Origin of the sequence: Streptomyces antimicrobicus (genome assembly GCF_020532625.1) — a bacterium.
Classification (GTDB): domain Bacteria; phylum Actinomycetota; class Actinomycetes; order Streptomycetales; family Streptomycetaceae; genus Streptomyces; species Streptomyces antimicrobicus.
The window spans coordinates 1-55,653 of record NZ_JAJAUY010000025.1 but is presented as its reverse complement, the minus strand read 5'-3'; the positions used below and the strand labels follow the sequence as shown (position 1 = coordinate 55,653).

The following is a 55,653-nucleotide window of genomic DNA, read 5'->3' as shown; positions in this document are numbered from 1 at the left end:
CGAAGAGCGGGCTGCCGGGGCCGTCCCGCCCGGACAGGTGGGCGTCCGCGACGAACACGGCGGACTTCGCCCAGCCCTTGCGGCCCTCGCAGCCGTGGACGCGCAGCTCGACCTCCTCCCCGGGCCGGGCCGTGGACGGGCTGACCGAGACGGTCCCCCGGTTGCCGTCCGGGTTCGCCAGGGCGGTGGGCGCGGCCAGGGCGGAGGCGGCGGTGAGGGCCACCGCCGCCCCCGTGGCACGGAGTGCGAACTGAGCGATGCGCATCGTGAACCTCCTCGTCCCCTGGAGGTTCACCCGCCGAGGGGCGCGGCGCATCCGCAGCGCCGTGCCGCTGACCCGTACGGGGTCAATGCGCTGGGCCGTACGAGTCAGTTCGCCTGCGATCGGGACGGACCGGGCCAGGACCGGGTCCCGACCGCATCAGGACGGGTCGCGGCCGCATCAGGACGGGTCGGGACCGGATCAGCGCACGGTCGGCGCCCGGTCGGCGCCCGGTCGGCGCCCGGTCGGCGCCGGGTCAGACGAGGTCGACCAGGTCCGCGATCGAGTCCACGGTCCGGGTCGGGCGGTACGGGAACTTCTCGGTGTCCGCGACGGTCGTCAGGCCCGTCAGCACCAGGAAGGTCTGCATGCCCGCCTCCAGTCCGGCCAGCACGTCGGTGTCCATCCGGTCGCCGATCATCGCGCTGGTCTCGGAGTGCGCGCCGATGGCGTTCAGGCCGGTCCGCATCATGAGCGGGTTCGGCTTGCCGGCGAAGTACGGCTTCTTGCCCGTGGCCTTGGTGATCAGCGCGGCCACCGCGCCGGTGGCGGGCAGCGGGCCCTCGGTGGAGGGGCCGGTCTCGTCGGGGTTGGTGCAGATGAAACGGGCCCCGGCGTTGATCAGCCGGACCGCCTTGGTCATGGCCTCGAAGCTGTAGGTGCGGGTCTCGCCCAGGACCACGTAGTCGGGCTCGTGGTCGGTCAGCACGTAGCCGATGTCGTGCAGGGCGGTCGTCAGGCCCGCCTCACCGATGACGTACGCGGTGCCGCCGGGGCGCTGGTCGTCGAGGAACTTGGCGGTGGCCAGGGCCGAGGTCCAGATGTTGTCGACGGGGACGTCGAGCCCCATCCGCTGGAGGCGGGCCTGCAGGTCGCGCGGGGTGTAGATGGAGTTGTTGGTCAGGACCAGGAAGGGCTTCCCGGACTCACGCAGTCGCTTGATGAAGGCATCGGCGCCGGGGATCGGGGTGCCCTCGTGGATGAGGACCCCGTCCATGTCGGTGAGCCAGGACTCGATCGGCTTGCGCTCTGCCACTGAACTGTTCTCCGCTCTGCGTTCGCGGTGGCTGTGGTCTGCACCACTGTCACGGCCAGCCTAACGGGACCGGGCTGTGGACGCCGTGAGCGTCCACAGCCCGGTCCTCGGGGCGGCGGGCCGCGCCGGGCCGCCCGCGGAGCGGCCGGATTCTCAGTTCAGCGTGACGTTGTCGATCGTCCAGTACCAGTTGTTGCTGCCGGTGTAGCGGAAGCGGATCTGGACGCCGGTGGCGCCGGCCGGGACCTGGAGGACGACGGCCTCGTTCCTGGCGACGGCATCGGCGGTGTAGCTCTTGACCACCTGCGGGGTGCCTCCGTCGTAGGAGACCAGGACCTCGGCGGTCTGCGGAGCCTCGTGGCGGTAGTGGGTGGCGTAGCGCAGCGTCCTGGTGGTGCCGCCCGTGACGGCCCACTTCGGTGTGACGAGGGTGGAGTCGAAGGACCCGGTGTGGGTCTTGTCGTCCCACTCGTCGGAGTCGGCGACGGCGAAGACGTCCCGGGAGCGGACGTTCAGCTCGCGCCACTGGTCGCGTTGGGACTGCGACCAGAACGCGTCGGTGGCGAAGGTCCAGCCGGCCCACTCGCTCACGCCGCCGCTGCCCATCCGGGAGTTGTCCACGGACCAGCCGGCCGGCGGGGTGTGCGTGAAGCCCTTGGTGCCGACCGGGATGCCGGTCTCGTCCACGCGCGCCCGCAGTTGCGGGCGCAGGGTGTCGAAGGGGTCGCTGTCGGGCGTGTTCAGCGGGACGCCGTCCAGGGCGGGGCCGGCGGCCACGCCGACGTGCTCCAGGGCGGTGGCGGCGACGTCGACCAGGCGGACGTCGTCCCGGACCGAACCGGCGGGGATGCCCGCGCCCTGGGCGAGGACGAAGGTGCCGCGCTCCTCGATGCCGGAACCGCCGTGGCCGCCGGCGCCGGTGTGGCCGTGGTCGGTGGTGACGAGGACCTTCCAGTTCTCCTGGGCGTACGTCGGGCGGTTCCGCACGGCAGTGAGGATCTGGCCGACCAGCGCGTCGACCCGGGCGATGGCGTCGAGGTACTGCTGGCTCGCGGCGCCGTAGGAGTGCCCGGCGGAGTCGACCTGGCCGAGGTAGACGAACGCGGCGTCGGTGTCCGCGTCGCGCAGCTCGGTGGCGGCGGCCGCGGCGACCTTCGGGTCCTCGTTGCCGTATCCGTCCCGGTCGCCCTTGAGGGACAGGCGCTTGTCGACCTTGGCGGAGAAGACCGGGCCGTTCTGGTCGGTGGAGGTGAGCGGCTCCCAGTCGGCGGCCGCGTAGGTGTGGAGCGAGGGCTTCGCGTTCTCGATCCGGGTCAGGAAGTCAGGGTGGGCGGTGTAGTTCTTGCCCGTGAAGGAGTTGTCCCTCACGCCGTGCTTGTCGGGCCAGACTCCGGTCGCGACAGTGGACCAGCCGGGGCCGGAGGAGGTGGCGGCCATGGGGTTCGCGTAGAGGGTGCTCCTCGCGGTCGTCCCTTGGGCCATCAGGCCGTTGAGGTGGGGTGCGTCGGCCACCTTGACGCGGTCGAGCACCACGCCGTCGAGGCCGATCACGAGGACCTTGGGGACGGCCGCGGTCTCCGCGGCGCCCGCGGGGGCCACGGCGAGCGCGGCGGTGAGGGTGACGGCCAAGGTGGTGGCGAGCAGGGCGCTCGCGCCGGCGGTGGTCACGGCGGTACGGCGGCGACCGGACAGGACAGGGGACACGTACTCCTCCAGGAGCAAGTGGTCGGGGGTGCCGAGGATGTCGCGGACGGGCCGGACCGGGCGGTGCGGGCGCTTCGGTCCAGACCCGTTATGCACGCGTCGTACGGTGGCGGCCGCACGTGGCCGCCGGGTTACGGCTCAGCTGCCGGTCGCGGACTTCCACGCGGCCACGTACGACGACAGGTTCTTGTCGACGTCGGCCCAGTCCGGCTCGAAGATCTCGACACCGGCCATGATCCGGGTGAGCTCGACCGCGTTGGCGTCGGTGGGCCTGACGTCCGTACGGGACGGGAAGCCGCGGCCGACCTCGCTGACCAGCTTCTGGGCCTCCTCGCTGAGCAGGAAGTCCAGCAGCTTCTTGCCGTTCTCGGGGTGCGGGGCCTTGTCCACCAGGCCCGCCGCGTAGGGCAGTGCGAAGGTGGTCGGCCGGCCGCCCTCCTTGGCGGGGAACCAGATGCCCAGGTTCGGCATGGAGGTGGACTGCGCGAAGTTCATCTGCACGTCGCCGTTGGCGACGAGCAGCTCGCCCTTGTCCACCTTGGGCGCCAGCTTGCTCGTCGAGGACGACGGGCCGACGTTGTTGGCCTGGAGCTTCTTGAGGTACTCCAGCGCCGGTTCCCGGCCGCCGAAGTCGTGCATGGACTTGATGAGCACGGCGGTGCCGTCGCCGGCGACGCCGGGGGTGGAGTACTGCAGCTTGCCCTTGTACTTGGCGTCCAGCAGCTGCTCCCAGGTCCGGGGCGCCTCGGTCAGCTCCTTCTTGTTGTAGACGAAGCCGAAGTAGTTGTTGACGACGGAGGTCCACCTGCCGTCGGCGGACCTGTCGGCGCCGTTGACCTTGTCGGAGCCCTGCGGCCGGTAGGTCTGCAGCAGGCCCTTGCCGTCGGCCTGCTGGATGAACGGCGGCAGGGTGACGAGGACGTCGGCCTGGGTGTTGGTCCGCTCGCGGACGGCGCGCTGGACCATCTCGCCGGAGCCGCCTTCGACGTACTTCACCTTGATGCCGGTCTTCTTGGTGAACTCGGCGAAGACCTTGTCGTACCAGCCGTCGCCCTTGTCGCTCTTGAGGCCGTCGGCGCTGTAGACGGTGACGACCTTCTCCCCCTCGGAGGAGGAGCCGGCGGCGGACGAACCGCCGCCGCAGGCGGTGAGGGTGGCGGCGAGGACGAGGCTTCCGGCGACGGCGGTGGCGGTGGCGGTGGCTGGGGCGATGGGGCGCAGGGGACGGGGCATGACGCGGGTGCTCCTCGGGACGGGGACTACGGGGAGGGGGCGGTGACGAGTTGCGGTGCGGGGGTGCGGGGTGCGGGGTGCCGTCAGCCGTCAGCGGTACGAGCCCCTGGTGCGGAGGCGGGAGACGGCCAGCAGGACGAGCAGGGTCGCGGCCATGAGGACGACGGCCAGGGCCGAGCCGCTGAAGAGCGAGCCGCGGTCGGTGGCAGTGAAGATCCGGACGGGCAGCGGGACCCAGTCCGGCGGGTAGAGCATCATGGTGGCGCTCAACTCGCCCATCGACAGGGCGAAGCAGAGGCCGGCGGCAGCCGTCAGGGACGGCAGCAGCAGCGGCAGTTTGACCCGCCACAGCACGTACGAGGGGCGGGCGCCCAGCGAGGCCGCCGCCTGCTCGTAAGCGGGGTCGAGCCGGGCGAGCGCCGCCGCCACCGACTGGTGGGCGAAGGCCGTCACGAGCAGCGTGTGGGCGAGGATCACGATGCTGCTGGTGCCGTTGAGCAGCAGCGGCGGGCGGCTGAAGGCGACGAGCACCGCGAGGCCGACGACCACGGACGGGACGGCCACGGGCAGCATGAGCAGAGCGTCCAGCGACCGCTTGGCGCGCTTGCCGAGGCCGGCCGCGGCGATCGCCGTCCAGGTGCCGAGCGCCAGGGCGAGGAGGCTGGCGACGACGGCGGTGACCAGGCTGGTCACCAGTGCCTGGAGGGACTCGCCGTGCACGGCCGCGGCGTAGTGGGCGGTGGTCGGGTCGGAGGGGAAGGCCCCCGACCAGTGGCCGGCGAAGGAGGCGGCGACCACCACGAGCAGCGGCAGGGCGAACAGGGGGAGGAAGAGCAGGGCGAAGACGGTCCAGAGGACCCATCGGCCGGCTCGACTAGGCACCAGCACGCTTGCTCACCACCCGGTAGAGGCCGAACAGGCCCACGGAGATCGCGATGTTGACGACGGCGACCACGCACGCGGCCGGGTAGTCGGCTTCGAGGATGGCCTTGCCGTAGATCAGCGTCGGCAAGGTGGTGACCCCTTTGGCGCCGGTGAACAGCACGATGCCGAACTCGTTCAGGCACATCACCAGCACCAGGCTGCCGCCCGCCGCGAGCGCGGGCCGGGCCTCGGGGAGGATCACCTGCCGGACGATCCGGCCGGGACCGGCGCCCAGCGAGGAGGCCGCCTCCAGCTGCGCGGTCTCCATCTGGGAGAAGGCGGCCAGCAGCGGGCGCATCACGAACGGCGTGAAGTACGTGATCTCCGCCAGCAGCACGCCCCAGGGGGTGGCCAGGAAGTGGAACGGCCCTTCGGCGGCCCCCGTGACCCCGGTCCACAGGCCGTTGGCCATGCCCACGGTGCCGTAGACGAACAGCAGGGCGAGGGTGACGAGGAAGGAGGGGAAGGAGAGGAAGACGTCGACGAACTTGGCGACGGCCTTCGCCCCGGGGAACGGCACGAACGCGATGACCAGGGCCAGGAAGAAGCCGAGGACCAGGCAGCCGACGGTCGCCCCGGCGGCCAGCCACACGGTGGTGCCGAGCGCGTCGCGGAAGGCGGCCGAGCCGAGGACCTCGGCGTACCCGCCGAAGGCGCCGCCGCCCCGCTCCGGGGAGAGGGACTGCTGGACGACCAGGCCCAGCGGGTGGAGGAGGATCAACCCGAGCACGGCCACCGGCGGCAGGGCCCAGACCGGGCGCGGCACGCGCCACCCGGGACGCGGGAGGGCCGCCCCGGCGCGCGGCACCGCCGCACTCCCGGCGTCAGCCACGGGACACCCCCGCTGCCTCGGACGCCCCGGCGAGCGCGGCCGGGTCCGCCGGCTCGGACGACTCGGCCGTCCCTGACGACCCGCTTGTCGCGCCCGACCCCGCCGTCCCGGCCACTCCGGCGGCCAGCAGCACGGCGTCGCCGGGGGCGAAGTGGAGGGCGATCTCCTCGCCCAGGGCCGGAGGCTCGCGCAGTTCGGGCAGGTCCGCCGTGAGCAGGTGGCCGGACACCTCGACGCGCAGCCGGTGCGTGGCGCCCCGCCACTGGACCTCGGTGAGCCGGCCGCGCAGCGTGTTGGGCCCGCCCTCACCGAGGGCGAGCAGGTGCGGGCGCACGCACAAGGTGGCCTGCGCGCCCGCGGCCACGGCGCGGCCCGGGACCGGGGCGACGGCGAGCGCTCGGCCCTCGAAGACGGCGTCGCCGGAGCCGTCGACGGTGACCGGCAGCAGGTTGGCGCTGCCGACGAAGGACGCCGTGAAGGCGGTGCGCGGGGTGCGGTAGAGCTCCTGCGGCGTGCCGCAGTCCTGGAGCCGGGCCTTGTCCATGACCGCGATCCGGTCGGCCAGGGTGAGCGCCTCGACCTGGTCGTGGGTGACGTAGAGGAGGGAGACGTCGGGCAGTTCGCGGTGCAGCCGGGCCAGTTCCGCCAGCATGCCCGAGCGCAGTTGGGCGTCCAGCGCGGACAGCGGCTCGTCCAGCAGCAGGACGCCGGGGCGGATGGCCAGGGCGCGGGCGATGGCGACGCGCTGCTGCTGACCGCCGGAGAGCTCGCGGGGGTAGCGCTTGGCGTATCCGCCCATGCCGGTCATCTCCAGCGCCTCGGCGACCCGGCCGGGTATCTCGGCCCTGGGTGCCTTCTGGGCGCGCAGGCCGAAGGCCACGTTGTCCTCGACCCGCAGGTGCGGGAACAGCGCGTACTGCTGGACGACCATGCCGATGCCACGCCGGTGCGGCGGCAGGTGGGTGACGTCACGGCCGCCGATCCGGATCCGGCCGCAGACCGGCGTGACGAAGCCGGCCACGGCGCGCAGCGCGGTGGTCTTCCCCGAACCTGACGGGGCCGAGCAGGGCCATGACCTCGCCCGGTTCGACGGTCAGGTCCAGGCGGTCCAAGACCGTGTGGCCGTCGTAGGCGACCGAGACCGACTCGAAGCGGATGCCGCTCACGCCGCCTCCCGGGCGAGCAGCGCCGGCAGGTCCGCGATCGAGTCGAGCACCTGGGTGGCGCCGGCCGCTTCCAGCGCGGCGCGGTCGTGCGCGCCGGTGAGCACACCGGCGACCAGCCCGGCCCCGGCGCGGGTGCCGCACAGCATGTCGTACGCGGTGTCGCCGGCGACGGCGACCTGGCGTACGTCGGCCACCGCGCCGGTGCGCAGGAACGCGGCCAGCACCATGTCGGGGTACGGGCGGCCGCGGCCGCCGGCGTCGGCCGGGCACAGGGTCAGCTCCACCAGGTCCTGCCAGCCGAGGGCGTCGAGGACGGCGTCCTGGGTGACGCGGGCGAAGCCGGTGGTCAGGACGACGGTGCGGCCGTCGGCGCGCAGCTGCTCGATGGCCGCGCGGGCGCCGGGGACCTCCTGGACGAGGCCGCCGTCGACGAGTTCGGCGTAGGCCTGCTCGAAGGCGGTGTTGGCGCGGTGGGCGAGCTCCTCGCTGCCGAAGAGGTGCCGGAAGACGGAGATCTTGGACTCGCCCATGGTGTCGCGGACGTAGCGCAGCTTGGCCGCGTGGTCGGCCGAGCCGGGCTCGACCCCGAGGGCGGCGGCGGCCCGCTCGAAGGCGCGCTCGACGAGGCCGCCGTCGGCGACGGTGGTGCCCGCCATGTCGAGGACGACGAGGGCGTGGCGGGGGGCGGGGTGGGCGTGGCGGGAGCCGGGGTGGTCGTGGCGGGGGGCGGGGTGGTCGTGGCGGGGGGCGGGGCGGTCGGTGCGGTGCGTGGAGGCCATGGGGTTCACCAGCCCAGTTCGTCGGCGGTCGTCTCGGCGACGGCGGGCGCGCAGGTCATGCCGCGGCCGCCGGGCCCGGTCACCAGCCACACGCCGTCACCCACCTGCTGGCGGTGGACGACGCGGCTGGTGTCGGTGCACTGCGCGTACACGCCCGCCCAGCGCCGCCGGACCTTCGGCAGCGGCCGGCCCAGCAGGGACTCGACGACCCCGACCAGGTGGTCGTACGGGTCTTCGAGGGTGTCGAAGGCGAAGGGGTGCTCGTACTCGTGGGTGTCACCGATGGTCAGACCGCCGTCGAGGCGCTGCACCATCAGCAGCTGCATCGCGTGCTCGGCGGCGACCGGCGCCTGGGCCTGCCCGGCGTTGAGCGCGTCGAGGGCGGGGCCGCGGTAGGCGGGGTAGTAGCGGAAGCTGTCGGCGTCGGCCACCGACGTGGTCAGCGGCTCGCCGAGCGGATCGGTCTGCATCATCTGAAGCCGTACGCGGCGCACGGGCAGGTCGGGGACGAGCTCGCGGACCAGGCCCGACAGCCAGGCGCCGGTGGCGAGGACCACCTGGTCGCCGCGGTGGACGTCGCCGTGGTCGTCGCGGACGGCGCCGGCGCCGACGACCTCGCGGACCTCGCGGCCGGGGAGGAAGGTGTAGCGGCCGCCGGCCCTGAGCGCCTCGCGCAGGGCGAGCTGTGCGGTGCGCGGTTCGACGGCGGCGTCGCGCTCGCAGTGCAGGGCGGCGTCGAACGCGCCGCGCAGCGCCGGGTTGAGCGCGCGGGCCTCGGCCGGGGTGAGCAGGCGGTAGCCGCGGGAGGCGGCGTCCGGGCGGGCGGCGGCCGCCTCGGCGACGGCGTACTCGTGGGCGCTGCGGACCGGGGTCAGCGAGCCGTTGGCGCGGAAGCCGAGGCCCGGGACCCGGGAGCCGATCCCCTCCCACAACGCGCGGGCCCGCAGGGCGGTGTCGAGCTCCTCGCCCCCGGCCCGTCCGCTGACCCAGATCTGGCCGAAATTGCGCAACGAGGCGCCGCGCGCCTCGGCCTCGCGCTCGATCTGGACGACCTCGTGGCCGCGTTCCACTGCTTGCCAGGCGTGCATGGTGCCGACCACGCCGCCTCCGACGACTATGACTCTCACGCCCTTCACGGTGGTGGCGGGGTGTGACCCGTACGGATCCCCGCAGGGACGCGGCGGTGAACAGCCCTCGACACTTGGACTAGACCCGTTATCTTCTCGTGACATCGACTGGTCCCTTTCGGCCGGGTACGGGCCGGCTGGTCCCGGCCCGGGGCGGCGCGGCGCGCGGCGGGCGTCGCCGTCACCCGCCCCTGCCCCTGCCCCCGCTATTCGGGGCGCAGACGGGTCGTGAAGCTGAACCGGTCGCCACGGTAGAGCGAACGCACCCGCTCCAGGGGCCGCCCGTCCTGGTCCCGGGAGAACCGGTGGATGAGCAGCATCGGCAGGGCCGGCGGCGTACCGATGAGCAGGGCCTCGCGCGGGGTGGCCAGGACGGTCTCCAGCTTCTCGTCGGCGTCGCCGAAGGAGATGCCCAGGCGGTCCTTGAGGTAGCCGTAGAACGAGGAGTCCGGCTGGAAGTCGCTGTCCAGGCGCGGGGCACGGGCCACCCGCAGGTACGTGCTCTCCAGGCCCACCCGCTCGTCGTCGGCGAGCAGCACGCGCTCCAGGTGCCAGACCGGCTCACCGGGCGCGGCACCGATGCCGGGGGCGAGGTCGGCGGGGCAGGGGAACTGCTCCAGGCCGATCAGGTGCCGGCCCGGGCGCCGCCCCTGCCGCCGCACGCCTTCGGTGTAACTGGCCAGCGACAGCGGCTGCTCCAGCTTGGGCCCGGCCACGACCGTCCCCCGCCCGGCCCGCCGCAGCCGCCCTTCGAGCACCAGCTCGCGCAGTGCCTGCCGAAGCGTCTCCCGGGAGACCTCGTACCGCTCGGCGAGATCCCGCTCGGTGGGCAGCAGCCCGCCCTCCCCGAGCTCTTCGAGCAGGAGGGAGAGCCGGGCCTTGACGGCGTAGTACTTGGGGATGCGCCCGTGCTCCGGGATCCCCGAGCGAACGGGCCGGCCGGGGCGGTGCTGCGTCGGTTCTTCCACGGGGGGACTGTACGGGTGATCATGCGGGGGGCGGGAACCGGCTGGGGCGGGCGGGCTGGTCGGGCGGCGGCGGGCCGGGCGGCGGCGGGCGGCGGGGCTCCGGCTGTCGCTGGTGCTGACGGCGGTGGAGCAGGCGGGAACCCCGGGGCGGAGTCGGCGGGCGCCTACGGGCACTTCGGGCACCTTGGGGCACCTTGGGGCACCGAAGGGTGGCGAAGCGGAGGCGGAGGCGGAGGCGGAGTTAACGGCGGTGGAGCCGGCGGGCTCCCAGCACCAACGAGGCTCCGGCGACCAGCGCGGCCACCGCGACGGCCCCGAGCCCCTGCGCACGGGCCCGGACCATGTCCGCGGAGCCACCCGTACGGGCGAGGGACCCGGCCGCCCCGTCCACGGGCTCCTCCGGCCCCTCGACGGAGAACCGGTACCCGCCGGCCTCACCGATCCAGTCGCCGTCGTCGCCACGGCGCTGGACGAGTGCGGCATCGGCGACGACCTCGCCGTGCGGGGCGTCCGGGGCGAACGCCAGGTGCACCTTCACGGTGACGGACCCGCCGGGCCCGACGGCGAAGCCGGGGAAGGCGCTGCCGCCGTCGAAGACGGCGATGATCTCGTCCCGGTCGCTGCGTTCGAGGGTGACGGGGTGGGTGACGCCGCCCCCGGCTTCGAAGTCCATCCGCAGGTGGGCGGGGCGCAGGATGCGGGCCTGGTCGGTGAAGACGACCACGGGGTGGATGGCGGTGCAGGGGGCGTCGGTGGTGTTGGTGAGGTCGAGGTACCACGACTGCGACGGGGCACCGGCCCGGTAGACGGACGGCCCCCCGCGAATCCGGGCCCCGATCGGAAAGGCCGTGTCCTTGGCCTCCCCGCCGCACCTGGCCTTGGCCCGCGACGGCAACGCCGGCGCCGGCCGGGCCCCACCCCCGGGCCCCACCCCGACGTCCCGAAGCGGCGGCGGAACGGGAACGGCCACGGCGGCCTGCCCAGGAGCTGCCGCGGCTTGCCCGGGGTCGGGCGCGAGCGCGGGCGCAGGGACGGCGACGCCCCGAGCCGGGGCGGCGGCAGGGGCGGCGACGGCGGACGCGACGGGCGTCGCCGTCACCCCGAGGAGTACGGCGACCAGGGCAAGGGCGTTGCGTCCACGCATGAAGTGCCTTCGCTGCTCGTTCGCTGCTCGCCGGACGATGGTCGGACGAGGTGACCATCACCCCGCCATGTGCCCTGCACCTTCCCACGCGCGCGAGCCCCCGCCCGCAAGCCGCGCACCGAACCGCCCGCATTACGCCCGTCCGGCGGCACGCGACACACGACCCCGGCGGCACACAGGCCGACGGCGCACAGGCCGACGGCGCGAAGCGCGGCGGCGCATCGCCCGGCGGCGCGAAGCCTGGCGGCACGAAGTGCCGGCCGGCCCGCCCCGGCTCGGCTGGGCTGAGCTCGGCTCGGCTCGGCTCGGCGGTGACTCCACCGGCGGCGCCGCTCCGGCGGAGCGGCCGACCGGCACCGCCCCTGCGTCCTCCGGCCACCGGACTCGCTCCGGGCGGTGCCGCGAGGCGTACAGGGGCACCCTGCCGACGAGCGGGAGACGGGACGCAACGGGTCGGCCGGTACGGCAGCCTTGGAGCGCCCGGTCAGAGCCGTGCCGCGCGGGGCGCTCAGGGCCTAGGCAAGCCGCACCGCGAAGCGGCAGGCCGGGCCCCGGTGCACCGCCCGTCCGGCCGGCCGCCCGTAAGGCGGTCCGCGCGCGGACCCCAACACATCGGCCTGGCTGACCAGTTCGGGCGCCAACGGCTGGTCGGACAACGGTTGATCGGACGACGGCTGATCGGACAACGGCTGGTCGGGCAGCGATGGCGCCTGGACAGCCAGCCAGAACGGCAGGAACAGAGGCGGGGCCTCAGGGGAAGCCTTGCCTCCGCCAAGACCCCCGCAGGCGGTACATCGCGGCCCAGACGGCACGGCCGGTCAGGGGTCAGGGCACGGCCACCACGGCATCAGGCCCCAGCTGGCCCTCCCCCTCCGACCTTCCCCCTCCGGCCCGCCCAGCCGGGCAGGACGCCCAGCCCCGGCAGGCGGGCGCGGCCGGTCACACTTGACGTCGCGGCAGGGGACCGGTGGTGCTCAGGGGGTGCGGCCGAAGAGAGGACCCAGGATCAGTTCGGCCGCGCCCTCGGCCACGCCCCTCGGAGCCAGGGCGACCGTGGCCGTGTGGGGGCCCAGCGCCCTGGAGGCGAGGACGTCGCCCACGACCGTCACGAACGTGCCCGGCGCGTCGGCCACCACCCGCCCGCCCAGCAGTACGCGGTCCACGTCGAGCAGGGCCACCAGGTTCGCCGCGGCCTCCCCGAGCACCCGTGCCGCCTCGGCCGTGTCCCCGCGCGCCACCGCCGCCAGGCACAACGCCTCCACGCACCCGCGCGCCCCACACCGGCACGGCGGCCCGTCCAGCAGCAGCACCTGGTGCCCGAACTCCCCCGCACCCGACCTGCCTCCCCGGTACACCTCACCGCCCAGACACAGTCCGGCGCCGACCCCGGAACCCACGTGCAGATAGACGGAATCACCGGAGTCGCCCGAACCGAGGGCCGCGGCCCCGGCATTGGTGTCCTTGTCGAGCACCACCGGCAGCCCCAGCCGCTCCTCCAGCACCTCCCGCAACGCGAACCCGGCCCACTCCGGATACCCCGTCACCCGCCCGAGCACCCCGCCCCGCCGGTCCAACGGCCCAGGCGCCGCCACCCCCACCCCGAGCACCGCCCCGACCACCCCACGCCCCGGCGCCACGGCGCGTCCAGCGGCCCAAACCGCGGGCGCGGGCCCCGCCGGAGGCCCGGGCGCAGCGGCACCCGGACCCGCCGGCTCAGACACCGGCGCCGGAGCATCCGCCGACGCGAGCACAGGCCCAGCCGCGGGCGTGGGAGCGGACCCCTGCGCAGCCGCCGACGCGGGCGCAGTCCCGGGCCCGAGCCCAGCCGTCACCGCCGCGGGTACGGCCCCGGACGCGAGCCCAGCCGCCGCCGGCGCGGGCACGGCCCCGGTGGCAGGCGCAGCCGCGCGCTCAGGCTCTGAAGCAGAAGCAGAAGCAGAAGCAGCCGCGGCCGACGCTCGGGGCGCGGCCTCAAGCCCAGGCCCGGCAGCGGGCACAGCCGGAGCCCCGGGCGCAGGCCCTGGCCCAGGCTCGGAAGCCGCGGCAGCAGCCGCGGCCTGGGCGGCTGCGGCGTCCGGGGCCGTCCCGTCTCCGCTGAGGCCCCCTACGACCTCGCCGACCGCCCGTACGACCTCGCCGACCGCTGCCTCCGGCCCGGCTCCGAAGTCCAGCTCGGTGCGGCGCTCGTCCACCACCCGTCCCAACAGGTCCACCCGCACCACACGCAACTCGTCCCGGTCCAGGTGCACGCCGACGGCGTGACCCGCCTCCGGAACCAGCCTCAGCAGCGTCCGCGGCTTGCCGCCGGTGGAGGCGCCCCGACCGGCCTCGGCGACCCAGCCCTCCTCGCGGAGCCGCGCCGTGATCTTGCTGACGGCCTGCGGGGTGAGCCCCGTACGCTCGGCCAGTTCGCCGCGGCCGAGCCCGTCCGGACCGGCCGCCCCGGCCCGGCGCAACAGATCGAGAACGAGCGCGGCGTTGTGACTCCGCAGCGCGGGGAGATTGAACCCTCCGCCGACCCGGCCGCCCCCGCCTCGGCCCTCGCCCACGCCCACGCCCACGCCGCCGCCCCTGCCCCCGAAGCCCCTACTCACCCCTCCATTGTCACCTCTCCTTGCACTTCGGCAACACTGTTGCCAAAGTGGCAGGCATGAACCCCCTCCCCCACCACGCCCCCCTCCGCGTAGGACTCGTCGGCTACGGACTGGCCGGCTCCGTGTTCCACGCTCCGCTCGTCACCGCCACCGAGGGCCTGGTCCTCGACACGGTGGTCACTTCCCACCCCGAACGCCGCGCCGCGGCCGCCGCCGCGCACCCCGACGCGTACCTCGCCGAAAGCCCCGACGAGCTCTGGGACCGCGACCTCGACCTCGTCGTCGTCGCCTCGCCCAACAAGACCCACGTCCCGCTGGCGACGGCCGCCCTGGAGGCCGGGGTCCCGGTGGTCGTGGACAAGCCGCTCGCGGCTACCGCCGCCGAGGCGCGCGGCCTGGCCGCGCTCGCGGACGAGCGGGGCGGGTTCCTGTCCGTCTTCCAGAACCGCCGCTGGGACAACGACTTCCTCACCCTCCGCGCCCTCCTCGCCACCGGCGAACTCGGCGAGGTCCAGCGCTTCGAGTCCCGCTTCGAGCGCTGGCGCCCGAAGCTCAAGGGCGGCTGGCGCGAGTCGGGCGCCCCGGAGGAGATCGGCGGCCTGCTGTACGACCTGGGCAGCCACGTCGTCGACCAGGCCCTGGTGCTGTTCGGCCCGGCGGTACGTGTCTACGCCGAGGTCGACGTCCGCCGACCGGGCGCCGAGGCCGACGACGACACGTTCGTCGCCCTCACGCACGCGAACGGAGTCCGCTCCCACCTCTACATGAGCGCCACCGCCGCCCAGCTCGGGCCCCGCATGCGGGTGCTCGGCTCGGCGGCAGGCTACGTCAAGTACGGCCTGGACCCCCAGGAGGGCGCGCTCCGCGAGGGCCTGCGCCCGACGGCGGGCCAGCCCTGGGGCGAGGAGCCGGAACACTGCTGGGGCCAGGTGGGCTCGGGCGAGTCCCCCCTGACCGGCGGCGGCCGCCCCGTGCCAACACTTCCGGGCGACTACCCGGCCTACTACGCGGCGGTGGAGTCCGCCCTCCGCACGAACACCCCGCCCCCGGTCACCGCCCACGAGGCGGCCCGGTGCCTGGAGGTCCTGGAGGCCGCCCATCAGTCGTCCCGGGAGGGCGTGACGGTGACCTTGCCGCCCCGCCCCTGACCCCCCACTGGGGGGAGGACAGCACGGCGGCCCGACGTCGCCCCGTGCCGAGGACCGCACACCGAGCGAGGGGCTCCGAGTACCGAGCTAGGAACTCCGAGCGGCAAGCCGAGAGAACCGGGCTCCGGCTCCGGCTCCGGCTCCGGCTCCGGCTCCGGCTGCGGGCTCCGGGCTCCGGGCTCCGGGAACCGGGAACCGGGAACCGAGAACCAGGCTCTGGTTCCGAGCTTGGGGCGCCGGCACCCTAGGCATCGCCCGACCGGCAGCGGACGCCGCGGGCCTTGAGACCCGGAAGCGCCGGACACAGAAGCGTCGGACCCGGAACCTCAGGCTCTGACACCTCGGGCTCTGGAACCTCGGGCTCCGACACCTCGGCTCTGACACCTCGGCTCTGGGGCCCGGGACGCCGGGCCCCAGAACGTGGAAGTCTCGGGCGGAACCTCGGAGCGTCGGGCTCCGCAAACCGAGCCCGAGGCGCCGACCCCAGCCCCCGTTCCCGCCCCCCGCGGGCAGACGTAGACCTGCGGAAGGGACCAGTCCCCCCTTAGGCGTTCTTGAACTCCTGGCGCTGGCGCCCCAGCTTCTCGATCTCGACCTCGACCACGTCCCCGGCCCGCAGGAACGGCTTCGGTTCCGGCTGGCCCATGGCCACGCCCGCCGGGGTGCCGGTGACGATCACGTCGCCGGGGTACAGCGTCATGAACTGGCTCAGGTACCGCACGACCTCGCCGACCGGGAAGATCTGGTCGGCGGTCGAGCCGTCCTGCTTCAGCTCGCCGTTCACCCACAGCTTCACGTCCAGGACCTGGGGGTCCGGGACCTCGTCCGCCGTGAGCAGCCACGGCCCGATCGGGGTGAACGTCTCGCAGTTCTTGCCCTTGTCCCAGGTGCCGCCGCGCTCGATCTGGAACTCGCGCTCCGACACGTCGTTCACCAGCACGTACCCGCCGACGTGGGCCAGTCCCTCCTCGGTGGAGCCGAGGTAGCGCGCGGTGCTGCCGATCACGACGCCGAGCTCGGCCTCCCAGTCGGTCTTCACGCTGCCGCGCGGGATGAGCACGGTGTCGTCGGGACCGACCACGGTGTCGGGAGCCTTGAGGAACATGATCGGCTCCTCGGGGATCGCCGCGCCCACCTCGGCCGCGTGGCCGTGGTAGTTCAGGCCGATGCCGACGATCTTGCCTATGCGGCCGACCGGCGCGCCGATGCGCAACCCCTCCGCGTCCAGCACCGGAAGCTGCCCGGACTCCGCCGCTTCCCGCACGCGGGCCAGCTCGGAGGCGTCGGCGAGGAGCTCGCCGTTCACATCCGTGACCAGGCCGGAGAGGTCCCGCAGGGTCCCGTCCTGGTCCAGCAGGGCAGGACGCTCGGCCCCTACGGGTCCGACTCGCAGCAGCTTCATGGGCATTCTCCCGTTGGTCGAGGGTGGTCGGCCCGCGGGCATGCCCCGGGCCGGACGATGGGTTGCGGCCATCGGAGGATTGGCCGATCCTCCAAGAAACCGGACCAATCCGCAAGACCGTGTTCACGGACTGGAACGCCACCCAGGCGGAGGAGCCCCGCCCTACGCCTTGACCGCCCCCCTCTTCCCAGCCGCCCCGGCCGCTGCCTCCGCCCGGTTCTTCCGGCGCTGCAGCCAGGCCCGCTCCACGACGGTGAAGGCCGTGGTGGTCAGCAGGTAGAGGCCCGCGGCCAGGGGGACCACCGCTGCCGTGATCAACGTGCCGAACGACAGCAGGGGCAGGAAGCCGATCACCTTGCGCACCGCCTCCTGCTGCTCGGGCGTCGGCACGGCAGCACCCCGTACGCCGCCGGCCGCGGGCAGCTGCACCGGCGGGGCGTCCGCCGCGGCACGGCGTCCGCGCACCGCGCTCCACGCGGCCACGGCCGCGATCGCCGCGAACAGCCCGAGGAACACCACCCCCGGCGCCCCCACGAGCCCACCGTCCCCGAGCGCGTCCGCCCACCGGTCCCCGAGCGGGGCGGCGAACAGGCGGTGCCCCAGGAGCTCGTTGGCCTCGCCGCCGACCTCCTTCGCCGAGAACGCCTGGTACATCACGAAGAACACCGGCAGCTGGAGCACCACGGGCAGGCAGCCCGCCATCGGCGTGGCGCCGCGGAAGGCGGCCCGGTTCAGCGGGTGCAGCAGCGCCCGCACGAGCAAGGTGAACAGCACGATCGCGGCAGCGGTCGCGGACTGCGCCAGCAGCGGCTCAAGCAGCCCCGCCAGCTCAGCAACAAGGTGGACGAAAACGGACACGCGGGCCCTCCGAGGGGTCTCGTCGAACGTCGAACGACGCATGGGGGCATGGCGGCAAGGCGGCATGGCAGCCTGCGCGCGTACGGCTCATGGCTTACGGCGTACGGCGCGCATGCGGCAGATGCGGCGGATGCGGCATGCGATGCATGTCGGCGTGACGGCCCGCGAGGGGCGGCAACGGTTCAGGCGGACTGAGCGCGGACCAGGCGCCCCTACGCGGCCGTCGGGACGGGACGGCCAGGCGCCCTGGGCCGCGACCGGCCCTCGGCGTCGGGGTCGCGCTGCGGCAGGAACGCCGTGCGCTGCTCGCGATCGCGTATCGCGGTGCGTATTCGGGTCGGGGGCACGGGCCTCGCACAGCGTGCCGCGAAGGCCGCGCAAGCGGCGAACGCCGCCCCGACTGCGGCTGTCGCCGCGAGGGTCACCGCGGCGGCAAGACCGACCGGGCCGCCCGCCTCACCGCTCGCACCGGCACCTAGGACGAAGAGCACCGGCCCGAACAGGCCGACGAGCCCCAGCAGCAGCGCGAACAGCAGACCGCGCCCGCCCTCGGCCCCCTCGGGCCTGTCGACGGACCCAGCAGACAGCGGGGACCTCGGGGCCAACTGGACCCGCGGGCCCAGCGGGGGCAAGAGCCGAGCGCTCGCCACGCTCGCCGCCGTCGACGACGGCCCACGACCGTGACCGTGACCGCGACCACTGCCACTGCCACTGCCACTGCCACTGCCACTGCCATGACTGAACACCGTTGCTCCCCCCCTCCCCATGACGCGACGCCAGCACCAGACCCGACGATCCGGTCCGAACGGATGCTTCGATCCTAACCGGGCCCACTGACAATCGACTTTCGCCGTCCTAGCGCCTGAGCTTGGCCCAGACGATCAGCCGGTACTTCGACGAGTACTCGGGCGTACACGTCGTCAGGGTCAGGTACGCGCCCGGTTCGCCGTAGCCGTACTCGGGCCGCACCACGCTGCGCGGCACCGGCGCGATCACCCCGCTGTCGCGGGCGGTCGTCTCCGGCAGGACCGTGTCGACCACGTAGGTGAAACGCTTCCCCCGCACGTCCAGGTGGACCTCGTCCCCGCCACGGAGCCGGTTGATGTACCGGAACGGCTCCCCGTGCGTATTGCGGTGCCCGGCCAAGGCGACGTTCCCCTGGGCGCCCGGCTGGGCGGTCCCCGGGTAGTGGCCGACGTACCCCTTGTCGAGCACCCCGCGCCGGCTCACTCCCTCCGCGACGGGCGCGACCACCCCGAGCCGCGGGATACGGAGGACGGCGTACGCCTGGTCCTGGCGCGGCCCGGTGCCGCCGCCGGCGCCCGTGCCGGGTCTCGGGGCGCCGGGCGCGGGCGCCGTGGGCCCCTCCGGCACGGGTTCGGTCGCGCTGCCGGAGCCGTCGCCTGGCTGTCCGCCACCGGCGGCCGGATCCCCGTCTGCGGTCGGGTCCGGGGCCGCGGGTGGGTTCGGGTCGGGAACGGCGGGATCACCGCGCTGTCCCCACTCCCCCTCCAGCCCCCGTACGAGCGCCTGTGCCCCGGCGACCGCTTGCCGGTTGGTCCACCACACCTGGTGCACCACCAGCAACGCCACCACCACCCCCACGGTGGTGATCACCTCGGCACACACCCAGAGCGCCCGCGCGAGCCGCACCCGCCGCGCCTGCTGCCGCGAGCCCTGCACCACCACACGAATGTGATCCCGCACGGCGGCACCCTAAGACCTCCCCCGTCAACTGACCAGCAGCAGTACGGTGTGAACCATGCGCCCCGAAACGCCTGCCGAGCACATTGCCGAAGCCGAGCGCCTCATCCGCACGGCGCACCGCTACCCCGAGGACCAGGAGCCGCTGCTCCTCCAGGCCGCGGCCCACTTCGAACTGGCCGACGCCCGGGACCGCGCCAGCGCGCTCTACGACCAACTCCTCGCCGGTGAACCCTCCGACGTCCACCTGATCAAGGCCCGCCAGGCCGCCAACCTCTGGGAGTACGGCCACGAGGCCGAGGCCCGCGCGCTGATCTCGGGCATCCGTGCCGCCGCCCCCACCGATCCGGCGCCCTGGGAGGTGATCGCCGAGGCGCTGGAGGCCCATGACGAGCTGGACGCCTCACACGAGGCCTTCACCCAGGCCGCCACCCTGCTCATCGCCGACGACATCCCGCTCACCCAGGCGACCACGGCCCTGCTCACGGGCCGCCACCGGGTCCGCCGACTGCTCGGGCTGCCGCACGACGACTGGGACATGGTCGCCGACACCCGCCACACCGGCCCCATCCCGCTGGACGAGCTCCACGACCCCAAGCGGATCTGGGCCCTGGGCTCCAACGACCCGGCCGAGCTGCGCGCCGAGATCGCCCGCCTGCGGGCCGAGCTCGGCGACCGGCGGGCGGCCCTGTCCCGCCCGTTCCCGGTGGCCCTCCTGCACTGGCCGGCCGCCGAGCTCGCCGAGCTGCTCACCGCCTATCCGACTCTCGCCGCGGAGTACCCCTCCCACGACACCCACCTCGCCGAGATCGAGTCCTCGCTGCGCAGCCTGGCCGCGTCGGGCACCACGAACCTCGGCATCGTCACCGCGAGCGTCCCCTCCTACGAGGCCTTCGCGGCGTCGGAGAAGACCTCCCCCGCCTCCCCGTCCCTCCTGCCCGAATACGCCACGACCCTGGCCGCCCGAGGCAAGGCCACCCCCTGGCCCCCGTCCGCGACGTCCCCGTGCTGGTGCACGTCGGGCAAGCCGTACGCCTCCTGCCACGGTCACTAGCCAGCACCATTCAGCGGCCCCGAGCAACCACCCATCACCGGCGGGTACGACAGGTGCCGCTACCCGGCTGTGCCGCCTGCCCGAGCGATTAGGGCAGGCGGTTGGCCCACCGCTCCCGGTGCCGCCGGGCGTACTTCATCCCGATGTCATGGCCCTCGGCGCGCCGGATCGGAGCGCCGACCCGACCCGTGAGCCCGTCGATGACCCGCAGGTCATCGGTGAGCTGGATGGCTCCCCGGTCGAAGAGCACATGGCAGTTCGGGCAGAGGCACAGGACGTTCTCGATCCGGTCCTCCCCCAGGTGCGGCTGCCCGACGGCCTGTATGTGGGCCGCTTCGCTGTAGGCCTCACCCGTGATCGACACGACCAGTCGCAGGCTGCAGATCTGGCAGGTGTGGTCGTACATCTCCTTCACCTTGCGCACGATCTTGGTGTCACGGGCGAGCCGGCTCTGAGTGATGTACCGGCGCGCCTGTTCTTCGAGGTCAGTCTCCACTCCGGAGAGCGGGTCGACTGGTTGCGGCTTGGGCTTATCGCCGTGGTGAAGCTTGACCAGCTTGAACTGGCAGATCGTGAAACCTTCTTGGCCCACGGTCAGCCAATGGTCAGCCACCCGGTAGAGGCCCCGATAGCGGTACCCACCCTGCGCCCGGCGTCGCTTGCCGCCCGAGATCTTCAGGCCCTCGATCACGCGGACTTCGTAGCCCTTGGCCTGGGACGTGACCAGTGCAGCATTGCCTGGTTCAGCCAGCGACTGGTCATCGATCATGTGCCCGGTATCGCGGTCACGACCGCCCTCGCCGGTGTAGATGATCAGATCGCCCTCGTCCCGGTCGTCGACGTACCCACCCGAGAGCACGATCGAATCGGCGCCAGTGCGCTCCACTCCGGAAATGCCGCGTCCGCTGAAGCGGTGCAGCCCAGCAGCGTGCAGTGCGGCGTGATTGGGGAACCAGTCCCCTTCGGTCACTCCGTCGGGAGTGCCGAATGCGAGGGTGCTCGAGGTCTTCGCCATGCCCGCATCATGCCAAGCTCCCCGGAGTGCTCTGAGGGCAGAGGCAAAGGCAGCGGCAATTGCTGGTGGCCGCGGGCCAAGGCTGTGGGGGGTGTGGGGCGGTGGGTGGTCAGGGTGAGGAGGGCTTCGAGGGCTTGGGTGATGTGCTGCGGGGTGTCGCGGATCATCGAGGGGGTGGCCGATACGACCAGGATGCCGTGGGCTTCGAGGCGGAGGCGGCGGCGTAGGGTCGCGTGCCAGGAATCGCGCGTGAAGTGGTACTCGGCCGAGTCGATTTCCAGGGCAACGCCTTCGTCCGGCCAGTACGCGTCCGGGGTGGCGAGGAAGGCGCCGTCAGGGGTGTAGAGGCGGGCGTTCCACAGGGGGGTCGGGAGTTGGGCGGCGGCCAGGGCCTCGCGGGCGTGGGCCTCGGCGATGGAGCGGACGCCCGCGACGAGTTCGGCCGCGGCGGTACGGACGGCCGGGCGGGGCAGGAGCCGGGCGGTGCGCAGTTCGGCGTGCAGGTCCGCGGGGTGGCACCAGCCGGACTGGACGGTGTTGGCCAGAACTGAGCGGACGAGGGCAGGGTCCGCGGCGCGGGCGGCGAAGTCGACGGCGGCGCGGAGCGGGCGGGCGCACGGGATGCCGGTGACGGACATGGTGCCCGGCCAGCGGGTCGTCGGGCGCGGCAGGACGTCGGCGACGGGCCGGAGCCGGCGCGGGGCGCGGATCAGGACGTCGTACGGCGCCACGGGCGCACCGCGCACGCCGAGCAGCGCGAGGGCGGCTCCGCCGGTGAGGGCCGCCGTGGTGCCGGACAGCGGGTCGCCGCCGGCTGGGTCCGCGGCGTAGAGGACGGCGGCGAGCGCGCGCTGGCGGTGGTCCGGAGGGCCCGTCTGCAGGAGGTGGACCCGGGGCAGCAGCCGCTGCCACGGGCCGCCGGGGCGGCAGCGGTTGCTGATGGTGCCGGAGGCGACGCCGGCTTGGCGGAGCTGCCGGTACGTGGCCAGGTTCAGCTGCCGGTGAGCGGCCGCGGTGGGGTGCCGACCAGCCTCCGGGGACGGCGCGGTGGGGGGTTGGACGGGCCGCCGGGGCTGGTGCGGTGGGCTGAGGTGGCCGGGGTGGCCGAGGCTTCGCGGGTGGCGGGGGGACGCCTTGTTCGGGTGTAAGTCGGCTACGCGGGGCCGTTGCCGGAGGGGTGGTGGCGGCATGCCTGGCGGCGGCGGGTGGGCGGTGGGGTGGGTGTGGTTCGGGCGGGCGGGGGTCGTGGTCCGGGGCGTCTGGGTGGGGGGTGTCGGGGGCTTCGTGGTGGGGGGTGGAGTGGCGAGGGGCGTGGCGGCGGGGGTGGCGGGTGCCGTTGCGGTGGGCGCCGTCGTGGCGGGCGCCGTTGCGGCGGGCACCGTCCTGGCAGGCACCGTCGTGGCAGGCGCCGCTGTGGCGGGCACCGCTGTGGCAGGCGCCGTTGCGGCAGGCGCCGTCCTGGCAGGCACCGTCCTGGCAGGCACCGTCGCGGTGGGCGCCGTTGTGGCAGGCACCGTCCTGGCAGGCACCGTCATGGCAGGCACCGTCGCGGTGGGCGCCGTTGCGGCAGGCGCCGTCCTGGCAGGCACCGTCCTGGCAGGCACCGTCGCGGTGGGCGCCGTTGTGGCAGGCACCGTCGCGGTGGGCGCCGTTGTGGTGGGCGCCGTTGTGGCAGGGGTGGTGGTCCGTGTGGTGGTTGTGGGGGTCGAAGGGCTGGGGTGGAAGAGGGAGAGTGTCCGGTCGAGTGTGGTCAGGTGTGGCGTTGTCATGGGGTGGTGATGCCCCGGCGACCAGGGGTTGTAACTCTCAGTGACCAAACAGATCGGGACGGTCGGGGTGACCGGGGGCGAGAAAGACCAGGACGCCGTTGGCGGTGCCGGGGAGAGGGGTGACCTCGTGCCACCCGAGGCGGCGGTACGTGGCCACGGTGTCGGTGGCCTTCCGGGCGGTCAGCAGCCAGGCGCGACCGTCGGGCGCGTCGGCGGTGAGTTCGGCCAGCAGGGCGCGGCCGGTGCCGAGGCCGCGGGCGTGGGCGCGTACGGCGAGTTCGTCCACCTCCAGGGCGCCGACGAGGAGTTGCCGGACACGGGCCGGGCCGAGTTGGACGGCCACGTGCGGATAGGCGCGGTCCTCGGGGAACGGGTCGGGGGTCAGCCAAGCGGTGGCGAAGCCGTCGATGCCGGTGGGGTGGGTGGGCGGCTCGCCCCTGGTGCCGGGGGTGGCGGTGGTGCGGGTCACGTCCATGGGAGCGGGGGTGCGGGTCGGGCCCGTGGTGGCCGGGGAGCGGGTCAGGCCCGTGGTGGTGGCACGCCCGGGGCCGGTGCTGCCCGTGGTGGTAGTGGTGGTCACCGCGGTGGTGGTGAGCGCGGTGGCGGGGGTGACCGTGGGGGCGGGGGTGACCGTGGGGCCCGTGGCGGCCGTGCGGCCGGTGGGGGAAGTGGTGATGACGGCGCGGAAGCCGGGGCGGGTGGCGTCGGACCGGAGCCGGGTCGCGAACTGACGAATGGTTTCTGCGTCTTCGTTCCACGGCGGGGCGGAGAAGACGTCGGCGTAGGCGGCGACAAGGTCGTCGGCGTGGTCGAGGACCTCGGGCCCATAGGTGATCATTTTGTTCGCTCCTGGGTGCTTTCCTCCGTTTGCTATTGAAGAGCGAATCTACGGGTTCTGGGTTCCTGGGGGAGCGAGTTCGCGGATCCGGCGAGTGTGCGACAAATGCCCCGTGTCGGGTGGGGGTGGACGGGCGTTGGTAGCGCGTGGAGAGGTTGCTGCGCGCCGTGGGCGCTTGCGCGGTCGCGTTTCTGGTGGTGCTCGGAGCGGTGGCGGCGCTGCCGGACGGGATACGGGAGTCGGTGCCGGACGGGGCCGTTGGCGGGGCGGTGCTGGTGCTCGGGGCTGCGGCGGTCGTGGGAGTCGGGGCCAGGCCCCGGCCCCGCGCCGCGCAGTCGCCTCGGGCGGCACGGGCCGGTCGGCCGCCTCGGGCTTCGGGGCTGTCGTAGGGCTCGGCCGGCGGCTGGGGTTCCTCGGTGGCGGCGCGGCGGCTTCCGCTGCCGCCGGGTGCAGGGCTGGCAGGGCGTCGCGGCCGTCGGCGGTTCTTGGCGGACGGTGGCGTCGCAGGCAGCTCGGCCCGGCCCGGGTGCCCTGGTCGTTCGGGGCGGGGCCTGGCCGCCGCGGGACCCCGACGGCCGGACGGATTCCCGGAGGGCTCGGGCTTGCCAGGCCATACGGGGCCTCGGCCGCCGCCGGACCCGCGGCGGTGAACGGGCTGCGCGGCCGGCGTGGGCTTGCTGGCGGCTACTGGCCTCGCGGTCGGCTCGGGACTCCCGTGCCGACCTCTAGGCCCTCGGCCGTCCCGGGTCCCTGGCTGCCCGGCAGGTTCTACGGGCGGCGGAGCCATCCCTGTCGGCGCGGGCCCGTGTCCGCTGCGCGATCCGCGGCCGGCATGGGCTCCGCGGCGGCGTGGGCTTGCTGGAGGCTACTGGCCTCGCGGTCGGCTCGGGACTCCCGTGCCGACCGCTAGGCCCTCGGCCTTCAGGGGTCCGTAGCTGCCCGGCGGGTTCCTGGGCAGCGGGACCTTTCCGGCCGGTGCGGGCGCGCGGCTACGCCGTGCGAGCGCGGCTGCGTGGGCGCGGTGGGTTTTCTCGTCCGCCTTGGCTTTCTCGCAGTCGGGGCGGGCTTGCCTGAGGTGTGCGAGGGGTTAGGCCGTCACGGATTCGTGGCTGCTGCGGTTCGCGGGCGGCTCGGCGTGTACGGCTGGCACGAGGCCTTCGGGCTGTCGGTCGTTCACAGCTGCCCCGGGGGTTTGTGGCCGCCGTGGGTTCCTGGCTGCCGCGGGCTCCTGGCTGCCGTGGGCTCCTGGCTGCCGTGAGTACCTGGCCGCCGCTGGAATTGCTGTTCGGCTTGGGCTTGCTCGAGGTGTTCTTGAGTTCTTTGGCTGTTGTGGAAGCGGTGGTTGCCGCGTGCCGGGACGGATCGGGGTTCCCTGGCCGTACGGGCGTCGGGCGCTGCGGGGCCTGCTGGCCGTGTGGGGCGCTGGGCGACTCGGGCCTGCCCGGTCGGGCAGGTGGTGGTGGACGTCGCGTTAGCCTCGATCGCACGCGCGGTCGGGCTGAGAGCTGCGAGCGTGAGGGCGTCGGCGCACGGAGGTGCGGCGGCGTGAAGGCATGGAACGTACGGATGATCTGGCACCGGGAGGTTGGACGAGGATGAAGCAGGTACCTACGGCGGCTGTCGCCGCGGCGGGGCTGGTCGGCGGCTACGCGGTCGCGCGGTGGACGCGGAAGCGGCCGCTGGGCGGGGTGGTGCTGGCTGCGGCGGGCGCGGCGGCGGGCCGTGAGTGGCACCGGCGGGCGGGAGTGCCTGCGACGGCGGCGCTGAGTGCGCTGTACGTGGCCGGCTTCGCGGGTGCGCACCCCCTGGCCAAGAAGATCGGGGCCTGGCCGGCAGTGTTCACGGCGGCCTCCGTGGTGGCGGCCACCACCTGGGCCGTGGCCGACCGGGGCTGACTCTTCCCGGCGGGGCCGGGGTGGTCCCGCCCGCCGGTGTGCCAGGTGTGTGCGGGCGCCGGGCATCTCCGCGTGCCAGGCGTGTGTGCGGGTGCCCGGCATCTCCGCGCGCCCGGCATCTCCGCGCGCCCGGCATCTGCGCGTGCCAGGCCTCTCCGTATGCCGGCCACTGCGCGTGGGTGAGGTGTCTCCGTGTGCCCGCCCCTCTGCGGGTGCCTGGCCGCTACCTGGCCTCTACGCGAGTGCCAGGCGTTTCCGCGTCTCGGTATGACGGGCTCTGCGTCGGCCCGGCTCTGCGTAGGCGGGTCTGCGTAGGCCGGCCCCTCCCGGGCCCGGCGTCTCCGAGGGCCGCGTCTGCGTGGGGCGGGGCGTCTGGCTGTGCCAGGTCTGGGCTGCGTGGCGGCTCCGGTGCGGGCGACCGGGCCCATTTCGTAGGCAGCTCCCGAGCGGCCAGCGGCCAGCGGCCCGTTGCTCGGCACCGCCTCTATGCGTGCGTGGCCCCCTCCGTCGGGGTGGCCTCTTGCGCGGCCAGGTTCCTCACGGTGGGCTCCTGCGCGGTCGGGCCCTGCCCGGTGGCCGGGCGGCCGAGCCGCCCCGGACCGGGGCGGCCCCGGTCCGCGTTCCGGGGCTTCGGGCCGTCGGCTGGTCGGTGCGGGGGGCCTCGGGCCGGGACCGGCTCGACCACGCCCTGACCAGCCGCGTCGGTGTGCCTTCTCCGCCTACGGTTTCCGCCACCGCGCGCGCCGACCCAGCCCGACCCAGCCCGACCTGACCCGACCCAGCCCGACCCAGCCCGACCTGACCCGACCCAGCCCGACCCAGCCTGACCTGACCCGGCCCGGCCCGCCCGGTCCCGTGGTCCTCCGTTGTCGGCGGCGTGCCGCCTCCGGGCCGGGGTTGCCGGGGTCCGTCCACGGCGGGGGCGGAGGCCCCGCTGACCGCCGCGCCGCCTGTCCTCGCCCGCCCCGCCCGGGCCCGCGGCCTACCCCCCGAGGCCCCGCGAGACCGTGTAGATCAACAGGCCTGCCAGGGCTCCCACCACCGTGCCGTTGATGCGGATGAACTGCAGGTCGCGGCCGATGTGGGCCTCGATCTTGCGGGAGGTGTGTTCGGCGTCCCAGCCGGCGACCGTCTCCGTGATCAAGGACGTGACCTCGGCGCGGTACGTCGTGACGACGTAGGCCGCCGCTCCCTCGATCCAGCCCTCCACCTTCGCCTGGAGGCGGTCGTCCGTGGCCAGGCGGGTGCCCAGGGAGGTCAGGGAGACGCGGACGCGGCGGCGGAGTTCGCTCTGCTCGTCCTCCGCCGCGGAAATGATCATCGTACGGATCGCGGACCAGGTCGACGCGATCACGTCCTGGATCTCGTCGCGCGCCAGTATGTCCGACTTCAGCCGCTCCACCCGCTGCCGCGTGTCCGTGTCCGACTGCAGGTCCGCCGCGAAGTCGCTCAGGAAGCGGTCCACCGCGCCGCGGGCCGGGTGCTGCGGCATGTCCCGCATCTCCGTCACGAAACGCAGCAGTTCCTTGTACACGCGCTCGCCCACCCTGCGGTCCACGAAGCGCGGAGTCCAGCCGGGCGCGCCGCCCTGGACGGCCTCCGAGATGGAGTCGGCGTGCGTGACGAGCCAGTCGTGGACCTTGGCGCAGACGAGGTCCACGGCCCGGTGGTGGCCGCCGTCCGCGACGACCCGTTCCAGGGTCTTGCCGATGCCCGGCGCGATCTCCACGGCGTTCGCCCGACGTGTGATCGCCTCGCCGACGACCGCCTGGACGTCGGAGTCGCGCAGCACCGTCAGCGCCCCGCGCAGCGCCGTGGCGAGCTCGGCCGTGACGCGCTCGGCGTGCGCCGGCTCGGCCAGCCAGGCGCCCAGCCGGCCGCCGATGCCCAGCGCGTGGAGCCGGGCGCGGACGACGTCCGCGGAGAGGAAGTTCTCCCCGACGAACTCGCCCAGCGACACCCCGAGCTGGTCCTTCTTCGTCGGGATGATCGCCGTGTGCGGGATGGGCAGACCCAGGGGGCGCCGGAAGAGCGCCGTGACGGCGAACCAGTCGGCGAGCGCGCCGACCATGCCGGCCTCGGCCGCGGCGGCCACGTAGCCGGCCCAGCCGCCGTCGGAGCCGTGCCCGGCCCAGGTGGCCACGACGTACACCAGCGCGACCAGCACCAGCAGGCCGGTGGCCGTGGCCTTCATGCGGCGCACGCCGCGGCGGCGCTCCTCGTCGGCCGCGCTGAACACGAATGTGTCAGGCACTCCCGTCCTGCCTTTCCAGGGCCCGGCAGCCTGCCCGGGAGCCCTCCTCGGCAGCTTGCTCAGCCGCTCGTCCTGCTCACGCCATGCATGTCGTTCGTCCTGCGGACGCGACGCGCCTCGTCCGTCCCGCGTGCGCAGCACCCGTCGTGCGTCCTGCGCGCGCGACGCGCGTCGTTCGCCTGCATAGCATCCGACTCCCGGGGAGCGCCGGGAGTTCCCCCGTCCGGGCGTCGGCTCGTGTCGGACCGTCCTCCTTGCGGTTCCTCACCGGTGCCGGCGGTTCCTCCTTGCGGTTCCTCACCGGTCCCGGCGGTTCCTCACGCTCCTCACAGCTCCTTGCGCAGCCCGTCACCACCGAGACCGCCGACGCCGCCACCGCCGCCACCGCCCCCGCCCCCGCCCCCGCCCAGCGTCTTCCGGGCCTTGACCTTGACCTCCACCCCGCCCCAGAAGGCGAAGCCGGTCACCACCACGCGCGGGGCCCCCGGCTCCGGTGGCAGCGGGTGGTCGCGCTGGTCGAAGGCGCCCATGAAGCCGAAGCCGCGTACGTCGACCTCCACGCCCGGCGGTACGACGATCTCGATGCCGCCCATGATCGCGACGCAGTTGATCTCGACCTCGCGCTGCTCGAACCGCGCCTCGCGCAGGTCGATCTCGCCGCCGCCCCAGAACGCCACCGCCTGGAACCGCGCCGGCACCGTCCAGTGCCCCTTGCGCTGGAAGCCGGACATGACCGCCACGCCCGCGGACGAGGTCCCGGCGCCGCCGATACGGGCCGGCCACGAGGTGCCCGGGCCGGGCGCCGGGGTCGCGGCGAGCGGGTGCGCGGCGGCGGGCAGGCCGGGGCCGGCCACCGCCGGCAGGTCGCGGGTCAGCGGCTCCAGCTCGGCGTACGTACGGGAGGCGTACGTCGCCTCCAGCCGCTCCTCGAACTCCGCCATGTCGAGCCGGCCCTCGGCGAGGGCGTCCCGCAGGCGCTCCGCTACGCGGTCGCGGTCGGCGTCCGAAGCCCTCAGCTCCGGCAGCGGCACCGGACCCGGCGATGCCGCTCCCGCGGCCGCCGCCGGACCCTCCGGCCCCGGCCCCTTCCGCAGCGGGTCCTGCGGCAACTGCTGCTCCGGCAACGGCTTCTCCGGCCGCTCGTCACTCATGCGTCCCACCCTATGCAGGCCGTCGCCGGACGTCATCGCCCCGCGTACATCCTGGCGATCACGTCCTCGATGTCCGGCTCCCGCACCGACAGGTCGACCAGCGGGTACCGCCGCGCCACCTCCGCCACCAGCGGCGCCGCCGAGGCCGTCGCCGGGAAGGCCAGCCACTGCCGTGGGCCCTCCACCTTCACCGTCCGCGTCCCCGGCAGCTCGATCGGCGGATGTTCCCGTTCCAGGTCGACCACGAGGGTCCGCTCGCTCTCCCCCACGGAGTGCAGCCCGGCCAGCGGCCCGTCGTACATCAGCCGGCCGTGGTCGATCACCATCACCCGCTCGCACAGCTGCTCGATGTCCTGGAGGTCGTGCGTGGTGAGCAGCACCGTCGTACCGAGCTCGGCGTTCAGCTCCCGCAGGAACCGCCGCACCTTCACCTTGCTCACCACGTCCAGCCCGATCGTCGGCTCGTCCAGGTACAGCACGTCCGGATCGTGCAGCAGCGCCGCCGCGATGTCGCCGCGCATCCGCTGCCCGAGCGACAGCTGGCGTACCGGTACGTCGAGCAGGTCGCCCAGGTCGAGCTCGTCCACGCAGCGCCGCAGGTTGCGGCGGAAGCGGTCCTCGGGAATCCGGTACATCCGGCGCATCAGCCCGTAGCTGTCCTTCAGCGGCAGGTCCCACCACAGCGTCGTGCGCTGCCCGAAGACCACCCCGATCCGGTGCGCCAGGCGGGTCCGCTGCCGGGCCGGGTCGATGCCCGCGATGCGCAGGCGGCCCGCGCTCGGGGTGAGGATGCCCGTCAGCATCTTGATGGTCGTGGACTTGCCGGCGCCGTTCGGGCCGATGTAGCCGACCATCTCCCCGCGCGGCACCGTGAACGAGATGCCGTCCACCGCCCTGACCTCGCGTTTCTCCCGGCGCATCAGGCCGGTCCGGCGCCGGACCTCGAACACCTTCCGTACGCCGTCCACCTCGATCAGCGCCTTGCCCCCACCGCCGGTGCCCGCACGGCCGGTGCCCCCACGGCCGGTGCCCCCACGGCCGGTGTGCGCACGGCCCGTCTCCCCAAAGCCCCGGTCACTCGCCATGTCCCCCGCCACGTCCTCCGTCATGTCCCCCTCCATGCCCCCCGTCACGTCCCCCGCCGCGTCCCCGGTCCCGTCCACGCCGTCAGCTCCCCGTGCTCCGGTACGACCGCACGCCCGCGCGCCAGGCCAGCGACGCCGGCACGAACACCGCGAAGCCCACCAGCGGCCCCGCGTACGCCGCCCAGCCCGGCAGGCCCAGCGGATCGGGCCGGCCCAGCAGGTACAGGGCCGGCACCCAGTTGACGAAGGCCAGCGGCAGGACGAAGGTCACCGCCCGCAGCAGGTCCTTCGCGAAGATCGTCGGCGGGTACTGGAGCATGGTGTTGCCGCCGTAGGTGAACGAGTTCTGCACCTCGGCCGCGTCCCCGGCGACGAACTGGAACGCCGCCCCCGCCACCATCACCGCGCTGAAGATCGCCGTCCCCGCCAGCACCGTCATCGGCACCAGCAGCACCCGTCCCGGCGTCCAGGCCACGTCCAGCACCGACAGCGCCCACACCAGCACCGCCAGCCCCTGCACCACCCGCCCCAGCCGGCGCAGGGCGAACCGGTCCGCCGCCACCTGCGCGAGCACCGGGACGGGCCGCACCAGCATGGTGTCCAGGGAACCGTCCCGCACCCGCGCCCCCAGCCGGTCGGTGTTGCCCATCAGCAGGTCGGTCAGCCCGAACGAGGTCGAGCACAGGCCGTACAGCAGGGCGATCTCCGGCAGCGTGAAGCCGCCGAGCACGTCCACGTGCCGGAACATCAGGTAGATCGCCACGAAGTCCAGGCCGGTGATCGCCATGTTGCCCACGAGCATCAGGGCGAAGGAGGTCCGGTACGTCATCGTGGCGCGGATCCACATCATCGCGATCAGGCCGTACCCGCGCAGGCCGTCCAGGGCCCGGCTGCGCGGCCCCGCTCCCCGGCCCCCGGGCCGGTCCGCCGCCCCGGCCCCCGACCCCGCACCCGCACCCGACCCCGCCCCGGCAGCCGACCCCTCAGCCGCACCCGGGGCCACTCCCACCCCCGCGGGCCCACCCGCACCCACCGACGTCCTCGGATCAGCCACCCTGGACCACCACCTTCCGCGTGGCCGCCGACTGCGCCAGCCGCCCCAGCCCCAACAGGGTCAGCGCCCAGGCGAGCTGGAAGCCCAGCGCCCGCACCAGACCCGCACCGCCCGCCCCTTGCGTGCCCATCAGCACGTCCAGCGGCACCTGGAGCATCGCCGCCCACGGCAGCAGCCGGACGAACTCCCCGAAAGCGCCCGGGAAGACGCTCAGCGGCAGCAGCATCCCGGAGAAGAAGATCGCGACGACGGTGGCGATCAGGTTGACGCCCGACCCGTCCAGCAGCCAGAACGCCGCCAGCCCGAGCAGGTAGCGGATCGCGAAGCTCACCACCGCGCCGAGCAGCACCGACAGCAGGAACAGCAGCCAGCGCACGGGATCACCCGGCAGCGCCAGCTCGAACGCGAGCGCCCCCACCGCGAGCGGTACCACCCCCCGCCCCAGCAACTGGAAGGCGGCGCGCCCCAGATCGGTGAACAGCCACCACAACTGCAGGTCGGCGGGCCGGTAGAGGTCCACGGCGATGTCCCCGGTACGCACCCGCTGCTGGAGCTCCTCGTGGAAACCGCCGCCCATCAGACCGGACGTGGCCAGCAGCGCCTGGCTGACCCACACGAACGTCAGCGCCTGCGCCTGGTCGTAGCCCCCGAGACCGGGCCGCTCCTCCCACAGCGCGATGTAGGTGTACGCGATGACGAAGCCGAAGACGGTGTTGGTGAACACCCCGGCCGCCGTCGCCGTCGTGTAGGTGGCGTACCGCCGGAAGCCACCCGCGGCCACGGCGCACCAGAGGGGCACGTGCAGGCGCACCCTGACTCCCTCCTCCGTCGTTTCCCAGCGTCGGCCCGAGCCGCGCGAGCTTAGTGCGGAGGGGCGATCCACGCGACCGAATTACGCCCGTCCGGCACGGATCGACCCCCCATCGGGTAGACACCATGACGTACATACCCGGATATTTCGCACGGCGTCGAGGAGCCCTGGAGATGAGCGACCAGTCACCCCCACCGGGCTGGGCCCCTCGTGACCCGGACACTCCGGCGGGGGCGGGCGCCACGGGCGGCCCGGCACCCCGTCCGACCTCCCCGGCGGGCGACGGCGGCAAACCCGGCGCCCGCGGCCGGGCAGACACGGACGCAGAGGCGAACGCCCGCCGCCGCACCGGCTGGCGCCGGTTCGTCCCCGGCTGGCGCGCCGTCCTCGGCACCGTCCTGCTGTTCGCGCTGCTCCTCGGCGGGGCCCTGGTCGCCGGCTACCTCGTCGTGGACATCCCGCCCGCCAACGCCGCCGCCACCGCCCAGTCCAACCTCTACCTCTACTCCGACGGCTCCCTCCTCGCCCGCGACGGCGAGGTCAACCGCGTCAACATCCCGCTCTCCCAGGTCCCCCTGACCGTCCAGGAGGCCGTACTCGCCGCCGAGGACCGCGACTTCTGGTCCGAACCGGCCGTGGACCCCCAGGCCATGGTGCGCGCCGCCTGGAACACCGCCACCGGCAAAGGCACCCAGTCCGGCTCCACCATCACCCAGCAGTACGTGAAGAACTACTACCTCGGCCAGGAGCAGACCATCAGCCGCAAGGTCAAGGAGTTCTTCATCGCCATCAAACTCGGCCGCGAGAAGTCCAAGCAGTACATCCTGGAGGGCTACCTCAACACCAGCTACTTCGGCCGCAACGCCTACGGCGTCCAGGCCGCCTCCCAGGCCTACTACGGCAAGGACGCCGGCCGACTCACCACCGCCGAGGGCGCCTACCTCGCCACCCTCCTCAACTCCCCCAGCGCCTTCGACGTCGTCGCCCACCCCCAGGGCCGCGCCCGGGCACTCGCCCGCTGGAACTACGTCCTCGACGGCATGGTCAAGAAGAAGTGGCTCACCCCCCAGGAACGGGCCGCCACCACGTTCCCCGAACCCGGCCGGATCCGCCCCGCCGCCGGACTGTCGGGCCAGCGCGGCTACCTCGTCGAGGCCGTCAAGGACTACATCACCGAACACGGCATCATCGACGAGAAGACCCTCGCCGAAGGCGGCTACGTCGTCACCACCACCCTCGACAAACGCCGCCAGAACGCCTTCGTGACCGCCGTCCAGGACACACTCGTCTCCCGACTCGACCCCGAGACCCGCAAGGCCGACCGCGTCGTACGCGCCGGCGGCGCCTCCATCGACCCGCTCACCGGCAAGGTCGTCGCCCTCTACGGCGGCATCGACTACACCAAGCAGTACGTCAACAACGCCACCCGCCACGACTACCAGGTGGCCTCCACCTTCAAACCGTTCGTCTTCGCCGCCGCCGTCGACCACGACTCCCGCACCCAGGACGGCCGGCGGATCACCCCCCACACCTACTACAACGGGGACAACCGGCGCCCCGTCGTCGGCAGCCGCGTCCCCTACGCCCCCGAGAACGAGGACGGCCGGTCCTACGGCAACATCACCGTCCGCACCGCCACCGACCTCTCCGTCAACACCGTCTTCGCCCAGATGGTCGTCGACGTCGGCACCGACAAGGTCAAGCAGACCGCCGTCGCCCTCGGCATCCCCGAGGCCACCCCCAACTTCGACACCGGCCCCGCGATGGCACTCGGCACGATGCAGGCCAGCGTGCTCGACATGGCCCAGGCCTACGCCACCCTCGCCGACCACGGCCGCCACACCCCCTACACCCTGGTCGAGAAGATCACCAAGGGGGACGACACCATCGCGCTGCCCGACCGCACCCCGCGCCAGGCCGTCAGCCGAGAGGCCGCCGACACCACCACCTCCATGCTGATCAGCGTGGTCGACAACGGCACCGGCACCGCCGCACTGGCCGCCGGACGCCCGGCGGCCGGCAAGACCGGCACCGGCGAACTGGACCGGTCTGCGTGGTTCGCCGGCTACACCCCCGACCTCGTCACCGTCGTCGCGATGATGGGGCAGGACCCCGACACCGGGAACCTGGAGTCGCTCTACGACGCCCTGGGCGAGCCCCGCATCAACGGCGGCGGCTACCCGGCCCGGATCTGGGCGGCGTACACCAAGGCGGCCCTCGCCGGCAGCGACCCGCTCGACTTCGAGCTCGACCTCCAACCCGGCGCGGGCCGGCTGCCGCCCCCACCGCCCGAGGAGCAGCCCCCGACCGGCCGCCCACCGGGCCGCCCGACCGAGGACGGCCGCACGGACGGCGGCCGCGACGACGGCGGCCGCACCGACGGAGGCCGCACGGACGGCGGCCGGACCACCGGCACCCCCACCGACGGCGGCCGCACCACGGGCGGCACCCCCACCGACGGCGGCCGCACCACCGGCGGCACACCGACCGACGGCGGCCGGACCGACGACGGCCGGACGGAGGGCGGACAGACGAACGCCGGCCCGACCGTCGGCGGCACCGCACAAGGCGGCACCGGACAAGGCGGCACCGCACAAGGCGGCGCCACGCAGGGCGGCGCCCCCGAAGGCGGGCCGGCACCCGGGCCATGAGCCGCGCCGCGCCCGCTCAGTGACCGGAAGTGGCCTTCAGCCCCACCACGGCCACCAGCAGCAGACAGATGAAGAAGATCCGCGCGGCGGTCACCGGCTCACCGAGGACCACCATCCCCAACACCGCCGCACCGGCCGCGCCGATCCCGACCCACACGCCGTACGCCGTACCGATCGGCAAGGACTTGGCGGCGAACGACAGCAGCACCATGCTGGCCACGATGCCGGCACCGGTGAACACCGACGGCCAGAGCCGGGTGAAGCCCTCGGTGAACTTCATGCCGATCGACCAGCCCACCTCGAGCAGACCGGCGAGCAGAAGCAGGACCCACGCCATGACGACACCCTTCGACGAGAAAGAACAGGGTGCGTCGTCTTGTCCTACCCGGTACGGCGCGTCTCGTCGGGGTTCCCCACCACGGTAACAAAGGAACGGCCGAGGGGCCGGTGACCACGATCACCAGCCCCTCGGCCGCCGTCACAAGTGCGTCCCGTCAGAGGTACAGCCCGGTCGAATCCTTCGACCCTTCCAACCGCTCCGCGGCCACCGCGTGCAGGTCGCGCTCGCGCATCAGCACGTACGCCACACCCCGCACCTCGACCTCGGCCCGGTCCTCCGGGTCGTACAGCACCCGGTCGCCCGGCTCCACGGTCCGCACGTTCTGCCCGACCGCGACGACCTCGGCCCAGGCCAGCCGCTTGCCGACGGCCGCGGTCGCCGGGATGAGGATGCCGCCGCCGGTACGGCGCTCCCCCTCGGGCGAGTCGGAACGCACGAGCACGCGGTCGTGCAGCATACGGATGGGCAGCTTGTCGTGGGTGGTGTTCTCGCTCACGACTCGAACCTACCTGCCCCGTGCCGCGCCGCGAGCGCGAGGCCCGGCATCAGCGCTTGCGCCGCGCGGACAGCACCAGCAGCCCGACGACGCCCACGGCCACCAGCGCCACCGGCACGATCCGCTCCGGACGCGGCGCGCCGTCGTCCCCCCGGAAACCGGCCGTCACATCGGTGACCAGGCGGTTCACGGTGGCGAAGGCCCGGCCGGCGGTGTGGTCCACGGTGGACGCGACCCGCGCCCTGGCGTCCCCGATGATCGTCCTCGGATGCATCCGCACGCCGATCTCGTCGAGCGTCTCGGCGAGCTGCTCGCGGCGGCGGACGATGTCCGCCTCGATCTGCGCAGGGGTCCTGGCTTCCGGCACCGCGCTGCCTCCGTCGTCGTGGTCGTCGTCTAGGGCGTTGTCCGCCATGAACAGTCTGTCAGCTTAGTCTCGTGCCGTACCGATCCCCTCCCGAGGAGACTGTGAGACATGAGCGAGCGACTCCAGCCGGGCGACACCGCCCCCGCCTTCACCCTGCCCGACGCGGACGGCAACGAGGTCTCGCTCGCCGACCACAAGGGCCGCAAGGTGATCGTGTACTTCTACCCGTCCGCCCTGACGCCGGGCTGCACCAAGCAGGCCTGCGACTTCACGGACAACCTGGACCTGCTGGCCACGGCCGGCTACGACGTCATCGGCGTCTCGCCGGACGCCCCGGAGAAGCTGGCCAAGTTCCGCGAGAAGGAGAACCTCAAGGTCACCCTGGTCAGCGACCCGGAGAAGAAGGTCCTGGAGGCGTACGGCGCGTACGGCGAGAAGAAGCTGTACGGCAAGGTGGTGACGGGCGTCATCCGCTCCACGGTCGTCGTCGACGCCGAGGGCAAGGTCGAGCGGGCCCTGTACAACGTCAAGGCCACCGGCCACGTCGCCAAGATCCTCAAGGACCTGGGCATCTGACCCTGCCCCGACCCCTCTCCCCGCCCTTCCCAGGAACGGCCCGCACCCTCGGCGGTGCGGGCCGTTCCGTTTATCGGGCGGTTTTTCCCGTCACCGTCCGACTATCGGTTCGTTACTCCATGCGAGGACCGCACGCACGCACGGCGGCGGGAGTGGAGGGGGGCGGAATGCCGGCGAGTCCGTACACGAAGGAACGGCTGACGGAGGCGGCGACGGCGTCGCGGACGTTGAGTGAGGCGGTGGAGAGACTGGGGCTGGATCCGCGGACCGGGTCGCGGGACTACATCCGCTCCCGGATGAAGCAGCTCGGGGTCGATACGTCCCACTTCGAGAGGGAGGGCGTGAAGTGGACCCGGGACGTCCTGGCCGAGGCGGTGGCGGCCTCGACGACGATGTGCGAGGTGCTGCGGCGGCTGGGGCTGGACGTGGTCGGGGGCCATCACACCCACATCAGCGGCAGGGTGAAGGCCTTCGGCATAGACACCTCCCACTTCAAGCCACCCGCGTGGACCGACCGGATGCGGGACAACCGCCGCCGTCGATCCGCTGACGAGATCCTGCGCGAGGACCGCTCGACCCACGCGTTGCGGGTGCCCAACTCCCGTCTGCGCCGGGCGCTGCTGGAGAGCGGGGTCGAGGAGCGCTGCGCCGGCTGCGGCACGGGGGCCTTCTGGCTCGGAGAGCCGCTCCCCTTGGAGGTCGACCACATCGACGGCAACTGGCGCGACAACCGCCGCGAGAACCTTCGCTTCCTGTGCCCCAACTGCCACTCGACCACGGACACGTACCGGGGCCGGGCGAGGGGGCGTCGCTAGTGCCGCGGCCACGTCGGGAGAAGCCCGAACGCGAGACCCTCCGCGCCGCGGTCGCCGCCTCCCGCTCGGTGTCGGAGGCCTTGAGGCGCCTGGGCATCCCGGTGTCCGGCAGCCAGCATGCGGCGCTCAAGCGCTGGGTGCAGGAGGACGGGATCCCGACGGCGCATTTCGTGGGCCAGGCCCATCAGCGCGGCGGGCCCGGCACGCGGCCCACGAGGCCCGCGCAGGACATCCTCGTGAAGCACGGCGGCGGGCGCACCTCGACGCGCCTGCTGCGTCGCGCGCTGCGGGACGTCGGCGTCCCGGACCGCTGCGACAGATGCGGGGTGCCACCTCGCTGGCTGGGCCGCCCCATGACGCTGGAGGTCGATCACATCAACGGCGACCGCACCGACGACCGCCGGCAGAATCTGCGGCTGCTGTGCCCCAACTGCCATGCCCTCACCGCCACCTGGTGCCGAGGAGGTCGCCGGGGCCAGGCTTCGTGATCTTGCCGCTCCGGCCCGGCCGCCTGCCGCTATCATGGCGAGGCGGTAAGCGGCGGTGGCGCAATGGCGACGCAGCAGACTTAGGATCTGTGGCCCGTGAAACGGCTTGAGGGTTCGAATCCCTTCCGCCGCACCGAAACGGCCTGCGAATCGAAGACTCGATGCGCAGGCCGTTCGTGTGCGCGGCCTCAGCCCAGCAGTTCGCGGACCACCGGGACCAGGGCGCGGAAGGCCTTGCCGCGGTGGGAGATGGCGTTCTTCTCGGCCGGGGTCAGTTCGGCGCAGGTGCGGGTCTCGCCCTCCGGCTGGAGGATCGGGTCGTAGCCGAAGCCGCCCGAGCCGGCCGGGGTGTGGCGGAGGCGGCCCAGGAGGCGGCCCTCGACCACGCGTTCGGTGCCGTCGGGCAGGGCCAGGGCGGCGGCGCAGAAGAAGTGGGCGCCGCGGTGCTCGGGGGCGATGTCGGAGAGCTGGGCGAGCAGCAGGTCCAGGTTGGCCTTGTCGTCGCCGTGGGTGCCGGCCCAGCGGGCGGAGAAGATGCCGGGGGCGCCGCCCAGCACGTCGACGCACAGGCCGGAGTCGTCGGCAACGGCCGGCAGCCCGGTGGCCCGGGCCAGGGCGTGCGCCTTGAGCAGGGCGTTCTCGGCGAAGGTGACGCCCGTCTCCTTGACGTCCGGGATCTCGGGGTACGCGTCCGCGCCGACCAGCTCGTGGGGCAGGCCGGCGTCGGACAGGATGGCGCGGAGTTCGGCGACTTTGCCCGCGTTGCGGGTCGCCAGGATCAGGCGGGTCATGGTCCCCGATTATCCCCGGCGGGTCCGGGCCCCGTCGGGGCCGCCCGGCTCCGGCCGCCTGGCTCCGGCCGCCCGGCTCCGACCGCCCGCGCCCGTCGCGCCGCTCGGCCCGCCCGGCTCAGGGGGTGCAGACCTTGGAGAGTTCGGCGGCGGCGTCGGCGACCGGCTTGACGTCGGGGGTGGGGTTGCCCTGCTCGATGGCGGTGCGGACGTTCTTGACGGCCTGGTTCATCGAGTCCAGCGCCTTCTTGAGGTCGGCGTTGTCGGTCTGGTCGCCGATCTTCTTGAGGTTCTGGTCGATCTTGTTGAGGGCGTTCTGCGCGTCCTGGGGGCTGTTGCCGGCGTTGGAGACGGCCTGCTGGAGGTCGGCCACGCCTTCGGTGATGGTGACGGCGGTGTTGGCGCAGTCCAGTGCCGTGCTGATCGCGCCGCAGGCGGTGAGGGCGGGCAGCGTCAGTGCGGCGGCGAGGGCGACGGCGGCTAGGCGGCGGTGGTGCTTGGGCATCGGTTCGGGTCCCCCTTGGTGACGGCGGCGTGGACGGGCGCGCGAGTGTACTGCTGCGTGCGCCCGTACCCGGAAGGACGCCGTCGTACGCCCCGGTGGTTGCGCGGGGCGGGCCGTGGCCGGTGGGTCAGAGGCCGAGGGCGTGGCGCTGGATGGCTTCGAGGTCGGCGCAGCCGCCGGCGGCGAGGTCGAGCAGGGCGTTGAGTTCCTTGCGGTCGAAGGGCTCGCCCTCGGCGGTGCCCTGGACCTCGACGAAGCGGCCGTCGCCGGTGCAGACGACGTTCATGTCGGTCTCGGCGCGGACGTCCTCCTCGTAGCAGAGGTCGAGGAGGGGGACGCCGTCGACGATGCCGACGCTGACGGCGGCGACGGTGCCGGTGAGGGGCTTGCGGCCGGCCTTGATGAGCTTCTTGGACTGGCCCCAGGCGACGGCGTCGGCGAGGGCGACGTAGGCGCCGGTGATGGCGGCGGTGCGGGTGCCGCCGTCGGCCTGGAGGACGTCGCAGTCGAGGACGATGGTGTTCTCGCCGAGGGCCTTGTAGTCGATGACGGCGCGCAGGGAGCGGCCGATCAGGCGGGAGATCTCGTGGGTGCGTCCGCCGATCTTGCCGCGGACGGATTCGCGGTCGCCGCGGGTGTTGGTGGAGCGGGGCAGCATCGAGTACTCGGAGGTGACCCAGCCTTCGCCGCTGCCCTTGCGCCAGCGGGGGACGCCTTCGGTGAAGGAGGCGGTGCAGAAGACCTTGGTGTCGCCGAAGGAGATGAGGACGGAGCCCTCTGCGTGCTTGCTCCATCCGCGTTCGATGGTGACCGGGCGGAGCTGTTCGGGCGTGCGGCCGTCGATGCGAGACATGGTTCCGAGCCTAGTCGCTGTGCGGGTGGGCGAAGACCCCGTGCCGGGTCCGGTACGGGGTCTCGTGGGCCGCGTGGGCGTGGGTGAGCCGGGAGGGCTCAGCTCACATCATGTCCTCGATCTCGGCGGCGATGGGGTCGGCGTCGGTGCCGATGACGACCTGGACGGCGGTGCCCATCTTGACGACGCCGTGGGCGCCGGCGGCCTTCAGGGCTGCCTCGTCGACGAGCTCGGGGTCGTTCACCTCGGTGCGGAGGCGGGTGATGCAGCCCTCGATCTCCTCGATGTTGTCGAGGCCGCCGAGCGCGGCGACGATCTTCTCAGCCTTGGTGGCCATGTGTTCTCCCTGAGTGCCTGAGTGCGACGGTGCGCACGCGGGTCCGCTTCGCCACGTTAACCCACGGTTGGCCCATCTTCGCGAGCGCGGGTCCGGCGTCTGCCGAATGATGACGATCAGCAGCTGCCTGCCCTGCGGGCGGGTGACTGCGATCGCGCCACAAGTGGTCTACACCAGTGTGCCGCAACTGTCGCCCCTGCCCAAACGCCGCCAGGGAGGAAGCCGATGAGCGCGAGCAGCGCCACCGCCGCAGCGCCGGAGCGCAAGCGCTGGAGCGCCGTGTTCCAGGGTCTGCAGAAGATGGGGCGCAGTCTCCAACTGCCGATCGCCGTCCTGCCTGCGGCGGGCATCCTGAACCGGCTGGGGCAGGACGACGTGTTCGGCAAGGACGGGCTGAACTGGACCGACGTCGCCAAGGTGATGGCGGGCGCGGGTGGCGCGCTGCTGAACGCGGAACTGGGGCTGCCGCTGCTGTTCTGCGTGGGTGTGGCCATCGGGATGGCGAAGAAGGCGGACGGGTCGACGGCGTTGGCGGCGGTGGCGGGGTTCCTGGTCTACCGGGGGGTGCTGCGGGCCTTCGCGAAGCCGTGCCCGGCGGGCTCGAAGCCGGTGGGGAACACGGAGATGGGCGGCTGTCTGACGCCGGACGGCACTTTCACGGGGTTCGCGTTCCAGAATCCGGGGGTGTTCGGGGGGATCGTGATGGGGTTGCTGACGGCGTGGTTCTGGCAGCGGTACCACCGGGTGAAGCTGGTGGACTGGCTGGGCTTCTTCAACGGCCGGCGGCTGGTGCCGATCATCATGTCGTTCGTCGCGATCGTGTTCGCGGTGCTGTGTCTGCTGGTGTGGCCGCCGGTCGGGTCGGCGCTGGAGAGCTTCTCGGACTGGCTGTCGGGGATCGGTGCGTGGGGTGCGGGGGTGTTCGGGGTGGCGAACCGGGCGCTGCTGGTGATCGGGCTGCACCAGTTCCTGAACATTCCCATCTGGTTCCAGTTCGGCGAGTACACCAAGCCGGACGGGCAGGTGGTGCACGGTGACATCAGCATGTTCCTGGCGGGGGACCCGGACGCGGGCCAGTTCACGTCGGGCTTCTTCCCGATCATGATGTTCGCGCTGCCGGCGGCGGCCCTGGCGATCACGCACTGCGCGAAGCCGCAGCGCCGCAAGGAGGTGGGCGGGCTGATGCTGTCGGTGGCGCTGACCTCGTTCGTCACGGGCATCACGGAGCCGCTGGAGTACTCCTTCCTGTTCGTCGCGCCGCTGCTGTACGCGGTGCATGCGGTGCTGACGGGCGTGTCGATGGCGGTGACGTGGGCGCTGGGTGTGCACGACGGCTTCACGTTCTCGGCGGGCCTGATCGACTACGTGATCAACTGGGGGCTCGCCACGAAGCCGTGGCTGATCATCCCGATCGGGTTGTGCTTCGCCGCCGTCTATTACGTGGTGTTCCGCTTGGCGATCACCAGGTTCGACATTCCGACGCCGGGGCGGGAGTCGGACGAGGAGATCGAGGAGATGCAGAAGGACAACGTCAAGGCGTAGCGCGGGGCGGGCGGTGGCGGGCGGGCCTTGCGGCCCGCGGCTGGCAGGGCCTTCGGATCCTTCGGTCCGGGGGCCCTGTGTCGTGTGACCCGGGCCACAGAAAATCGAAGGTTCCTTATCTAACCCCGACCGTGCTACAACTGGTCTACACCACGCAATGGTGTAGACCACGCGCCCCGATGAGGGCCCGTGAGCCCCCGTTTCTGAAGACGCCGCCGGTCCCCCGTGTTTCCGTTCCCGGGCGGCGCCTTGCCCACTGGAGGAAGTTGTGACCACGGCCAGCGCTGCCCCGGCGGCAGAGAAGAAGAAGGGGGCCGGCGCGATGGCTGTCATGCAGCGCATCGGCCGGAGCCTCATGCTCCCCGTCGCGGTGCTCCCCGCCGCCGCGCTGCTCGTCCGCCTCGGCGACAAGGACATGCTCGGCGACCCGGCCCTGCCGGCGTTCCTCACCAAGATCGCCGGGTACATGTCCGCCGGTGGCGGCGCGATCCTCGACAACATGGCGCTGCTGTTCGCCGTCGGTATCGCGATCGGTTACGCGAAGAAGTCCGACGGCTCGACCGCGCTGGCCGCGGTGACCGGCTACCTGGTCTTCAAGAACGTGCTCGCCACGTTCACCGACTCCAACCTGCCGAAGGTCGCCAAGGTCGTCGACGGCAAGGTCGCCATGGTCGACGCCCCGGTCGACGCCAAGGTGCTCGGCGGTGTCGTCATGGGCCTCGTGGTCGCCCTGATCTACCAGAAGTTCTACCGGACCAAGCTCCCCGAGTGGGCGGGCTTCTTCGGCGGCCGCCGCCTGGTCCCGATCCTCTCGGCCTTCGCGGGTCTGGTCATCGGCATCGTGTTCGGCCTCATCTGGCCGGTGCTCGGCAAGGGCCTGCACGGCTTCGGTGAGTGGCTGGTCGGATCCGGCGCCGTCGGCGCGGGCATCTTCGGTGTCGCCAACCGCGGTCTGATCCCGGTCGGCATGCACCACCTGCTGAACTCCTTCCCGTGGTTCCAGGCCGGCGAGTACAACGGCAAGAGCGGTGACATCGCCCGCTTCCTGGCCGGCGACCCGAGCGCCGGACAGTTCATGACCGGCTTCTTCCCGATCATGATGTTCGCCCTCCCGGCGGCCTGCCTCGCGATCGTCCACTGCGCCCGCCCCGAGCGCCGCAAGGTCGTCGGCGGCATGATGTTCTCCCTCGCGCTGACCTCCTTCGTCACCGGTGTCACCGAGCCGATCGAGTTCACCTTCATGTTCATCGCCCCGGTCCTGTACGCGGTCCACGCGGTGCTGACCGGTGTGTCCATGGCGCTGACCTGGGCGCTCGGCATGAAGGACGGCTTCGGCTTCTCCGCCGGCGCGATCGACTACCTGCTGAACCTGGGCAAGGCTACCAACCCGCTGGGCCTGGCGCTGGTCGGCCTGTGCTTCGCGGCGCTGTACTACGTGGTCTTCCGCTTCGCGATCACCAAGTTCAACCTGCCGACGCCGGGCCGCGAGTCCGACGAGGAACTGGCCGAGCTGCAGAAGGCCGAGGCCAAGTAGCCGGACCGGCGGACGCCACCGGCCACCACGAAGCCCCCGCTCTCCGTGACAGGGGAGGGCGGGGGCTTCGGCGCGTGCGGGGCCGGGACCGGGACCGGGGCCGGGCCGCGGGCGGCGGGTCAGGGCCGGGGGCCGCGGGTCAGAGTTCGTACACCGCGCCGGGGGCGGCCAGGTCGATCGGGCCGGAGTAGACCGCGCGGGCGTCGGCCAGGTTCTGCTCGGCCGAGGTCCACGGCGGGATGTGGGTGAGCACCAGGCGGCCGACGTTGCCCCGCTGCGCGAACTCGCCGGCCTCGCGGCCGTTGAGGTGGAGGTCGGGGATGTCCTCCTTGCCGTGGGTGAAGGAGGCCTCGCACAGGAACAGGTCGGCGCCCTCGGCGAGCAGCCCCAGCTCGGGGCAGACCCCGGTGTCCCCGGAGTACGTCAGGGAGCGGCCGCCGTGCTCGACGCGGATGCCGTACGCCTCGACGGGGTGGGCGAGCCGTTCGGTGCGGACCCGGAAGGGGCCGATGTCGAACGAGCCGGACTTCAGGGTCCGGAAATCGAAGACCTCGCTCATCGACCGCTCGTCGGGCACGTCCTCGTAGGCCGTGGTCAGCCGCTTCTCGGTGCCTTCGGGGCCGTGGACGGGGATGGCGCCGCAGCGGCCGCCCTCGTGGCGGTAGTAGCGGGCCACGAAGTAGGCGCACATGTCGATGCAGTGATCGGCGTGCAGATGGCTGAGGAAGATCGCGTCGAGGTCGTAGAGGCCGATGTGGCGCTGCAGCTCGCCCAGGGCGCCGTTGCCCATGTCGAGGAGCAGCCGGAAGCCGTCGGCCTCGACCAGGTAGCTGGAGCAGGCCGATTCCGCGGACGGGAACGAACCCGAACAGCCGACGACGGTGAGCTTCATGGGAGCGGGAACCTCCGTGGACGGTCCGTGGCGGGCGGAGACGGGGAGGGCGTCGGGTGGTCGTGCGAGGGCCGTGCGGTGCGTCGAGCGTAAGGCGCGAAACGCCCGGTCGCTCCTCCACGGCGTGCTGTTGTGGGGGAACTCACCTGCGGTGTCACCCGGGGGAGCGACGGCCCGCGCACGCGTTGCCGCGCCGGGTGGGCGGGGCCCGGTTACGGTCGAACCATGGACACGTCGTGGTGGCCGGCCGCCGCCGCGGTGGTCGCGGTGGCGCTGGTCGTACTGGTCGCCGGGGGCCGGGCGCCAGGTGCCCGGGCCGGGCGCGGCGCGGTCCACGGGCCCGGGCCGGCGCCGCGGCCGCGGGCGGGCGAGATCTGGTGGACGGCGGGCGGTCACTGCTGCGTGGTCCTGGGGGTACGGGGCCGGACGGCGCGGGTCGCGCCGATCACGGGCAAGTACCACGACGACCGGCCCGGGGTGATCCCGCTGCCGCCGGGTCTGCTGGTGGAGGTGCACGGGCGGCCGGGGTTCGTGGAGGCGGACCGGCCGCTCGTCCTGTCGGTGTGGGAGTTCCGGCGCAGGGCCGGGGTACTGGATCCTGCGGTGTGGGACGAGGTCCGGGGCCTGGGAGGTGGTGGCGGACGATGATCCGACTGCGACGGGTCTACGATCCGCCGGATCCGGCGGAGGACGGGGTACGGGTCCTCGTGGACCGGCTGTGGCCGCGGGGGCTGGCGAAGGCCGAGGCGAAGGTGGACGAGTGGCCGCGGGCGGTCACTCCGTCGGCGGAGCTGCGCAAGTGGTTCCACGCCGGGGGCAGCCGGGAGGAGTTCCGGGCCCGCTACGAGGCCGAGCTGGCGGAGCCGGAGGCCGTGGCGGCCCTCGCGCACCTGCGGGCGCTGGCCGGGCAGGGCACGCTGACCCTGGTGACCGCGGTGCGCACACCGGAGTCGAGCCATGCCTCGATCCTGGCCGAACTTTTGACCGCCCCGACCTGACCTGCCCGACCTGACCGGCCCGACCTGACCGGCCCGACCTGATCGGCCCCCACCTGACCGGCCCGGCCTGACCGGGGCCCCGCCGCGGACCGCGTTCCTCGGCGGAGCTCCCGGCCGGGGCGGGCGGGCTCGGGCCCCGGGGGGGCGGGCCGGGACCGGTGGCGCGGTGGGGCCTAGGCCCAGAGTTGGCCCTGGAGGACCTCGACGGCCTCCTCCGTGGTGGCGGCCGTGTAGACGCCGGTGGAGAGGTACTTCCAGCCGCCGTCGGCCACGACGAAGACGATGTCCGCGGACTCGCCCGCCGCCACGGCCTTGCGGCCGACACCGATGGCCGCGTGCAGGGCGGCCCCGGTGGACACGCCCGCGAAGATGCCCTCCTGCTGGAGCAGTTCGCGGGTGCGCGTCACCGCGTCGGCGGAACCGACCGAGAAGCGGGTGGTGAGCACGGACGCGTCGTAGAGCTCCGGGACGAAGCCCTCGTCGAGGTTGCGCAGGCCGTACACCAGGTCGTCGTAGCGCGGCTCCGCGGCGACGATCTTGACGTCGGGCTTGTGCTCGCGCAGGTAGCGGCCGACGCCCATCAGGGTGCCGGTCGTGCCCAGGCCCGCCACGAAGTGGGTGACGGAGGGCAGGTCGGCGAGGATCTCCGGGCCGGTGGTGGCGTAGTGCGCGCCGGCGTTGTCGGGGTTGCCGTACTGGTAGAGCATCACCCAGGACGGGTTCTGCTCGGCCAGTTCCTTCGCCACCCGCACGGCCGTGTTCGAGCCGCCGGCGGCCGGCGACGAGATGATCTCGGCTCCCCACATGGCCAGCAGGTCGCGCCGCTCCTGGCTGGTGTTCTCCGGCATCACGCACACGATCCGGTAGCCCTTGAGCTTGGCGGCCATGGCCAGCGAGATGCCGGTGTTGCCGGAGGTGGGCTCCAGGATGGTGCAGCCGGGGGTCAGCCGGCCGGCCTTCTCCGCCTGCTCGATCATGTGCAGCGCGGGCCGGTCCTTGATCGAGCCGGTGGGGTTGCGGTCCTCCAGCTTCGCCCAGATCCGGACGTCGTCCGAGGGCGAGAGCCGGGGCAGGCGGACCAGCGGGGTGTTGCCGACCGCCGCGAGCGGGGAGTCGTAGCGCATTACTTCGAGCCGCCGGCCACGGCCGGGAGGATGGTGACGTTGTCGCCGTCCGTCAGCTTGGTGGAGATGCCGTCCAGGAAGCGGACGTCCTCGTCGTTGAGGTAGACGTTCACGAAGCGGCGCAGCTTGTCGCCCTCGACGATGCGCTCCCGGATGCCGGTGTGGCGGGTCTCCAGGTCGGCGAACAGCTCGGCGAGGGTGGCGCCTTCACCGGTGACGGCCTTCTCGCCGTCGGTGTAGGTGCGGAGGATGGTGGGGATGCGGACCTCGATGGCCATGGCCGGCTCCAGTGTCGTGAAAGGCGTGGAAGGGGCGAAAACTACGTGCGGGCGCGCGGTTCTCTGCCCCCGCGCGAGAGGGCTGCGGTGCTTCTCAGGCAGCGGGACAGATGGCGCTGGCGAGGCGGCACAGGTCGACGTGCAGCCGCGCCACGAGCAGGGTCCTGCTGGGCGTCTCGTTGCTCACGTCGTGGGAAACCATGCGGTCATGTTAACGATTCCCGGTCCCCCGTTTGGAGTGTGATCCCGCATGATGGACGCCCAGCGCTCACATACTGGTCAGTAGGCGGCTACGACCTGCACTTCTTCCTCGGTGATCACTCCGTCGACGATCCGGTACGAGCGGAACTGGAACTCCCCCAGGCCGTCGGTGTCCGCCGTGGAGACCAGGACGTAGTGGGCGCCCGGCTCGTTGGCGTAGGTCACGTCGGTGCGCGAGGGATAGGCCTCGGTGGCGGTGTGCGAGTGGTAGACGATCACGGGCTCCTCGTCCCGGTCGTCCATCTCGCGGTAGAGCGCCAGCAGGTCCTTGGAGTCGAACTCGTAGAACGTGGGCGAGCGGGCGGCGTTCAGCATCGGGACGAACCGCTCGGGCCGGCCGGTGCCCGCCGGGCCGGCCACGACGCCGCACGCCTCGTCCGGGTGGTCCTTGCGCGCGTGCTCGACGATGCGGTCGTAGAGCTCCTGGGTGAGGGTCAGCATGAGCGACAGGATAAGCAGACGGGCCCTTCCGTACCGAGGAGTGGTACGGAAGGGCCCGGATGCCGGACAGCGGGCGCCTGGGCGGCGGCCCGTCAGCGCTTGGCGAACGCGGCGCCCTCGGGGTTGCGGCGCTTGAGGACCAGGTACGACACGCCGAGGACCAGGCCCCACAGCGGGGCGCAGTACAGCGACACCCGGGCGTCCTTGTCCAGGCCCATCATCACGACGACCATGCCGATGAAGAGCAGCGCGAACCAGCTGCTGTACGGGGCGCCGGGCGCCCGGAAGGGCGACGTCGGCAGCTCGCCGCGGTCGGCGCGGGCGCGGTAGCGGATCTGGCAGACCAGGATCATGATCCACGCCCACATGCCGGAGATGGTGGCGAAGGAGACGACGTAGTCGAAGGCCTTGCCGGGGGCGACGTAGTTGATCCAGACGCCGACCAGCATCAGCGCGGCGGAGAAGGTGGTGCCCACCAGCGGGGTGCCGTTCTTCGTCAGCCGGGTGAAGAACTTCGGGCCCTGGCCGTTGAGCGCGAGGTCGCGCAGCATGCGGCCGGTGGAGTACATGCCCGAGTTGCAGGACGACAGGGCGGCGGTCAGGACGACGAAGTTCACGATCGCCGCGCCGATGCCGAGGCCCATCTTCTCGAAGGCGAGGACGAAGGGGCTCTCGCCGGCCTTGAAGTTCGACCACGGGATGACCGACATGATCATGATGAGCGCGCCGACGTAGAAGACGGCGATCCGCCACGGCACGGTGTTGATGGCCTTGGGCAGGGTCTTCTCGGGGTCCTTGGACTCGCCGGCGGTGACGCCGACCAGCTCGACGGCGAGGAAGGCGAACATCACGATCTGCAGCGTCATCAGCGTCTCGCCGATGCCGTGGGGGAAGAAGCCCCGGTCGTTCCACAGGTTGGCGACGGTCGCGGTGTCGGCGGCGTCGGAGAAGCCGACGGTCAGGATGCCGGCGCAGATGAGGATCATGCCGACGATGGCGGTGACCTTGACCATGGAGAACCAGAACTCCAGCTCGCCGAAGAGCTTCACGGAGATCAGGTTCGCGCCGTAGAGGAGCACGGTGAAGATCAGTGCGTAGGCCCACTGCGGGAAGCCGTCGTGGGTCCAGTACGTCATGTACTTGGCGGCCGCGGTGACCTCGGTGATGCCGGTGACCACCCAGAAAAGCCAGTACGTCCAGCCGGTCGCGTAGCCCCAGAACGGGCCCAGGAACTCCCGGGCGTAGTCGGAGAACGAGCCCGCGACCGGGCGGTACATGAGGAGCTCGCCGAGCGCCCGCATGATGAAGAAGATGACCAGGCCGGCGATGGCGTAGGCCAGGATCAGGCTCGGACCGGCCTTGGAGATGGCCTTGCCGGCGCCCAGGAAGAGGCCGGTGCCGATCGCGCCGCCGATGGCGATCATCTGGATCTGGCGGGCTCCGAGCGTGCGGTGGTATCCCTCGCCGCCCTCGCCCTGGGCACCCTCGACGGGCCCCTTGTCGTGCTGCTCGACCTGCACTGAGGTCATGGTGGTGGTGCGCCTTTCTCCACGCCGACCCGTCGCCGTGCGGTGGCGCCGGATCGGGTTCCTCGATCCCCCCGGACACGGATGGAGTTGCACCCGGCGGTCAGCCGGTTCAAGCAGCGCCTGCGGGGACAGGGGTGGCGTCCCGCCGGCGGTCGTGAAGATCTATCACGCATCTCCGGGCGGCCGGTCGACGGGAAAGTGACGCGGTACACATGAATATCCGAATAAAGGTGCGTAAACGGGATCAGATCACCGCATGGCGGTGATCTGATCGTTATCCGGATTTGAGCGTCCGCTGAGCGAACGATCATGCCGGGCGCGTGTCGGCGCGCCGGCTCAGAGGGTCTCGATGAGGGTCTCCTGGAGCCCGCCCAGCCACAGGTACGCCATCACCATGGGCTTGCGCGGGTCGTCGTCGGGGAGCCGGTAGAGCTGGGCGCTCTCCTCGTCCTCGCTGATGTCGAGCCGGGCCCCGATGGTCAGCCGCAGGTCGTTCAGCGCGCCGAGCCAGCGCAGCGGCAGCTCGCCGGTCAGCTCCAGCACCGCCCCGCCGTCCCCGGCGGGGATCAGGGCGTCCAGGCTGCGGACCACGGCGAGGGCGTCCTCGCGCTTGCGGGTGCGCAGGTCGTTCTCGGTGAACCGGCGGAACTCCGCCGACCACGCCTTCAGCTCGGCCGGGTCCACCCCCTCGTCCTCGCCGGAGGGGCCGCCGTAGGCGTCGGGGAAGAGCCGGGCGAGCGCCGGGTCGGACGGCGGTTCGCTGGGGCCCTCGGCGAAGAGGGCGGCCAGCGGGTCGGCGTCCGCGGCGGGCTCGGGCTCGCCGGGGCCGATCAGCTCCAGCAGTTGCACCGCGAGCGAGCGCAGGATGGCGATCTCGATGTCGTCGAGGGCGACCGCCGCGCCCCCGCCCTTGAGGGGCTCGAACATGCCGGGGTGTCCGCCCATCAGCCGCGGTCCTGCGAAAGGGTGGCCCACAGGCCGTAGCCGTGCATCGCCTGCACGTCGCGTTCCATCTCCTCGCGGGTGCCGCTGGAGACGACCGCCCGGCCCTTGTGGTGCACGTCGAGCATCAGCCTGCGCGCCTTGTCCTTGGGGTAGCCGAAGTACGCCTGGAACACGTACGTCACGTAGCTCATGAGGTTGACCGGGTCGTTGTGCACCAGGGTCACCCAGGGAACGTCGGGTTCGGGGACCGCGAAGGTCTCCTCGGCCGATTCGGTGCGTTCGATCTCGATGGGAGCAACACTCACCTGTCCCATGCTGCCACTGTGACGGGCCCGTCGCACAAACGGGCACCACATCTCGTCACTTTGACGAAATGTGCGCTAGCATCCCTGACATGAACCCTGCGGACTTGGGGCTGCCGGTGGACGTTCCGTCCACAGCGCTCTTCACGGACCATTACGAGCTCACGATGCTGCAGGCCGCCCTGGCGGACGGCACCGCCCACCGCCGCTCGGTCTTCGAGGTGTTCACCCGGAGGCTGCCCGAGGGCCGGCGCTACGGCGTCGTGGCGGGCACCGGCCGGGTGCTGGACGCGGTGGAGAACTTCCGCTTCGACAGCGCCGTGCTGGAGTTCCTGCGCGAGCGCGCCGTGGTCGACATGCGCACCCTGGACTGGCTGTCGTCGTACCGCTTCTCGGGGGACATCTGGGGCTACCCGGAGGGCGAGGTCTACTTCCCCGGCTCCCCCGTCCTGCGCGTGGAGGGCAGCTTCGCCGAGTGCGTGCTGCTGGAGACGGTGGTCCTGTCGATCCTCAACCACGACTCGGCGATCGCCGCCGCGGCCTCCCGGATGGCCTCGGCCGCGGGCGAGCGGCCGCTCATCGAGATGGGGGCCCGGCGCACCCACGAGCTGGCGGCCGTGGCCGCCGCCCGCGCGGCCTACGTCGGCGGGTTCACCTCGACCTCGGACCTGGCGGCCGGATTCCGCTACGGCATCCCGACGGTCGGCACCTCCGCCCACGCCTTCACCCTCCTGCACGACACCGAGCGCGACGCCTTCCAGGCCCAGGTCGCCTCCCTCGGCGGCGGGACCACCCTGCTGGTGGACACCTACGACGTGGCCGAGGCCGTGCGCACGGCCGTGGAGATCGCCGGGACCTCGCTGGGCGCGGTCCGCATCGACTCCGGCGACCTGCTGCTGGTGGCCCACCGGGTGCGCCAGCAGCTGGACGAGCTGGGGGCCACCGGGACGAAGATCGTGGTCACCTCGGACCTGGACGAGTACGCCATCGCCTCGCTGGCCGCGGCGCCCGTGGACGCCTACGGCGTGGGCACCCAGCTGGTCACCGGCAGCGGCCACCCCACCAGCTCGATGGTCTACAAGCTGGTCGCCCGGGCCGCCTCGGACGACCCGAAGGCACCCCTGGTGCCGGTGGCGAAGAAGTCGACCGGCGGCAAGACCTCCGTCGGCGGCCGCAAGTGGGCGGCCCGGCGGACCGACGCGGACGGCGTGGCCGAGGCCGAGGTCGTCGGCACCGGGCCGGTGCCCCAGGCACTCGCCGGCCGTCAGCTGCTGACGCAGCTGGTCAAGGGCGGCGAGGTGGTCGCCCGCGAGCCGCTGGAGACCGCCCGGGACCGGCACCGCGCCGCGCGGGCGGGGCTGCCGCTGTCCGCGACGCAGCTCTCGCGCGGCGAGGCCGTCATCCCGACGGAGTACGTCTGACGGGCGGAGTAGCGGCGGGCAGACCGGGAAAGACCAGCAGCACCAGGAGCACCACCGAGACCCCCGCCCGGGGCCCGGGCCCGGCCACGGGCCACGGGCCCGCGCCACGGGCCACGAGCCCCACCGCCGGCCCGAGCACCAGCCCCGACCGACCACCACGAATGAAGGACCGCGTCATGCACCGCGCACTGATCGTCGTCGACGTACAGAACGACTTCTGCGAGGGCGGCAGCCTCGCGGTCGCCGGGGGCGCCGACGTCGCCGCCGCCATCACGGAGCTGATCGGGCAGGCCACCCCCGGCTACCGGCACGTCGTGGCCACCCGTGACCACCACGTCGACCCGGGTGCGCACTTCGCCCACCCGCCGGCCGAACCGGACTACGAGACCTCCTGGCCGGTGCACTGCGTGGCCGGCACCGAGGGCGTGGGCTTCCACCCGAACTTCGCGCCCGCCGTCGCCTCCGGCAGCATCGCGGCCGTGTTCGACAAGGGCGCCCACGCGGCGGCGTACAGCGGCTTCGAGGGCACCGACGAGAACGGCACGCCGCTGGCCGAGTGGCTGCGCGCCCGGCAGGTCACCGAGGTGGACGTGGTGGGCATCGCCACCGACCACTGCGTCCGGGCGACCGCGCTGGACGCCGTCCGCGAGGGCTTCCGTACGCACGTGCTGCTGGACCTGACCGCCGCGGTGGCGCCGCGGACCGCCCGGCGGGCGCTGGAGGAGCTGCGGGAGGCCGGCGTGGAGCTCAGCGGCACCCCGGTGGTCGCCGGGGGCCTGGACGGGGCGTAGCGGGCGCAGGAGCCGGGCGGCACCCGGCGGGCTCGGGCCCGGCGGGCTCCGGTCCGGCGGGCTCCGGTCCGGTCCGCCGGACATCGGCCCGGCGGGCTCAGGCTCCCCGGAGCAGGGCCCGTATCGGGTGCCAGAGCTCCTCGGCGTCGTCGGGGACCGCCCGCCACAGCAGGCCGTCGGGGTGGTGGAGCACCGCCGTGATCTCGTCCAGGGTCGGCGGCTGGCTGTTCCCCCGCAGGTAGACGGCGCGCAGTCCGAGGTTCCGCAGCCTGGTCAGGGCGCGGGCCCGGTTCGCGGCGAGGACGAGCACGCGGACCTGGCCGCCGCCCGGGTCCCCGTAGGGCCGGTCGGCGGGTCTGGGCAGGGTCAGGGCGACGACGACGCTCCCGTTCGGGAGCTTGACGAAACCTCCGCCAGGCATGGTGGCATCTCCCCCGTGAGATGGAGTCGGCCGCGGCCGGTGCCGCGGACCGTCAATAAGACACTCGCATCCGCATCTAAACGCGATCGGCCGCCGCCCGCTAGAGGGCGACGGCCGATCATGCTGTGACCTGGGGTTTTTCCGACTACTTGGTCGAAGGACCGACCTCGACCGTCATCTGGAGACCGTCGTAGGCCTCCTTCAGGATCTTGATCTTGGTGTTGGTGTCAGTGACCTTGACGGAACCGGTCGGGTTCTCGTCGTAGTAGTACTTGCCCTTGTGGTCGTCGAAGACCAGGTTCGTGGGCTTCGGCTTGACGAACAGCGACTCACCGTTCTTGTGCAGGGTGAAGGCGTCCGTCGAGTACGCGCTGAAGGTGGCGTCGTACGGCTGGATCTTGTTCCGCAGCAGGGTGCCGTCGGCCCACTTCATGGGCTTGGCGTTGGCGTCGATCGGCAGGATCAGGCCCTGGCCGGGGTGGACGCTGGTGTTGTTGTCCTTCTGGGAGGTGTCCCAGAGCCAGATCAGCAGACCGTCCTGGTACGGGTAGTGCTCGACCCAGTCGGGGCGGCTGTTGGCCCAGCCGAAGTTGTACGGGCCGACCTTGAGGGTCTGGTCGTACGAGACGTAGCGGCGGTTCTCCGCGATGTAGTACTGCGCGTAGTCCTTGGTGAAGCCCGCGCCGATCCGGGAGAAGCCCTTGAGGGTCCAGCCGTTGTCGCCGCTCTCGCCGCCGTCGGTGAACAGCGCGGAGCCGTCCGCCGTCAGGGTGATCGCGTCGGCGGTGAAGCCCTTGCCGCCCGCGCCGCCGTCCGTCTGGTAGCGGAAGCGGAGGTCGATCTTCTTGCCGGCGTAGGCGTCCAGCGGGAAGTTCAGGTTCTGCCAGCCGCCGGAGACGTCGGTCAGGGCCGGGGAGCCCGCGGCGTCGGCCGGGATGGCCTGGCCGTTGGCGGTACCCGCGAGGGCGGTCCAGGTGGCGCCGCCGTCGGTGGACACCTCGGTGTAGAGGTAGTCGTAGTCCTTCTCGATGTCCCACCAGCCCTTGAGGGAGAGGGCGGCGGAGGACTTGCCCGTGAGGTCCACGGAGCGGGTCAGGGTGTTCTTGAGGTCGTCACCCATGCCCGACCACCACTGGTTGGCGCCCTCGGCGGGGGCCACCACGTCGGTGCGGACCTGCTTCTTCGGCAGCTCGACGACCAGGGCCTGCTTGTCCTTGGTGTTGAACTCCGAGACGCCCAGCTTGTGGGTGGACTTCGTCGCGGCCTTGGCCTTGTCGTAGTTCAGCCAGCCCAGCTGGAGCTTGTCCCAGGAGGTCATGTCGCCCGGGAGGTCGCCTATGGACTCCTCGCCCGTGCCGAGCCAGGAGCCGGCCGACATCAGGGACCAGAAGCCGACCGAGTTCTCGCCGCCACCGGTGGTGTCGTACAGGTCCGGCAGGCCCAGGTCGTGGCCGTACTCGTGGGCGAAGACACCGAGGCCGCCGTTCTCGGGCTGCATGGTGTAGTCGCCGACCCAGATGCCGGTGTTGCCGATCTGGGTACCGCCGGCCTTGTTGTTCTCGGGGCCGGTCTTGCCCGCGTTGGTGCCGTAGGCGTACCAGCGGTGGGCCCACAGGGCGTTGGTGCCCTCCTTGCCGCCGCCGGCCGACTCGTCCTCGCCCGCGTGGACGATCTGGAAGTGGTCGATGTAGCCGTCGGACTCGTTGAAGTTGCCGTCGCCGTCGAAGTCGTAGCGGTCCCACTGGTCGTACTGGGCCAGCTGCGTCTTGATCTGCTCGTCGGTCTTGCCGGCCTTCTTCTGGCCCTCGACCCAGGCGGTGACACCGTCGCGGACGGTGTCCCACACGTTGGCGCAGTTGGTCTGGCCGCAGTAGTTCGAGCCGTAGCGGGCCTCGTTGTACGGGACCTTGACCCAGTCGGCGACCTCGCCCTCGACCGAGTAGCGGCCCGAGGAGGTCTTCTCGTAGTAGGTCTTCAGCGAGTGCTTGCCCTCACCGGTACCGAAGTACAGGTCCTGGAAGTAGTCACGGCTGAAGTCCGCGCGCCAGGCGGTGCTGTTGTCCTTGGTGCGGTCCGGCTTCGGGATGGTGTTGCGGGCCGGGCCGGGCTCGCCGCCGTACTTGACGACCGGGGGCTTGGGGCCCGGGCCGTCCGGGTCGAACATGGTGGTGTTGTCGACCTGGTCGCCGAACTCGACGAGGATCGTGAAGATCTTGTCGGTCTTCTCGCGGCCGAGCTCGACGTACTTCTTGTCGTCGAGCTTGACGACCTTGGAGGCGCCGCGCTGCTCGACGTCCTTCTTGCCGGCGAGCACCTGGTCCAGGGCGGCCTCGCGCTGCTTGGCCTGCTGGTCGCTGAACGGGCCCTTGAGGTTGTGCTGGACCTTCTCCTTCGCCGGGGCGGTGGGGTCCTGCTTGCCCGCGGCCGGGGCCGGCCACGGCACGTCGTTGGCCTGGGCGGCGGTGTAGAGGGTGCCGGTCGCGGCGCACGCGGCGATGGTCACGCCGATCGCGGCGGCACGCAGCGCTCGTCTCCGAGCGGCGGTGTTGCTGGTCACTTGATGTTGTCCCCTCCCGCGGCCGCAAGGATGGTTCGGAACATCTCCATAGGAGTTGGGGGGTTCCGCGCGGCGCGCGTCTCAAGTGACGACATTTGACCGGACGTGGGGAAGAAAAGACAGACCTTGACTTGCGCAGGTCAACTGCACTATGCGGTCGCTCAGTTCCGCTTATCGGACATTCCGCGGGCAGGCGGACGAACGGCACGGGTCGCCCCCGGTCCCCCGGCCCGGGGCGCGCGAGGCAGGAGCGTGCGCCCCCTGTGCCTCGGCACCGTGGGTGAGGTCACGCTTACCGGAGGTTCCGTCCGGGAATCCCCCCGTCGTAGAGTCGCTCGACGGGGGAACCTCCCAGCGGCAGCTGGGGGACGACGAGTTGAGCTGACTCCCCGCCCGCCTCCGATGGACGGAAACCGCCATGCCGCGTCCGACTGCCGCACAGCTCGCCTACGGGTCCGCCGCCGTCATCGTCTCGACGATCGCCATGCTGCTGCTGTCGCAGACGAGTACCGGACTCGGCGTCGCCGTCATCGCGGCGGCGGCCCTCGCCCTGGGGCTGCTCGTCGCCCTCACCGTACCGATGCCGAAGCG

At 72.7% G+C, this 55,653-nt stretch carries 53 protein-coding genes, 1 tRNA gene, 3 pseudogenes and 1 riboswitch (1 of these 58 only partly in view); of the genes and pseudogenes, 15 read left to right on the top strand and 42 right to left on the bottom strand.

Annotated features, from left to right (window positions below):
• The 13 genes and pseudogenes from LG632_RS09725 to LG632_RS30800 form a co-directional block, all read right to left on the bottom strand.
• Positions 1–265, bottom strand: partial view of a hypothetical protein gene (locus LG632_RS09725; RefSeq protein WP_226726491.1) — the start only. The gene continues 377 nt to the left of window position 1, outside the view; 265 of the gene's 642 nt are visible here — the first part of the coding sequence; it begins with the start codon at positions 263–265; its stop codon lies off the left edge, out of view.
• Positions 266–518: 253 nt separating this feature from the next.
• Positions 519–1,298 (bottom strand): HAD-IIA family hydrolase, encoded by a 780-nt coding sequence (locus LG632_RS09720; protein WP_226726490.1) that lies wholly within the window; start codon positions 1,296–1,298, stop codon positions 519–521.
• Positions 1,299–1,451: 153 nt separating this feature from the next.
• On the bottom strand, positions 1,452–3,002 hold the full coding sequence (locus tag LG632_RS09715; RefSeq protein ID WP_374203443.1) for an alkaline phosphatase family protein: 1,551 nt from the start codon (positions 3,000–3,002) through the stop codon (positions 1,452–1,454).
• Between the two features lie 138 nt (positions 3,003–3,140).
• Entirely contained in the window at positions 3,141–4,235 is a 1,095-nt protein-coding gene (locus LG632_RS09710; RefSeq protein ID WP_226726488.1) for a 2-aminoethylphosphonate ABC transporter substrate-binding protein, read from the bottom strand.
• A 90-nt stretch (positions 4,236–4,325) separates the two neighbouring features.
• Positions 4,326–5,123 (bottom strand): ABC transporter permease, encoded by a 798-nt coding sequence (locus LG632_RS09705; RefSeq protein ID WP_226726487.1) that lies wholly within the window; start codon positions 5,121–5,123, stop codon positions 4,326–4,328.
• Positions 5,110–5,967, bottom strand: coding sequence for a 2-aminoethylphosphonate ABC transporter permease subunit (locus LG632_RS09700; RefSeq protein WP_226726501.1), 858 nt, complete (start codon positions 5,965–5,967; stop codon positions 5,110–5,112). The genes LG632_RS09705 and LG632_RS09700 overlap by 14 nt, the downstream gene beginning before the upstream one ends.
• Before the next feature lie 16 nt (positions 5,968–5,983).
• Positions 5,984–7,157: pseudogene (locus LG632_RS09695) on the bottom strand (ABC transporter ATP-binding protein).
• Positions 7,154–7,813 carry an HAD family hydrolase gene (locus tag LG632_RS09690; RefSeq protein WP_374203442.1) on the bottom strand — a complete coding sequence of 220 codons (660 nt, stop codon included), beginning with the start codon at positions 7,811–7,813 and terminating at the stop codon, positions 7,154–7,156. The pseudogene LG632_RS09695 and the gene LG632_RS09690 overlap by 4 nt, the downstream one beginning before the upstream one ends.
• Positions 7,814–7,941: 128 nt before the next feature.
• A complete protein-coding gene (locus LG632_RS09685; protein WP_226726485.1) occupies positions 7,942–9,063 on the bottom strand; it encodes a TIGR03364 family FAD-dependent oxidoreductase in 1,122 nt (373 codons plus the stop codon).
• Positions 9,064–9,269: 206 nt separating this feature from the next.
• Positions 9,270–10,031 (bottom strand): GntR family transcriptional regulator, encoded by a 762-nt coding sequence (locus LG632_RS09680; RefSeq protein WP_226726484.1) that lies wholly within the window; start codon positions 10,029–10,031, stop codon positions 9,270–9,272.
• 241 nt (positions 10,032–10,272) lie between these two features.
• Positions 10,273–11,175: a hypothetical protein gene (locus tag LG632_RS09675; protein WP_226726502.1), complete on the bottom strand. Its 903-nt coding sequence runs from the start codon at positions 11,173–11,175 to the stop codon at positions 10,273–10,275.
• 974 nt (positions 11,176–12,149) lie between these two features.
• Positions 12,150–12,920: pseudogene (locus LG632_RS30715) on the bottom strand (ROK family protein); the annotation flags it as partial.
• A gap of 347 nt (positions 12,921–13,267) precedes the next feature.
• Positions 13,268–13,736, bottom strand: a pseudogene (locus tag LG632_RS30800) (MarR family transcriptional regulator); the annotation flags it as partial.
• Between the two features lie 89 nt (positions 13,737–13,825).
• On the opposite strand from LG632_RS30800, the gene LG632_RS09660 reads away from it, so the two are divergent.
• Positions 13,826–14,917 carry a Gfo/Idh/MocA family oxidoreductase gene (locus LG632_RS09660; protein WP_226726483.1) on the top strand — a complete coding sequence of 364 codons (1,092 nt, stop codon included), beginning with the start codon at positions 13,826–13,828 and terminating at the stop codon, positions 14,915–14,917.
• 544 nt (positions 14,918–15,461) lie between these two features.
• Here LG632_RS09660 and LG632_RS09655 read toward each other — a convergent pair.
• From LG632_RS09655 to LG632_RS09640, 4 genes are all read right to left on the bottom strand, one after another.
• Complete coding sequence (locus LG632_RS09655; protein ID WP_226726482.1) at positions 15,462–16,319, bottom strand: fumarylacetoacetate hydrolase family protein; 858 nt, start codon at positions 16,317–16,319, stop codon at positions 15,462–15,464.
• A 162-nt stretch (positions 16,320–16,481) separates the two neighbouring features.
• The gene (locus tag LG632_RS09650; RefSeq protein WP_226726481.1) at positions 16,482–17,177 is read right to left on the bottom strand and encodes a YidC/Oxa1 family membrane protein insertase; all 696 of its coding nucleotides are present in this window, start codon (positions 17,175–17,177) and stop codon (positions 16,482–16,484) included.
• Positions 17,178–17,389: 212 nt separating this feature from the next.
• Positions 17,390–17,713 (bottom strand): DUF6412 domain-containing protein, encoded by a 324-nt coding sequence (locus LG632_RS09645; protein ID WP_374203440.1) that lies wholly within the window; start codon positions 17,711–17,713, stop codon positions 17,390–17,392.
• Positions 17,714–18,032: 319 nt separating this feature from the next.
• Positions 18,033–18,884 (bottom strand): class E sortase, encoded by an 852-nt coding sequence (locus LG632_RS09640; protein WP_226726480.1) that lies wholly within the window; start codon positions 18,882–18,884, stop codon positions 18,033–18,035.
• A gap of 55 nt (positions 18,885–18,939) precedes the next feature.
• Here LG632_RS09640 and LG632_RS09635 point away from each other — a divergent pair, with 55 nt between their 5' ends.
• Complete coding sequence (locus LG632_RS09635; protein ID WP_226726479.1) at positions 18,940–19,935, top strand: SEC-C domain-containing protein; 996 nt, start codon at positions 18,940–18,942, stop codon at positions 19,933–19,935.
• 88 nt (positions 19,936–20,023) lie between these two features.
• Here the strand turns inward: LG632_RS09635 and LG632_RS09630 are convergent, their stop codons facing one another.
• Both LG632_RS09630 and LG632_RS09625 read right to left on the bottom strand, forming a co-directional pair.
• Positions 20,024–20,950, bottom strand: a complete 927-nt coding sequence (locus tag LG632_RS09630; RefSeq protein ID WP_226726478.1) for a YDG/SRA domain-containing protein — start codon at positions 20,948–20,950, stop codon at positions 20,024–20,026.
• On the bottom strand, positions 20,902–22,140 hold the full coding sequence (locus LG632_RS09625; RefSeq protein ID WP_226726477.1) for a hypothetical protein: 1,239 nt from the start codon (positions 22,138–22,140) through the stop codon (positions 20,902–20,904). Before LG632_RS09625 ends, LG632_RS09630 begins: the two co-directional genes overlap by 49 nt.
• A 151-nt stretch (positions 22,141–22,291) precedes the next feature.
• On the opposite strand from LG632_RS09625, the gene LG632_RS09620 reads away from it, so the two are divergent.
• Positions 22,292–22,729 carry a hypothetical protein gene (locus LG632_RS09620; protein ID WP_226726476.1) on the top strand — a complete coding sequence of 146 codons (438 nt, stop codon included), beginning with the start codon at positions 22,292–22,294 and terminating at the stop codon, positions 22,727–22,729.
• A 27-nt stretch (positions 22,730–22,756) separates the two neighbouring features.
• Here LG632_RS09620 and LG632_RS30185 read toward each other — a convergent pair whose 3' ends face one another.
• Positions 22,757–23,557: a GNAT family N-acetyltransferase gene (locus tag LG632_RS30185; RefSeq protein ID WP_264201603.1), complete on the bottom strand. Its 801-nt coding sequence runs from the start codon at positions 23,555–23,557 to the stop codon at positions 22,757–22,759.
• Positions 23,558–25,152: 1,595 nt separating this feature from the next.
• Between LG632_RS30185 and LG632_RS09610 the strand changes: the two genes are divergently transcribed.
• Entirely contained in the window at positions 25,153–25,452 is a 300-nt protein-coding gene (locus LG632_RS09610) for a hypothetical protein (RefSeq protein ID WP_226726475.1), read from the top strand.
• Positions 25,453–26,434: 982 nt separating this feature from the next.
• Here LG632_RS09610 and LG632_RS09605 read toward each other — a convergent pair.
• The 5 genes from LG632_RS09605 to LG632_RS09585 all read right to left on the bottom strand — a co-directional run bounded on the left by LG632_RS09605 (position 26,435) and on the right by LG632_RS09585 (position 31,807).
• Entirely contained in the window at positions 26,435–27,769 is a 1,335-nt protein-coding gene (locus LG632_RS09605) for a DUF445 domain-containing protein (protein ID WP_374203439.1), read from the bottom strand.
• Positions 27,770–28,032: 263 nt separating this feature from the next.
• Positions 28,033–28,857 carry a DUF1707 SHOCT-like domain-containing protein gene (locus LG632_RS09600; RefSeq protein ID WP_226726474.1) on the bottom strand — a complete coding sequence of 275 codons (825 nt, stop codon included), beginning with the start codon at positions 28,855–28,857 and terminating at the stop codon, positions 28,033–28,035.
• Between the two features lie 32 nt (positions 28,858–28,889).
• Complete coding sequence (locus LG632_RS09595; protein ID WP_374203438.1) at positions 28,890–29,942, bottom strand: ABC transporter ATP-binding protein; 1,053 nt, start codon at positions 29,940–29,942, stop codon at positions 28,890–28,892.
• Between the two features lie 82 nt (positions 29,943–30,024).
• Positions 30,025–30,825, bottom strand: coding sequence for an ABC transporter permease (locus tag LG632_RS09590; protein ID WP_226726496.1), 801 nt, complete (start codon positions 30,823–30,825; stop codon positions 30,025–30,027).
• Between the two features lie 163 nt (positions 30,826–30,988).
• Positions 30,989–31,807 (bottom strand): ABC transporter permease, encoded by an 819-nt coding sequence (locus LG632_RS09585; protein WP_374203436.1) that lies wholly within the window; start codon positions 31,805–31,807, stop codon positions 30,989–30,991.
• A 173-nt stretch (positions 31,808–31,980) separates the two neighbouring features.
• Between LG632_RS09585 and LG632_RS09580 the strand changes: the two genes are divergently transcribed.
• Positions 31,981–34,458 (top strand): transglycosylase domain-containing protein, encoded by a 2,478-nt coding sequence (locus LG632_RS09580; RefSeq protein ID WP_226726472.1) that lies wholly within the window; start codon positions 31,981–31,983, stop codon positions 34,456–34,458.
• A 16-nt stretch (positions 34,459–34,474) separates the two neighbouring features.
• On the opposite strand, the gene LG632_RS09575 is transcribed toward LG632_RS09580, so the two are convergent.
• The 3 genes from LG632_RS09575 to LG632_RS09565 all read right to left on the bottom strand — a co-directional run bounded on the left by LG632_RS09575 (position 34,475) and on the right by LG632_RS09565 (position 35,661).
• Positions 34,475–34,795: a DMT family transporter gene (locus LG632_RS09575; RefSeq protein ID WP_226726471.1), complete on the bottom strand. Its 321-nt coding sequence runs from the start codon at positions 34,793–34,795 to the stop codon at positions 34,475–34,477.
• A 28-nt stretch (positions 34,796–34,823) separates the two neighbouring features.
• Positions 34,824–34,895: riboswitch (guanidine-III (ykkC-III) riboswitch) on the bottom strand.
• Positions 34,896–34,952: 57 nt separating this feature from the next.
• A complete protein-coding gene (locus LG632_RS09570) occupies positions 34,953–35,294 on the bottom strand; it encodes a GroES family chaperonin (protein ID WP_226726470.1) in 342 nt (113 codons plus the stop codon).
• Positions 35,295–35,343: 49 nt separating this feature from the next.
• Complete coding sequence (locus LG632_RS09565; RefSeq protein WP_226726494.1) at positions 35,344–35,661, bottom strand: DUF3618 domain-containing protein; 318 nt, start codon at positions 35,659–35,661, stop codon at positions 35,344–35,346.
• A 108-nt stretch (positions 35,662–35,769) separates the two neighbouring features.
• Between LG632_RS09565 and bcp the strand changes: the two genes are divergently transcribed.
• The 4 genes from bcp (at position 35,770) to LG632_RS09545 (ending at position 37,673) form a co-directional block, all read left to right on the top strand.
• A complete protein-coding gene (bcp, locus tag LG632_RS09560) occupies positions 35,770–36,237 on the top strand; it encodes a thioredoxin-dependent thiol peroxidase (protein WP_226726469.1) in 468 nt (155 codons plus the stop codon).
• Positions 36,238–36,404: 167 nt separating this feature from the next.
• On the top strand, positions 36,405–37,052 hold the full coding sequence (locus LG632_RS09555) for an HNH endonuclease signature motif containing protein (protein ID WP_226726468.1): 648 nt from the start codon (positions 36,405–36,407) through the stop codon (positions 37,050–37,052).
• Complete coding sequence (locus tag LG632_RS09550) at positions 37,052–37,540, top strand: HNH endonuclease signature motif containing protein (RefSeq protein WP_308108169.1); 489 nt, start codon at positions 37,052–37,054, stop codon at positions 37,538–37,540. The genes LG632_RS09555 and LG632_RS09550 overlap by 1 nt, the downstream gene beginning before the upstream one ends.
• A gap of 49 nt (positions 37,541–37,589) precedes the next feature.
• Positions 37,590–37,673 (top strand) — tRNA-Leu (locus LG632_RS09545).
• Between the two features lie 55 nt (positions 37,674–37,728).
• Here the strand turns inward: LG632_RS09545 and rdgB are convergent.
• From rdgB to LG632_RS09525, 4 genes are all read right to left on the bottom strand, one after another.
• Positions 37,729–38,331 carry an RdgB/HAM1 family non-canonical purine NTP pyrophosphatase gene (rdgB, locus tag LG632_RS09540; RefSeq protein WP_226726467.1) on the bottom strand — a complete coding sequence of 201 codons (603 nt, stop codon included), beginning with the start codon at positions 38,329–38,331 and terminating at the stop codon, positions 37,729–37,731.
• A gap of 118 nt (positions 38,332–38,449) precedes the next feature.
• Positions 38,450–38,836 carry a hypothetical protein gene (locus tag LG632_RS09535; RefSeq protein ID WP_226726466.1) on the bottom strand — a complete coding sequence of 129 codons (387 nt, stop codon included), beginning with the start codon at positions 38,834–38,836 and terminating at the stop codon, positions 38,450–38,452.
• Positions 38,837–38,963: 127 nt separating this feature from the next.
• The gene (rph, locus tag LG632_RS09530) at positions 38,964–39,689 is read right to left on the bottom strand and encodes a ribonuclease PH (RefSeq protein ID WP_226726465.1); all 726 of its coding nucleotides are present in this window, start codon (positions 39,687–39,689) and stop codon (positions 38,964–38,966) included.
• 103 nt (positions 39,690–39,792) lie between these two features.
• Complete coding sequence (locus LG632_RS09525) at positions 39,793–40,134, bottom strand: PTS sugar transporter subunit IIB (RefSeq protein WP_308108174.1); 342 nt, start codon at positions 40,132–40,134, stop codon at positions 39,793–39,795.
• Between the two features lie 117 nt (positions 40,135–40,251).
• Between LG632_RS09525 and LG632_RS09520 the strand changes: the two genes are divergently transcribed.
• Both LG632_RS09520 and LG632_RS09515 read left to right on the top strand, forming a co-directional pair.
• Positions 40,252–41,568, top strand: a complete 1,317-nt coding sequence (locus LG632_RS09520; protein WP_226726464.1) for a PTS transporter subunit EIIC — start codon at positions 40,252–40,254, stop codon at positions 41,566–41,568.
• Between the two features lie 268 nt (positions 41,569–41,836).
• Positions 41,837–43,102 (top strand): PTS transporter subunit EIIC, encoded by a 1,266-nt coding sequence (locus tag LG632_RS09515; protein ID WP_226726463.1) that lies wholly within the window; start codon positions 41,837–41,839, stop codon positions 43,100–43,102.
• Between the two features lie 139 nt (positions 43,103–43,241).
• Here LG632_RS09515 and LG632_RS09510 read toward each other — a convergent pair whose 3' ends face one another.
• Positions 43,242–43,994, bottom strand: coding sequence for an MBL fold metallo-hydrolase (locus LG632_RS09510; RefSeq protein WP_226726462.1), 753 nt, complete (start codon positions 43,992–43,994; stop codon positions 43,242–43,244).
• A 225-nt stretch (positions 43,995–44,219) separates the two neighbouring features.
• On the opposite strand from LG632_RS09510, the gene LG632_RS09505 reads away from it, so the two are divergent.
• Entirely contained in the window at positions 44,220–44,642 is a 423-nt protein-coding gene (locus LG632_RS09505) for a hypothetical protein (RefSeq protein WP_226726461.1), read from the top strand.
• Entirely contained in the window at positions 44,639–44,992 is a 354-nt protein-coding gene (locus LG632_RS09500; protein WP_226726460.1) for a DUF488 domain-containing protein, read from the top strand. Before LG632_RS09505 ends, LG632_RS09500 begins: the two co-directional genes overlap by 4 nt.
• A gap of 173 nt (positions 44,993–45,165) precedes the next feature.
• Here the strand turns inward: LG632_RS09500 and LG632_RS09495 are convergent, their stop codons facing one another.
• From LG632_RS09495 to clpS, 7 genes are all read right to left on the bottom strand, one after another.
• Positions 45,166–46,116, bottom strand: a complete 951-nt coding sequence (locus LG632_RS09495) for a PLP-dependent cysteine synthase family protein (protein ID WP_226726459.1) — start codon at positions 46,114–46,116, stop codon at positions 45,166–45,168.
• Positions 46,116–46,394 carry a MoaD/ThiS family protein gene (locus tag LG632_RS09490; RefSeq protein WP_226726458.1) on the bottom strand — a complete coding sequence of 93 codons (279 nt, stop codon included), beginning with the start codon at positions 46,392–46,394 and terminating at the stop codon, positions 46,116–46,118. The genes LG632_RS09495 and LG632_RS09490 overlap by 1 nt, the downstream gene beginning before the upstream one ends.
• Before the next feature lie 94 nt (positions 46,395–46,488).
• Positions 46,489–46,596: a putative leader peptide gene (locus LG632_RS30650; protein WP_309550539.1), complete on the bottom strand. Its 108-nt coding sequence runs from the start codon at positions 46,594–46,596 to the stop codon at positions 46,489–46,491.
• Between the two features lie 77 nt (positions 46,597–46,673).
• Positions 46,674–47,096 (bottom strand): M67 family metallopeptidase, encoded by a 423-nt coding sequence (locus LG632_RS09485; RefSeq protein WP_226726457.1) that lies wholly within the window; start codon positions 47,094–47,096, stop codon positions 46,674–46,676.
• Between the two features lie 92 nt (positions 47,097–47,188).
• On the bottom strand, positions 47,189–48,625 hold the full coding sequence (locus LG632_RS09480; protein WP_226726456.1) for an amino acid permease: 1,437 nt from the start codon (positions 48,623–48,625) through the stop codon (positions 47,189–47,191).
• Between the two features lie 336 nt (positions 48,626–48,961).
• Positions 48,962–49,570 (bottom strand): DUF2017 domain-containing protein, encoded by a 609-nt coding sequence (locus LG632_RS09475; RefSeq protein ID WP_226726455.1) that lies wholly within the window; start codon positions 49,568–49,570, stop codon positions 48,962–48,964.
• On the bottom strand, positions 49,570–49,884 hold the full coding sequence (gene clpS / locus LG632_RS09470) for an ATP-dependent Clp protease adapter ClpS (RefSeq protein ID WP_226726454.1): 315 nt from the start codon (positions 49,882–49,884) through the stop codon (positions 49,570–49,572). The genes LG632_RS09475 and clpS overlap by 1 nt, the downstream gene beginning before the upstream one ends.
• An 80-nt stretch (positions 49,885–49,964) precedes the next feature.
• On the opposite strand from clpS, the gene LG632_RS09465 reads away from it, so the two are divergent.
• Together LG632_RS09465 and LG632_RS09460 are read left to right on the top strand one after the other, a co-directional pair.
• On the top strand, positions 49,965–51,293 hold the full coding sequence (locus LG632_RS09465; RefSeq protein WP_226726453.1) for a nicotinate phosphoribosyltransferase: 1,329 nt from the start codon (positions 49,965–49,967) through the stop codon (positions 51,291–51,293).
• A 176-nt stretch (positions 51,294–51,469) separates the two neighbouring features.
• The gene (locus tag LG632_RS09460) at positions 51,470–52,084 is read left to right on the top strand and encodes an isochorismatase family protein (RefSeq protein ID WP_226726452.1); all 615 of its coding nucleotides are present in this window, start codon (positions 51,470–51,472) and stop codon (positions 52,082–52,084) included.
• A gap of 97 nt (positions 52,085–52,181) precedes the next feature.
• On the opposite strand, the gene LG632_RS09455 is transcribed toward LG632_RS09460, so the two are convergent.
• Entirely contained in the window at positions 52,182–52,505 is a 324-nt protein-coding gene (locus LG632_RS09455; protein WP_226726451.1) for a hypothetical protein, read from the bottom strand.
• A 145-nt stretch (positions 52,506–52,650) separates the two neighbouring features.
• The gene (locus tag LG632_RS09450; RefSeq protein WP_226726450.1) at positions 52,651–55,062 is read right to left on the bottom strand and encodes an immune inhibitor A domain-containing protein; all 2,412 of its coding nucleotides are present in this window, start codon (positions 55,060–55,062) and stop codon (positions 52,651–52,653) included.
• Positions 55,063–55,653 lie beyond the last annotated feature (591 nt).

Bases quoted from the DNA above. Each gene is read 5' to 3' on its own strand.
- LG632_RS09710 (WP_226726488.1), bottom strand. From the start codon at position 4,235: ATGCCCCGTCCCCTGCGCCCCATCGCCCCAGCCACCGCCACCGCCACC.
- LG632_RS09690 (WP_374203442.1), bottom strand. From the start codon at position 7,813: ATGGCGGGCACCACCGTCGCCGACGGCGGCCTCGTCGAGCGCGCCTTC.
- LG632_RS09675 (WP_226726502.1), bottom strand. From the start codon at position 11,175: ATGCGTGGACGCAACGCCCTTGCCCTGGTCGCCGTACTCCTCGGGGTG.
- LG632_RS09660 (WP_226726483.1), top strand. From the start codon at position 13,826: ATGAACCCCCTCCCCCACCACGCCCCCCTCCGCGTAGGACTCGTCGGC.
- LG632_RS09655 (WP_226726482.1), bottom strand. From the start codon at position 16,319: ATGAAGCTGCTGCGAGTCGGACCCGTAGGGGCCGAGCGTCCTGCCCTG.
- LG632_RS09635 (WP_226726479.1), top strand. From the start codon at position 18,940: ATGCGCCCCGAAACGCCTGCCGAGCACATTGCCGAAGCCGAGCGCCTC.
- LG632_RS09630 (WP_226726478.1), bottom strand. From the start codon at position 20,950: ATGGCGAAGACCTCGAGCACCCTCGCATTCGGCACTCCCGACGGAGTG.
- LG632_RS09625 (WP_226726477.1), bottom strand. From the start codon at position 22,140: ATGCCGCCACCACCCCTCCGGCAACGGCCCCGCGTAGCCGACTTACAC.
- LG632_RS30185 (WP_264201603.1), bottom strand. From the start codon at position 23,557: ATGATCACCTATGGGCCCGAGGTCCTCGACCACGCCGACGACCTTGTC.
- LG632_RS09610 (WP_226726475.1), top strand. From the start codon at position 25,153: ATGAAGCAGGTACCTACGGCGGCTGTCGCCGCGGCGGGGCTGGTCGGC.
- LG632_RS09600 (WP_226726474.1), bottom strand. From the start codon at position 28,857: ATGAGTGACGAGCGGCCGGAGAAGCCGTTGCCGGAGCAGCAGTTGCCG.
- LG632_RS09595 (WP_374203438.1), bottom strand. From the start codon at position 29,942: ATGGCGAGTGACCGGGGCTTTGGGGAGACGGGCCGTGCGCACACCGGC.
- LG632_RS09580 (WP_226726472.1), top strand. From the start codon at position 31,981: ATGAGCGACCAGTCACCCCCACCGGGCTGGGCCCCTCGTGACCCGGAC.
- LG632_RS09575 (WP_226726471.1), bottom strand. From the start codon at position 34,795: ATGGCGTGGGTCCTGCTTCTGCTCGCCGGTCTGCTCGAGGTGGGCTGG.
- bcp (WP_226726469.1), top strand. From the start codon at position 35,770: ATGAGCGAGCGACTCCAGCCGGGCGACACCGCCCCCGCCTTCACCCTG.
- LG632_RS09555 (WP_226726468.1), top strand. From the start codon at position 36,405: ATGCCGGCGAGTCCGTACACGAAGGAACGGCTGACGGAGGCGGCGACG.
- rdgB (WP_226726467.1), bottom strand. From the start codon at position 38,331: ATGACCCGCCTGATCCTGGCGACCCGCAACGCGGGCAAAGTCGCCGAA.
- LG632_RS09535 (WP_226726466.1), bottom strand. From the start codon at position 38,836: ATGCCCAAGCACCACCGCCGCCTAGCCGCCGTCGCCCTCGCCGCCGCA.
- rph (WP_226726465.1), bottom strand. From the start codon at position 39,689: ATGTCTCGCATCGACGGCCGCACGCCCGAACAGCTCCGCCCGGTCACC.
- LG632_RS09520 (WP_226726464.1), top strand. From the start codon at position 40,252: ATGAGCGCGAGCAGCGCCACCGCCGCAGCGCCGGAGCGCAAGCGCTGG.
- LG632_RS09510 (WP_226726462.1), bottom strand. From the start codon at position 43,994: ATGAAGCTCACCGTCGTCGGCTGTTCGGGTTCGTTCCCGTCCGCGGAA.
- LG632_RS09505 (WP_226726461.1), top strand. From the start codon at position 44,220: ATGGACACGTCGTGGTGGCCGGCCGCCGCCGCGGTGGTCGCGGTGGCG.
- LG632_RS09500 (WP_226726460.1), top strand. From the start codon at position 44,639: ATGATCCGACTGCGACGGGTCTACGATCCGCCGGATCCGGCGGAGGAC.
- LG632_RS09495 (WP_226726459.1), bottom strand. From the start codon at position 46,116: ATGCGCTACGACTCCCCGCTCGCGGCGGTCGGCAACACCCCGCTGGTC.
- LG632_RS09490 (WP_226726458.1), bottom strand. From the start codon at position 46,394: ATGGCCATCGAGGTCCGCATCCCCACCATCCTCCGCACCTACACCGAC.
- LG632_RS30650 (WP_309550539.1), bottom strand. From the start codon at position 46,596: ATGGTTTCCCACGACGTGAGCAACGAGACGCCCAGCAGGACCCTGCTC.
- LG632_RS09485 (WP_226726457.1), bottom strand. From the start codon at position 47,096: ATGCTGACCCTCACCCAGGAGCTCTACGACCGCATCGTCGAGCACGCG.
- LG632_RS09480 (WP_226726456.1), bottom strand. From the start codon at position 48,625: ATGACCTCAGTGCAGGTCGAGCAGCACGACAAGGGGCCCGTCGAGGGT.
- LG632_RS09475 (WP_226726455.1), bottom strand. From the start codon at position 49,570: ATGGGCGGACACCCCGGCATGTTCGAGCCCCTCAAGGGCGGGGGCGCG.
- clpS (WP_226726454.1), bottom strand. From the start codon at position 49,884: ATGGGACAGGTGAGTGTTGCTCCCATCGAGATCGAACGCACCGAATCG.
- LG632_RS09465 (WP_226726453.1), top strand. From the start codon at position 49,965: ATGAACCCTGCGGACTTGGGGCTGCCGGTGGACGTTCCGTCCACAGCG.
- LG632_RS09460 (WP_226726452.1), top strand. From the start codon at position 51,470: ATGCACCGCGCACTGATCGTCGTCGACGTACAGAACGACTTCTGCGAG.
- LG632_RS09455 (WP_226726451.1), bottom strand. From the start codon at position 52,505: ATGCCTGGCGGAGGTTTCGTCAAGCTCCCGAACGGGAGCGTCGTCGTC.